This is a genomic window from Rhodococcus huquni (genome assembly GCF_055231055.1).
In genome coordinates this window covers 459796-515595 of the sequence record NZ_JBUYWE010000003.1, presented here as the reverse complement: position 1 = coordinate 515595, position 55800 = coordinate 459796, and the positions used below count along the sequence as shown (strand labels likewise).

Annotated in this window: 58 protein-coding genes, 1 pseudogene and 1 riboswitch (2 of these 60 cut by a window edge); of the genes and pseudogenes, 31 read left to right on the top strand and 28 right to left on the bottom strand. The window is 65.4% G+C overall.

Features of this window, described 5'->3' with window-relative positions; genetic code table 11:
- A protein-coding gene (locus tag ACZI8R_RS08975; protein WP_463379219.1) for an alkaline phosphatase D family protein crosses the window boundary here: on the top strand, positions 1 to 507 show its final stretch. The gene continues 981 nt to the left of window position 1, outside the view; the window shows 507 of its 1488 coding nt (coding positions 982–1488); its start codon lies off the left edge, out of view; the stop codon is at positions 505 to 507.
- Between the two features lie 320 nt (positions 508 to 827).
- Entirely contained in the window at positions 828 to 2309 is a 1482-nt protein-coding gene (gene yczR, locus ACZI8R_RS08970; protein ID WP_463379218.1) for a MocR-like transcription factor YczR, read from the top strand.
- Here the strand turns inward: yczR and ACZI8R_RS08965 are convergent, their stop codons facing one another.
- Positions 2310 to 3410 (bottom strand): CaiB/BaiF CoA transferase family protein, encoded by a 1101-nt coding sequence (locus ACZI8R_RS08965; protein WP_463379217.1) that lies wholly within the window; start codon positions 3408 to 3410, stop codon positions 2310 to 2312.
- 142 nt (positions 3411 to 3552) lie between these two features.
- Between ACZI8R_RS08965 and ACZI8R_RS08960 the strand changes: the two genes are divergently transcribed.
- From ACZI8R_RS08960 to ACZI8R_RS08950, 3 genes are read left to right on the top strand one after another with little or no spacing between them, the layout of a single operon-like run.
- Positions 3553 to 3930, top strand: coding sequence for a VOC family protein (locus tag ACZI8R_RS08960; protein WP_463379216.1), 378 nt, complete (start codon positions 3553 to 3555; stop codon positions 3928 to 3930).
- Between the two features lie 35 nt (positions 3931 to 3965).
- Positions 3966 to 5177, top strand: coding sequence for a formate-dependent phosphoribosylglycinamide formyltransferase (gene purT / locus ACZI8R_RS08955; RefSeq protein WP_463379215.1), 1212 nt, complete (start codon positions 3966 to 3968; stop codon positions 5175 to 5177).
- On the top strand, positions 5174 to 5656 hold the full coding sequence (locus ACZI8R_RS08950; protein WP_463379214.1) for a DUF456 domain-containing protein: 483 nt from the start codon (positions 5174 to 5176) through the stop codon (positions 5654 to 5656). The genes purT and ACZI8R_RS08950 overlap by 4 nt, the downstream gene beginning before the upstream one ends.
- 4 nt (positions 5657 to 5660) lie before the next feature.
- On the opposite strand, the gene ACZI8R_RS08945 is transcribed toward ACZI8R_RS08950, so the two are convergent.
- The 3 genes from ACZI8R_RS08945 to ACZI8R_RS08935 form a co-directional block, all read right to left on the bottom strand.
- Positions 5661 to 6092: a CBS domain-containing protein gene (locus ACZI8R_RS08945; protein WP_463379213.1), complete on the bottom strand. Its 432-nt coding sequence runs from the start codon at positions 6090 to 6092 to the stop codon at positions 5661 to 5663.
- Positions 6093 to 6181: 89 nt separating this feature from the next.
- Positions 6182 to 6934, bottom strand: a complete 753-nt coding sequence (locus tag ACZI8R_RS08940) for an amidohydrolase family protein (protein WP_463379300.1) — start codon at positions 6932 to 6934, stop codon at positions 6182 to 6184.
- Positions 6935 to 7039: 105 nt separating this feature from the next.
- Positions 7040 to 8446, bottom strand: coding sequence for an FAD-dependent oxidoreductase (locus ACZI8R_RS08935; protein WP_463379212.1), 1407 nt, complete (start codon positions 8444 to 8446; stop codon positions 7040 to 7042).
- Positions 8447 to 8636: 190 nt separating this feature from the next.
- Between ACZI8R_RS08935 and ACZI8R_RS08930 the strand changes: the two genes are divergently transcribed.
- Genes ACZI8R_RS08930 through ACZI8R_RS08920 form a run of 3 tightly spaced genes read left to right on the top strand, consistent with a single transcriptional unit; the run spans position 8637 to position 10764 of the window.
- Positions 8637 to 9074 (top strand): Rv0361 family membrane protein, encoded by a 438-nt coding sequence (locus ACZI8R_RS08930; RefSeq protein ID WP_463379211.1) that lies wholly within the window; start codon positions 8637 to 8639, stop codon positions 9072 to 9074.
- A 47-nt stretch (positions 9075 to 9121) separates the two neighbouring features.
- Positions 9122 to 9541 carry a rhodanese-like domain-containing protein gene (locus ACZI8R_RS08925; RefSeq protein WP_463379210.1) on the top strand — a complete coding sequence of 140 codons (420 nt, stop codon included), beginning with the start codon at positions 9122 to 9124 and terminating at the stop codon, positions 9539 to 9541.
- A complete protein-coding gene (locus ACZI8R_RS08920; RefSeq protein WP_463379209.1) occupies positions 9526 to 10764 on the top strand; it encodes an O-succinylhomoserine sulfhydrylase in 1239 nt (412 codons plus the stop codon). Before ACZI8R_RS08925 ends, ACZI8R_RS08920 begins: the two co-directional genes overlap by 16 nt.
- A 6-nt stretch (positions 10765 to 10770) precedes the next feature.
- Here the strand turns inward: ACZI8R_RS08920 and ACZI8R_RS08915 are convergent, their stop codons facing one another.
- The 8 genes from ACZI8R_RS08915 to ACZI8R_RS08880 all read right to left on the bottom strand — a co-directional run bounded on the left by ACZI8R_RS08915 (position 10771) and on the right by ACZI8R_RS08880 (position 17827).
- Complete coding sequence (locus ACZI8R_RS08915) at positions 10771 to 12729, bottom strand: S24/S26 family peptidase (protein ID WP_463379208.1); 1959 nt, start codon at positions 12727 to 12729, stop codon at positions 10771 to 10773.
- A 4-nt stretch (positions 12730 to 12733) separates the two neighbouring features.
- Positions 12734 to 13324: a SipW-dependent-type signal peptide-containing protein gene (locus tag ACZI8R_RS08910; RefSeq protein ID WP_463379207.1), complete on the bottom strand. Its 591-nt coding sequence runs from the start codon at positions 13322 to 13324 to the stop codon at positions 12734 to 12736.
- A complete protein-coding gene (locus tag ACZI8R_RS08905) occupies positions 13311 to 13883 on the bottom strand; it encodes a signal peptidase I (RefSeq protein WP_463379206.1) in 573 nt (190 codons plus the stop codon). Before ACZI8R_RS08905 ends, ACZI8R_RS08910 begins: the two co-directional genes overlap by 14 nt.
- Positions 13880 to 14404, bottom strand: a complete 525-nt coding sequence (locus ACZI8R_RS08900) for a hypothetical protein (RefSeq protein ID WP_463379205.1) — start codon at positions 14402 to 14404, stop codon at positions 13880 to 13882. The genes ACZI8R_RS08905 and ACZI8R_RS08900 overlap by 4 nt, the downstream gene beginning before the upstream one ends.
- A 9-nt stretch (positions 14405 to 14413) precedes the next feature.
- Positions 14414 to 15007: an alternate-type signal peptide domain-containing protein gene (locus ACZI8R_RS08895; RefSeq protein WP_463379204.1), complete on the bottom strand. Its 594-nt coding sequence runs from the start codon at positions 15005 to 15007 to the stop codon at positions 14414 to 14416.
- A gap of 203 nt (positions 15008 to 15210) precedes the next feature.
- Positions 15211 to 16011: an HAD-IIA family hydrolase gene (locus ACZI8R_RS08890; RefSeq protein WP_463379203.1), complete on the bottom strand. Its 801-nt coding sequence runs from the start codon at positions 16009 to 16011 to the stop codon at positions 15211 to 15213.
- A 49-nt stretch (positions 16012 to 16060) separates the two neighbouring features.
- The gene (locus tag ACZI8R_RS08885; RefSeq protein ID WP_463379202.1) at positions 16061 to 16828 is read right to left on the bottom strand and encodes a sulfite exporter TauE/SafE family protein; all 768 of its coding nucleotides are present in this window, start codon (positions 16826 to 16828) and stop codon (positions 16061 to 16063) included.
- 48 nt (positions 16829 to 16876) lie between these two features.
- Positions 16877 to 17827 (bottom strand): alpha/beta hydrolase, encoded by a 951-nt coding sequence (locus tag ACZI8R_RS08880; protein ID WP_463379201.1) that lies wholly within the window; start codon positions 17825 to 17827, stop codon positions 16877 to 16879.
- A gap of 85 nt (positions 17828 to 17912) precedes the next feature.
- Here ACZI8R_RS08880 and ACZI8R_RS08875 point away from each other — a divergent pair, with 85 nt between their 5' ends.
- From ACZI8R_RS08875 to ACZI8R_RS08860, 4 genes are all read left to right on the top strand, one after another.
- Positions 17913 to 18254 carry a YidH family protein gene (locus tag ACZI8R_RS08875; RefSeq protein ID WP_463379200.1) on the top strand — a complete coding sequence of 114 codons (342 nt, stop codon included), beginning with the start codon at positions 17913 to 17915 and terminating at the stop codon, positions 18252 to 18254.
- Positions 18255 to 18294: 40 nt separating this feature from the next.
- Complete coding sequence (gene fgd, locus ACZI8R_RS08870; RefSeq protein ID WP_463379199.1) at positions 18295 to 19305, top strand: glucose-6-phosphate dehydrogenase (coenzyme-F420); 1011 nt, start codon at positions 18295 to 18297, stop codon at positions 19303 to 19305.
- A gap of 64 nt (positions 19306 to 19369) precedes the next feature.
- Positions 19370 to 21460, top strand: coding sequence for a phosphate acetyltransferase (gene pta / locus ACZI8R_RS08865; RefSeq protein ID WP_463379198.1), 2091 nt, complete (start codon positions 19370 to 19372; stop codon positions 21458 to 21460).
- A complete protein-coding gene (locus tag ACZI8R_RS08860; RefSeq protein ID WP_463379197.1) occupies positions 21457 to 22656 on the top strand; it encodes an acetate kinase in 1200 nt (399 codons plus the stop codon). Before pta ends, ACZI8R_RS08860 begins: the two co-directional genes overlap by 4 nt.
- A 13-nt stretch (positions 22657 to 22669) precedes the next feature.
- On the opposite strand, the gene ACZI8R_RS08855 is transcribed toward ACZI8R_RS08860, so the two are convergent.
- The 3 genes from ACZI8R_RS08855 to ACZI8R_RS08845 are packed head-to-tail and all read right to left on the bottom strand — an operon-like array spanning position 22670 to position 27389.
- A complete protein-coding gene (locus ACZI8R_RS08855; RefSeq protein WP_463379196.1) occupies positions 22670 to 25021 on the bottom strand; it encodes a serine/threonine-protein kinase in 2352 nt (783 codons plus the stop codon).
- A 2-nt stretch (positions 25022 to 25023) separates the two neighbouring features.
- Complete coding sequence (locus ACZI8R_RS08850; RefSeq protein ID WP_463379299.1) at positions 25024 to 26028, bottom strand: glutamate ABC transporter substrate-binding protein; 1005 nt, start codon at positions 26026 to 26028, stop codon at positions 25024 to 25026.
- Between the two features lie 5 nt (positions 26029 to 26033).
- Entirely contained in the window at positions 26034 to 27389 is a 1356-nt protein-coding gene (locus ACZI8R_RS08845) for a hypothetical protein (RefSeq protein WP_463379195.1), read from the bottom strand.
- Positions 27390 to 27540: 151 nt separating this feature from the next.
- On the opposite strand from ACZI8R_RS08845, the pseudogene ACZI8R_RS08840 reads away from it, so the two are divergent.
- Positions 27541 to 28008: pseudogene (locus ACZI8R_RS08840) on the top strand (NUDIX hydrolase); the annotation flags it as partial.
- 95 nt (positions 28009 to 28103) lie between these two features.
- On the opposite strand, the gene thiE reads toward ACZI8R_RS08840, so the two are convergent.
- Entirely contained in the window at positions 28104 to 28811 is a 708-nt protein-coding gene (gene thiE, locus ACZI8R_RS08835; RefSeq protein ID WP_463379194.1) for a thiamine phosphate synthase, read from the bottom strand.
- 20 nt (positions 28812 to 28831) lie between these two features.
- Positions 28832 to 28940, top strand: a riboswitch (TPP riboswitch).
- Between thiE and thiO the strand changes: the two genes are divergently transcribed.
- The 7 genes from thiO (at position 28938) to ACZI8R_RS08800 (ending at position 35313) form a co-directional block, all read left to right on the top strand.
- Complete coding sequence (gene thiO, locus ACZI8R_RS08830; RefSeq protein ID WP_463379193.1) at positions 28938 to 30014, top strand: glycine oxidase ThiO; 1077 nt, start codon at positions 28938 to 28940, stop codon at positions 30012 to 30014. It overlaps the preceding riboswitch by 3 nt.
- Entirely contained in the window at positions 30011 to 30256 is a 246-nt protein-coding gene (gene thiS / locus ACZI8R_RS08825; RefSeq protein ID WP_463379192.1) for a sulfur carrier protein ThiS, read from the top strand. Before thiO ends, thiS begins: the two co-directional genes overlap by 4 nt.
- On the top strand, positions 30249 to 31001 hold the full coding sequence (gene thiG / locus ACZI8R_RS08820; RefSeq protein ID WP_463379191.1) for a thiazole synthase: 753 nt from the start codon (positions 30249 to 30251) through the stop codon (positions 30999 to 31001). The genes thiS and thiG overlap by 8 nt, the downstream gene beginning before the upstream one ends.
- Before the next feature lie 118 nt (positions 31002 to 31119).
- The gene (locus ACZI8R_RS08815; RefSeq protein ID WP_463379190.1) at positions 31120 to 32061 is read left to right on the top strand and encodes an ATP-binding cassette domain-containing protein; all 942 of its coding nucleotides are present in this window, start codon (positions 31120 to 31122) and stop codon (positions 32059 to 32061) included.
- Positions 32061 to 32855 (top strand): ABC transporter permease, encoded by a 795-nt coding sequence (locus tag ACZI8R_RS08810; RefSeq protein WP_463379189.1) that lies wholly within the window; start codon positions 32061 to 32063, stop codon positions 32853 to 32855. The genes ACZI8R_RS08815 and ACZI8R_RS08810 overlap by 1 nt, the downstream gene beginning before the upstream one ends.
- A gap of 142 nt (positions 32856 to 32997) precedes the next feature.
- Positions 32998 to 34449: a M20/M25/M40 family metallo-hydrolase gene (locus ACZI8R_RS08805; protein ID WP_463379188.1), complete on the top strand. Its 1452-nt coding sequence runs from the start codon at positions 32998 to 33000 to the stop codon at positions 34447 to 34449.
- A gap of 150 nt (positions 34450 to 34599) precedes the next feature.
- Positions 34600 to 35313, top strand: coding sequence for an adenylate/guanylate cyclase domain-containing protein (locus ACZI8R_RS08800; protein ID WP_463379298.1), 714 nt, complete (start codon positions 34600 to 34602; stop codon positions 35311 to 35313).
- A gap of 8 nt (positions 35314 to 35321) precedes the next feature.
- On the opposite strand, the gene thiD is transcribed toward ACZI8R_RS08800, so the two are convergent.
- Positions 35322 to 36164: a bifunctional hydroxymethylpyrimidine kinase/phosphomethylpyrimidine kinase gene (thiD, locus tag ACZI8R_RS08795; RefSeq protein WP_463379187.1), complete on the bottom strand. Its 843-nt coding sequence runs from the start codon at positions 36162 to 36164 to the stop codon at positions 35322 to 35324.
- Positions 36165 to 36322: 158 nt separating this feature from the next.
- On the opposite strand from thiD, the gene ACZI8R_RS08790 reads away from it, so the two are divergent.
- Together ACZI8R_RS08790 and ACZI8R_RS08785 are read left to right on the top strand one after the other, a co-directional pair.
- Positions 36323 to 36673, top strand: a complete 351-nt coding sequence (locus ACZI8R_RS08790; protein ID WP_463379297.1) for a GNAT family N-acetyltransferase — start codon at positions 36323 to 36325, stop codon at positions 36671 to 36673.
- 65 nt (positions 36674 to 36738) lie between these two features.
- The gene (locus tag ACZI8R_RS08785; protein ID WP_463379186.1) at positions 36739 to 37101 is read left to right on the top strand and encodes a GNAT family N-acetyltransferase; all 363 of its coding nucleotides are present in this window, start codon (positions 36739 to 36741) and stop codon (positions 37099 to 37101) included.
- Between the two features lie 12 nt (positions 37102 to 37113).
- Here ACZI8R_RS08785 and ACZI8R_RS08780 read toward each other — a convergent pair whose 3' ends face one another.
- From ACZI8R_RS08780 to ACZI8R_RS08770, 3 genes are read right to left on the bottom strand one after another with little or no spacing between them, the layout of a single operon-like run.
- Positions 37114 to 37917, bottom strand: a complete 804-nt coding sequence (locus ACZI8R_RS08780; protein WP_463379185.1) for an exodeoxyribonuclease III — start codon at positions 37915 to 37917, stop codon at positions 37114 to 37116.
- A 34-nt stretch (positions 37918 to 37951) separates the two neighbouring features.
- Positions 37952 to 38902, bottom strand: a complete 951-nt coding sequence (locus ACZI8R_RS08775; RefSeq protein ID WP_463379184.1) for an N-acetylglutamate synthase, CG3035 family — start codon at positions 38900 to 38902, stop codon at positions 37952 to 37954.
- Positions 38903 to 38907: 5 nt separating this feature from the next.
- The gene (locus ACZI8R_RS08770; RefSeq protein ID WP_463379183.1) at positions 38908 to 39513 is read right to left on the bottom strand and encodes a peptide deformylase; all 606 of its coding nucleotides are present in this window, start codon (positions 39511 to 39513) and stop codon (positions 38908 to 38910) included.
- Between the two features lie 251 nt (positions 39514 to 39764).
- On the opposite strand from ACZI8R_RS08770, the gene ACZI8R_RS08765 reads away from it, so the two are divergent.
- The 6 genes from ACZI8R_RS08765 (at position 39765) to ACZI8R_RS08740 (ending at position 45768) form a co-directional block, all read left to right on the top strand.
- Positions 39765 to 40115, top strand: coding sequence for a nucleoid-associated protein NapA (locus ACZI8R_RS08765; RefSeq protein ID WP_463379182.1), 351 nt, complete (start codon positions 39765 to 39767; stop codon positions 40113 to 40115).
- Positions 40116 to 40168: 53 nt separating this feature from the next.
- Entirely contained in the window at positions 40169 to 40753 is a 585-nt protein-coding gene (locus tag ACZI8R_RS08760) for a LytR C-terminal domain-containing protein (protein ID WP_463379181.1), read from the top strand.
- A 74-nt stretch (positions 40754 to 40827) separates the two neighbouring features.
- Positions 40828 to 41517, top strand: a complete 690-nt coding sequence (sodC, locus tag ACZI8R_RS08755) for a superoxide dismutase[Cu-Zn] (protein ID WP_463379180.1) — start codon at positions 40828 to 40830, stop codon at positions 41515 to 41517.
- A gap of 102 nt (positions 41518 to 41619) precedes the next feature.
- Positions 41620 to 42744: a glutamate--cysteine ligase gene (locus ACZI8R_RS08750; protein WP_463379179.1), complete on the top strand. Its 1125-nt coding sequence runs from the start codon at positions 41620 to 41622 to the stop codon at positions 42742 to 42744.
- 225 nt (positions 42745 to 42969) lie between these two features.
- Positions 42970 to 44355 (top strand): lipase family protein, encoded by a 1386-nt coding sequence (locus ACZI8R_RS08745; RefSeq protein WP_463379178.1) that lies wholly within the window; start codon positions 42970 to 42972, stop codon positions 44353 to 44355.
- Between the two features lie 120 nt (positions 44356 to 44475).
- Positions 44476 to 45768 carry a phosphatase PAP2 family protein gene (locus ACZI8R_RS08740; RefSeq protein WP_463379296.1) on the top strand — a complete coding sequence of 431 codons (1293 nt, stop codon included), beginning with the start codon at positions 44476 to 44478 and terminating at the stop codon, positions 45766 to 45768.
- Here the strand turns inward: ACZI8R_RS08740 and ACZI8R_RS08735 are convergent.
- The 6 genes from ACZI8R_RS08735 to ACZI8R_RS08710 are packed head-to-tail and all read right to left on the bottom strand — an operon-like array spanning position 45734 to position 51917.
- A complete protein-coding gene (locus tag ACZI8R_RS08735) occupies positions 45734 to 46075 on the bottom strand; it encodes a monovalent cation/H(+) antiporter subunit G (RefSeq protein WP_463379177.1) in 342 nt (113 codons plus the stop codon). The genes ACZI8R_RS08740 and ACZI8R_RS08735 overlap by 35 nt on opposite strands.
- A complete protein-coding gene (locus tag ACZI8R_RS08730; RefSeq protein WP_463379295.1) occupies positions 46072 to 46329 on the bottom strand; it encodes a monovalent cation/H+ antiporter complex subunit F in 258 nt (85 codons plus the stop codon). The genes ACZI8R_RS08735 and ACZI8R_RS08730 overlap by 4 nt, the downstream gene beginning before the upstream one ends.
- Complete coding sequence (locus ACZI8R_RS08725; RefSeq protein WP_463379176.1) at positions 46329 to 46901, bottom strand: Na+/H+ antiporter subunit E; 573 nt, start codon at positions 46899 to 46901, stop codon at positions 46329 to 46331. Before ACZI8R_RS08725 ends, ACZI8R_RS08730 begins: the two co-directional genes overlap by 1 nt.
- The gene (locus ACZI8R_RS08720; RefSeq protein ID WP_463379294.1) at positions 46898 to 48466 is read right to left on the bottom strand and encodes a Na+/H+ antiporter subunit D; all 1569 of its coding nucleotides are present in this window, start codon (positions 48464 to 48466) and stop codon (positions 46898 to 46900) included. The genes ACZI8R_RS08725 and ACZI8R_RS08720 overlap by 4 nt, the downstream gene beginning before the upstream one ends.
- 53 nt (positions 48467 to 48519) lie before the next feature.
- The gene (locus ACZI8R_RS08715; RefSeq protein WP_463379175.1) at positions 48520 to 49089 is read right to left on the bottom strand and encodes a Na(+)/H(+) antiporter subunit C; all 570 of its coding nucleotides are present in this window, start codon (positions 49087 to 49089) and stop codon (positions 48520 to 48522) included.
- Positions 49086 to 51917 (bottom strand): Na+/H+ antiporter subunit A, encoded by a 2832-nt coding sequence (locus tag ACZI8R_RS08710; RefSeq protein WP_463379174.1) that lies wholly within the window; start codon positions 51915 to 51917, stop codon positions 49086 to 49088. Before ACZI8R_RS08710 ends, ACZI8R_RS08715 begins: the two co-directional genes overlap by 4 nt.
- Positions 51918 to 52163: 246 nt before the next feature.
- On the opposite strand from ACZI8R_RS08710, the gene ACZI8R_RS08705 reads away from it, so the two are divergent.
- Positions 52164 to 52574 (top strand): NUDIX hydrolase, encoded by a 411-nt coding sequence (locus ACZI8R_RS08705; RefSeq protein ID WP_463379173.1) that lies wholly within the window; start codon positions 52164 to 52166, stop codon positions 52572 to 52574.
- A gap of 2 nt (positions 52575 to 52576) precedes the next feature.
- On the top strand, positions 52577 to 53140 hold the full coding sequence (locus ACZI8R_RS08700; RefSeq protein WP_463379172.1) for a winged helix-turn-helix domain-containing protein: 564 nt from the start codon (positions 52577 to 52579) through the stop codon (positions 53138 to 53140).
- Here the strand turns inward: ACZI8R_RS08700 and ACZI8R_RS08695 are convergent.
- On the bottom strand, positions 53073 to 54491 hold the full coding sequence (locus ACZI8R_RS08695; protein ID WP_463379171.1) for a hypothetical protein: 1419 nt from the start codon (positions 54489 to 54491) through the stop codon (positions 53073 to 53075). The genes ACZI8R_RS08700 and ACZI8R_RS08695 overlap by 68 nt on opposite strands.
- 140 nt (positions 54492 to 54631) lie before the next feature.
- Here ACZI8R_RS08695 and ACZI8R_RS08690 point away from each other — a divergent pair, with 140 nt between their 5' ends.
- A complete protein-coding gene (locus tag ACZI8R_RS08690) occupies positions 54632 to 55384 on the top strand; it encodes an isocitrate lyase/PEP mutase family protein (RefSeq protein WP_463379170.1) in 753 nt (250 codons plus the stop codon).
- Here ACZI8R_RS08690 and ACZI8R_RS08685 read toward each other — a convergent pair.
- On the bottom strand, positions 55381 to 55800 hold the 3' end of the coding sequence (locus ACZI8R_RS08685) for an AAA family ATPase (RefSeq protein ID WP_463379169.1). It continues 1776 nt past the right edge of the window; 420 of the gene's 2196 nt are visible here — the last part of the coding sequence; its start codon lies off the right edge, out of view; it ends in the stop codon at positions 55381 to 55383. The genes ACZI8R_RS08690 and ACZI8R_RS08685 overlap by 4 nt on opposite strands.

Genomic DNA, 55800 nt, shown 5'->3' with positions numbered 1-55800 from the left:
GGCAAGTCGAGGGCGACGTGGAAGATCATCGCGAACGACTTGCCGATCGGCGTGGTGGTACCTGACGGTGACACGGCGTTCGAGGGTGTGGCCAACGGCGATCCGGGGATGCCGTCCGGTCGTGAGTCGGAGATCGCTCGCGTCCTGTCCGCAGTGAAGGCACAGGCCGTGACGGGCACCGTGTGGCTGACGGCGGACGTCCACTACACCGCCGCGCACCGGTACACCCCGGACCGTGCTGCGTACAAGGATTTCGACGAGTTCTGGGAGTTCGTCTCCGGACCACTCAACGCAGGCGGGTTCGGGCCCAACGATCTCGACGGCACGTTCGGGCCCGAGGCCGTGTTCGTGCACGCGCCGCCGGAATCGAACTCGTCACCGCTCGACGCCTACCAGCATTTCGGTGAGGTCTTCATCGATGGCGAGACCTCCGAACTGCGCGTGGATCTGCTCGATGCGTCGGGTCAGGTGCTGTTCAGTCAGGTTCTTGCCCCGCCGGCGCGGTAGGCGAAGCAGTCCAGTTGCGCATTTCTGGACCCCCATCCCCGACCAATGTCACACCGGTTCAGCTGGGTTGAACGTGTGTGACATTGGTCAGGGGCGGGGGTGGGAGATCGGGGTGATCGTCTGGGAAAATACCAGCTAATGGGGCTGCGGGGCGGAACTGTTCCAGTCGGAAGACTCCGTGCCCGTCGTCCTTCGGCGCGAACCGCGCGAACAGGAATGCGAATCCGACGAGGACCAGTATTGCGACAAGGCTGCTCATATGACCAGCATCGCGACAATTGGACTTGGAACAAATAGCCAAGTGGTCGATACTGGACTGCATGTTGAATCGTGTCCTGGGTGCCAGAAGTCTCTCCCGCGATCTGGGTAACTGGCAGGACGAGCCCGGCCGGCGTTCCACCGCCCGCCCCGCGTACCGCGCGCTCGCCGACGGTATTCGCCTGCTCGTCCACGACGGACGCATTCCGCTGGGAGTGGCGCTGCCGAGCGAGCGTGAACTCGCGGCCGTGCTCGAGTTGAGCCGCACCACGATCACCTCGTCCTATGCGCTCCTGCGCGACGAGGGGTATCTGACGAGTCGGCAGGGCTCGCGTAGTACCGTCGTGTTGCCCGAGGATGCCAAGACGAACGGGATGATGTTCCGTCCCCACCAGCCCGGCACGGGGCACGGGATCGTCGACCTGAGCTATGCGGCGATGGCAGCCCCGTCCGAAGCAGTAACTAGGTCGTACGAATCTGCGCTGCAAGGACTTCCGAAGTTCCTCCCGACTCACGGGATGGAGCCGATGGGGGTGGAATCACTTCGCGCGGTGGTCGCGGAACGCTATACGGCGCGGGGTGTGGCGACATCACCAGACCAGATCATGATCACCTCGGGCGCACAGCACGCATTACGCCTTCTGCTCAATGTGATGACCGCACCGGGTGAGCGGGTGCTTGTCGATCACCCTACGTATCCCAATGCGCTGGAGGCGATTCGGCGGGTGGGCGCCAGGCCGGTTCCGATGCCGATCCGCCCCGAAGGCGGCGCTACGGCGTGGGACCTCGAGGGCATCCGCAACGCGGCACGACAGACGGCGGCGCGAATGGCCTATCTGATCCCGGACTTTCACAATCCGACCGGGCTGTGCTTGGGCGAATCGGGGCGCGCCGAGTTGACCCACATCGCCAGGGACACGCGAATGCCGTTGGTGGTGGACGAAACCATGGTCGATCTGTGGTTGGACGAGCCGTCGCCGAGTCCGGTGGCCGCCTACAGTCGTGGGGGTGCGAGGGCGGATGTGATCACCATCGGCTCGACCGCGAAATCGTTCTGGGGCGGTCTGAGAGTGGGTTGGATCCGGGCGGATTCGGCGCTGATCACCCGTCTCGTGGGTGCCCGGGCTGCTACCGACCTCGGCACCCCGGTGATGGATCAGTTGGCGGCGGCGCACCTGCTCGCCCACGACGTCGACGTGCTGGGCGAGCGCCGCGAACAGCTGCGACGACAGCGGGCTGCCTTGCTCGCTGCGCTCGCCGATCGCCTGCCCGACTGGGAGCCGACGATCGGCACCGGCGGCATGTCACTGTGGATGCGCATGCCCGCGCCGGTGTCGTCGGCCCTCGCAGCCTCGGCGCCGAACCACGGGGTGGTTCTCGCGGCGGGTCCGCGGTTCGGTGTCGAGGGTGCGTTCGAGCGCTTCCTCCGCATTCCGTACGCACGGTCGTCGGAGGAACTGGTTCGCGGCGTGGACGCCATCGCCGCCGCGTACGGCGTCCTTGCCTTCGATCGCACGCGAGCGGAGCCCAGCTTGGTGGTCTGATTAGGTCCAGACGGTGTCGATGTCCGTGGCCGCCCGCGCGGGAACGGACGGCAGACCGGGCTGGGTACGCGAGAATCGCGGCGCCGGAGCGTGCTGAGTGACCCCGTCGAGTTCGACGAGCGATCCGCGGGCGGCGATGTGTTCGTTCGTCGGAGCCTCCGCGAACGTCAGGACGGGCGATACGCACGCGTCGGTGCCGAGGAACACGGCCGCCCATTCGTCGCGGGTTCCGGAGAGGAACTTCTCGGTGAAGATCTCCTTCATCTTCGGCCACGACGACACGTCCATCTGCTGCGGCAGATCGGCGGGATCGAGATCGAGCCCCTTCAGCAGCAGCGCGTAGAACTGCGGTTCGATGGAGCCGACTGCCATGTACTTGCCGTCGGACGTCTCGTAGGTGTCGTAGAAGGGCGCGCCCGTGTCGAGCAGGTTGACGCCGCGCTCGTCGGACCAGACGCCGCGGCCGCGGAACGACCACATCATGTGTGACAGCGCGAGGGCGCCGTCGACCATCGCGGCGTCCACCACCTGACCCTTGCCGGACGTCTGACGTTCGACGAGCGCCGACAGGATGCCGAAGATGAGGAACATGGAGCCGCCACCGAAGTCGCCGACCATGTTGAGGGGCGGCACGGGACGCTCGCCCTTGCGGCCGACGGCGTGCAGCACCCCGGTGAGGGAGATGTAGTTGATGTCGTGGCCGGCCACGTTGGCGAGCGGCCCCTCTTGGCCCCAGCCGGTCATGCGTCCGTAGACGAGGCGCGGGTTGCGGTCGAGGCACACGTCGGGGCCGATTCCCATCCGCTCCGTCACCCCGGGCCGAAATCCCTCGATCAGCACGTCTGCGCGTTCGACGAGCGCGAGCACCTTCTCGATGTCCGCCGGGTCCTTCAGATTCGCCTCGACGACACGGCGGCCACGCTTGATCTGGTCGTGTGCGTTCTCGTCCTGGGGAATGAGCCCGGGACGTTGCACGCAGACGATGTCGGCGCCCATGTCGGCGAGGAGCGTAGCGGCGTGGGGTGCGGGGCCGAGGCCGGCGAATTCGACGATGCGAATGCCCGCGAGTGGGCCTGTCTTCTCTGTGGTTTCAGCGGACATGCGTTTCTCGACCTCTCGTGGTGACGACCTGTGGAATGGACGTTAACTTGTCCGGCGGCCCTCGTGTGCCTCGGGTCACTCTGTGTGAACGGGGCGCGGTGTGTCGCTTGCTACCGAATGTGACTTGGAGCACAGTTGATGAATGACCTTTCCTGGCCGGTTAGTGAGCTTCGTGGCAAGTACCGACCTGGACGTGTCCGCCATGTTCTACGTGGACACGCTCGGATTGACCTTGCTCGCGCGTGACGAATTCGCCCTGACCGTGGAGGCCGGAGGTGGTCCGTTGCGCGTCACCCTCGTTCAGTCGAAGGCAGACACCGGGTACACGGTGCTCGGGTGGGAGGTGCCCGACCTCGATGCCACCGTCGACGATCTGCGCGTGCAGGGAATCGACTTCACCGTCTATCGCGGGCTGGACCAGGACGAGCACGCGGCCTGGACCGCACCGGACGGGATGCGCGTCGCCTGGTTCCGTGACCCCCACGGCAATGTCCTGTCGCTGTTCGAGCACGACGGCTGAACAACTCGCAGGACCCGCCGAATACAATTTCCACCATGCAGCAACAGGTACCCACGCGTTTCGGCACACCTCTCGCACCCGGCGCGGTCCGCGTCATGCTTCTCGGGTCGGGGGAACTCGGCAAGGAAGTCGTCATCGCCATGCAGCGGCTGGGTGTGGAAGTGATCGCCGTGGACCGGTACGAGAACGCTCCCGGACACCAGGTTGCGCACCGCGCGCACACGATCGACATGTCGGACCGTGCGGCCGTTCTCCGTCTCATCGAGACTGAAAAGCCGGACTTCGTCGTTCCCGAGATCGAGGCCATCGCCACCGACGCGCTCGCAGAAGCCGAGGAGCGTGGCCTGGCAGTGGTCATCCCGACCGCTCGCGCCACACAGCTGACTCTCAATCGTGAGGGAATCCGCCGGCTCGCGGCCGAGGAACTCGGCCTGCCCACCTCGCCGTACGAGTTCGCCGACTCGCTCGAGGGTGTCCGCGCTGCGGTGGAGCGGATCGGCGCCCCGTGCATCGTCAAGCCCGTCATGTCCTCGTCGGGCAAGGGGCAGTCGACGATCCGAAGCCTCGAAGACGTCGAGAAGGCGTGGGAATACGCGCTCGCCGGTGGGCGAATCAATCACGGACGCGTGATCGTGGAAGGCTTCGTCGACTTCGACTACGAGATCACTCAACTCACGGTCCGGGCGATCGGCGCAGACGGCGAGACGGGCACCTTCTTCTGTGAGCCGATCGGCCACCTGCAGGACTCGGGGGACTACGTCGAGTCCTGGCAGCCGCAACCGATGAGCGACGCTGCGCTGCAACGAGCTCGGGAGGTGTCGGAGAAGGTGACGACAGCTCTCGGTGGTCGTGGCGTCTTCGGTGTCGAGCTGTTCGTCAAGGGTGACGACGTGTACTTCTCCGAGGTCAGCCCGCGTCCCCACGACACCGGCCTGGTGACGCTGCGCTCTCAGCGGCTGTCGGAGTTCGAGCTGCACGCACGTGCGATCCTCGGGCTCCCGGTCGACACCACGGCGATCGCTCCTGGCGCGTCCGCCGTGATCTACGGCGGGACGGACGCGACCGGAATCGGATTCGAGGGAGTCGCGGACGCACTGTCCGTCCCCGAAACGGACCTGCGCCTGTTCGGGAAGCCGGAGAGCTTCGTCCGGCGGCGCATGGGCGTCGCGGTGTCGACGGCCGCGGATGTCGAGACTGCGCGGGCGCGAGCCCGTGAGGCTGCGTCGAAGGTGCGGCCCGTTCGGTGAGCGCGGCGGGCGAGCTTCTCGTCGGTCTGGTCATTACGGTGGGCCTGGTCGGAATCGTCGTTCCGATCCTGCCCGGCACGATCCTGATCTTCGCTGCCGTACTCGTCTGGGCGATCATGACGGCGAGTTCGGCCGCATGGGTCGTATTCGGTGTCGTCACAGCACTTCTCGTGGTGTCAGGCGTCGTGAAGTACACGTGGCCGGGACGACGAATGCGTACGGCCGGAGTCCCGAACGGCTCGCTGATCGTGGGTGGGATCGCGGGAATCATCGGATTCTTCGTGATCCCGGTCGTCGGACTGTTTCTCGGATTCGTGGCCGGAACCTATGTGGCGGAGCTCTATCGGCTACGCGGACACACGAGAGCCTGGGCATCGACCTGGCATGCGTGCAAGGCGGTGGGCCTGTCGATACTGGTCGAACTGTTCGGCGCGCTCTTGGCCTCGGCAGTGTGGTTGGGCGCCGTGCTGTTCGCGTAGTGGCTCACCTGGCCTGATCGATGTACGACTCCAACTGATCTCGCTCGTGCCGGAGTTCGTCCATTCGACTCTTGACCACGTCGCCGATACTGACGATTCCGACGAGCGAGCGATCGACCATCACGGGCAGATGCCGAATGCGGTGCTCGGTCATCGTCTCGGCCAGGCTGTCCACGCTGTCGCTCGGCAGGCAGGTGAACACCTCGGTGGTCATGATGTCGCACACCCGCTCCTGCAGGACTGCGGCGCCACGCTTCTGGATTCTGCGCACCACGTCGCGTTCGGACACCATTCCGATCACCGCATCGTGCTCGACGACGATGAGCGCGCCGATATTGCGTCTTGTCAGTTCTTCGAGCAGATCCTCGACAGAGGTATCCGGGCTCACTGTCGTGACCGACGCACCCTTGTTCCGTAGTACCTCAGCGATGCGCATTCGGATACCTCGATCCACCTGCAGGCCCGTTTTCCCCGATCACATGATCATAGGTGGGCCGGTGGGCTCCTGCAGCTACTTCTCGGTAGCTACTTCTTCACGGCAGGCGCGCGGCGGTACCAACTGCGCGCATTGGTCGACAGAACGGCATCGAGGTCGTCCCCGACCGCCTCGGAAATGATGTCGAGGTCGGACGCTTCGAAGGGGCGGCGGGCGCGGGTGCCCGGTAGATCGCTCCCGAACATCAAGGCCTCGGGATTGACTGCATGGATCCGCCGGAGGGTATCGGGGATGTCGTCCATGTCCACTCGGCCGAACCCGGTGGCCTTCACGCGCGCGCCTCGGTCCACGAGATTCAGCAGGTACGGCAAGCCTTCCGCGGACATGCCGAGGTGGTCGATGCTGACGGCCGGCAGGCGTGCGAACACCGGCTCGAGCGACATGAGTAGCGACGCGTCGACGTAGAACTCGGCGTGCCATCCCACGAGTTGGTGCGCCCGTATCGCCTGTATCGCCAGCTGAGTCATGTCGATGGCGCTTCGGCGCAGATTGAAGCGAAGGGCACGTACGCCGGCGTCGTTCAGCGAGACGATGTCGTCGTCGGTGGCGTCGGGGGACAACTGGGTGACACCGACCCAGCCCTCGCCCAGCTCACCGAGGGCTGCCCGGAGATAACGCTGGTCGGTGCCCTGGAACGACGCAGACACGACGGCACCCCCGGTTATCCCGAGGCCCTTGGTCTGCTTCCGATAATCGGCGACGGTGAAGGGGCCGGGTAGGTAGCCGTGATTCTCGATCAGCCGGTATCGGGGATCGAGTACATGTACGTGTGCGTCGAACACCCGTTCATCCTGCATGATCCTGACCTCCCCTGTTAACAACCCTGACCAATGTCACACCGGTTCGCGTGAGCTGAACCGGTGTGACATTGGTCAGGAAGAGGGGGACTAGGCCTTGTCGGGCTCGGAAGCCTTCAGCATGTCGTGGCGCTCGACGACCTTGATGCGCTCGCGGCCCTCGGGCTCGCCGAGGCTGCGCTCGTGCGCATCGAGGCGGTACCAGCCCTGCCAGGTGGTGTACGGAACCTGCTTGTTCTCGAGGAACTCGATGATCGCGTCCTCGGCGGGGTTGGCCGGCTCGGCGAAGTTCGTGGAGTCCTCGATGAGGTTGGCGACCGTCTCGTTCGCGTCACCCTTGGTGTGGCCGATCAGGCCGACCGGGCCGCGCTTGATCCAGCCCGTGACGTAGGTGGCCTTCATGAATCGGTCTGCGCCCTCGGCAGTGTCGTCGGCGATGACGCGACCGGCCTCGTTGGGAACGGTGCCCGCCTGCTCGTCGAACGGCAGCTTCGCGATGTTCTGGGACAGGTAGCCGACGGCGCGGTAGACGGCCTGGACGTCCCAATCGTTGAACTTTCCGGTGCCCTTGACGTTGCCGGTGCCGTCGAGTTGCGTGCGCTCGGTGCGGAGGCCGACGACCTTGCCGTCTTCGCCGAGAACCTCGGTGGGCGACTCGAAGAAGTGCAGGAAGAGCTTGTGCGGGCGGCTTCCCACGTCGCGGATGGCCCAGTCCTGCAGGGTGTTGGCGACCATGTCGACCTGCTTGGAGTTGCGACGCGCGGCCTCGGAGCCCTCGTCGTAGTCGATGTCCTCGGGAGCGACGATGACCTCGATGGTGGGCGAGTGGTCGAGTTCGCGAAGCTCGAGAGGCGTGAACTTCGCCTGCGCCGGGCCACGACGACCGAACACGTGAACCTCGAGCGCTTTGTTGCCCTTGAGGCCCTCGTACACGTTCGCGGGGATCTCGGTGGGGAGCAGTTCGTCACCGGTCTTCGCGAGAACACGGGCGATGTCGAGTGCGACGTTGCCGACGCCCAGGACTGCGACCTTCTCGGCCTCGAGCGGCCAGGTGCGGGGGACGTCGGGGTGACCGTCGTACCAGGAGACGAAGTCGGCGGCGCCGAAGCTGCCGTCGAGTTCGATGCCCGGGATCTTGAGTGCGCGGTCGGCATTCGCGCCGGTGGAGAAGATCACCGCATCGTAGAAGCTGTGCAAATCTTCGAGCGTGATGTCGGATCCGTAGTCGATGTTGCCGAGGAGGCGAACGTTCGGCTTGTCGAGCACCTTGTGGAGGGCGGTCACGATGCCCTTGATTCGCGGGTGATCGGGTGCGACGCCGTAGCGGATCAAGCCGAATGGTGCGGGCATCCGTTCGAACAGATCGATACTGACGTCTGCGTCGGACTTCATGAGGGCGTCGGCGGCATAGATACCAGCGGGGCCGGCGCCGACAATTGCAACGCGCAATGCGCGGGCCTGCGCGGACGCAGCTTCCGAACGAGTCTGATCAGTCATCTGGAGCGAACTACCTTCTGATGGGCGACAAGTTTGTGCACAGTAAACAAAGCCCAGCCTAATAGGATTGAACGATTCTCCGGTAGGTGGGCGCCGATTGAGGGGTCACAAATTGCATTTGTGGGGCGCAGCGCAGGCGGGGTGCGCCCATCGATACAATCGGGCGGTCGCCGCGACCCGAAGGGAAGTCATGTCCGACTCGAATGGATCATCCGAACACGATCCGGGAGAAGATCCCAGGCGGGTCACCGCCACGCCGTTTCTCGCTGCCGTCGCGGTCGTGGTGTTGGTGATCGTCGGCATCTTCGTCGCCGGCTGGATTTCGCCGGCCGACGAGAACGTCACCGAGTCCGACCGCATCAACCGTGCTGTCGCCGATTACATCCAGGCGCACAACCACAACGATCCCGATCTCATGAAGACGCTCGTGTGCGACTCCTACTCGGAGGATCGTTCCGTGATCGCCGACCGTGAAGGCGAAATCGACCTGGTCGGCGTCGACGAGGCCGAGGTCAACGGCGATCGTGCCCGCGCGCAGGTGCGAATCAGTGCGTCCGGCGACCAGGGCGAGACCACCGATACGTGGGAACTGACGCGCAAGGACGACGCCTGGGTCGTCTGTAACTGACGACTCCCGCGGCGACGCGGGACCGGCGGCTGTGGAAAGCTGGCTGTGTGAGTTACGCAGGCGACATAACGCCGGAGCACGCCTGGGAGCTGCTTCGGGACAACCCCGACGCCGTTCTGGTCGACGTGCGTACGGACGCCGAATGGCGGTATGTGGGCGTCCCCGACCTCGAGTCGTTGGACCGCAGAACCGTCCTGATCGAGTGGGTCGGCTATCCGACCGGCGCCCGTAACGACAACTTCGTCGACCAGCTGAAGGAAGCCGGAATCGCGGGCGGCGACTCTGCCCCGGTGATCTTCCTGTGTCGTTCCGGTCAGCGGTCGATAGGTGCAGCAGTAGCAGCAACGGCGGCGGGAATCGGTCCGTCGTACAACGTGCTCGACGGATTCGAAGGCGCACTGGACGCCGACGGTCACCGTGGAGCTGTGGGCTGGCGGGCGTTGGGCCTGCCGTGGAGGCAGTCGTGAGCAAGAACATTCCGCAGGGTGGCGCATTCGAGAGCCGACTCCCCGACGATGTAGGACTGGGCACGATCAGCGTGCGCGGTGGAACACTCCGATCGGGTTTCGAGGAAACTTCGGAGGCCATATTCCTCAACTCCGGATTCGTCTTCGAGAGTGCCGGCGCGGCCGAGGCATCGTTCACCGGCGACATCGATCACTTCGTGTACTCCCGCTACGGGAATCCGACGGTCAAGATGTTCGAGGAGCGGTTGCGCCTCATCGAGGGCGCGGAGGCCGCATTCGGAACCTCGAGCGGAATGTCGGCGGTGTTCACCGCTCTCGGGGCCCTGCTCGGAGCGGGCGACCGTTTGGTCGCCGCCCGTAGCCTTTTCGGTTCGTGCTTCGTGGTGTGCAACGAGATTCTCCCTCGCTGGGGTATCGAGACCGTCTTCGTCGACGGCGAGGACCTCGAGCAGTGGGAGGAGGCCCTGTCGGTCCCGACCACAGCGGTGTTCTTCGAGACTCCGTCGAACCCGATGCAGTCGCTCGTCGACGTCCCGCGCGTGGTGGAGATGGCCCACGCTGCCGGCGCGAAGGTAGTGCTGGACAACGTGTTCGCCACACCACTGTTGCAGCGCAGCCTCGAACTGGGTGCGGATGTCGTCGTGTACTCGGGGACCAAGCACATCGACGGCCAGGGCCGTGTCCTCGGGGGCGCGATCCTCGGATCTCAGGAATACATCGACGGCCCGGTGCAGAATCTGATGCGCCACACCGGCCCTGCACTCAGTCCCTTCAACGCCTGGACGCTCCTCAAGGGGCTCGAGACGATGCCGATTCGAATCCGCCATTCGGTCGATTCGGCGCTACAGATCGCCCAGTTCCTCGAAGGTCACGACGCGATCGACTGGGTGCGGTATCCGTTCCTCGAGTCCCACCCGCAGTACGACCTCGCGAAGCGGCAGATGAGCGGCGGCGGCACGGTCGTCACATTCGCTTTGAAGGGCGAGGGCGACGCCGCGAAGAAGCGGGCGTTCGAGGTGCTCGACGGCCTCAGCCTCGTCAACATCTCCAACAACCTCGGCGACTCGAAGTCGCTCGTCACGCACCCGGCCACCACGACGCACCGCGCCATGGGCCCGGAAGGGCGTGCAGCCGTGGGGATCACGGACGGCGTCGTGCGCCTCTCGGTCGGACTCGAAGAGCCCGCGGATCTCCTGAACGACCTGGATCGCGCCCTCGGCTGAGCTGGGTCAGGGCTCGTTCACTCCGGTGGGCGAAGTCTCGGTAGGCGCGGTCGAGGTGGGGGTCGTCTCGGGTGCCGGAGCAGCTGCAGTCGGTGTCGGGACTACCTCGGGTTCGATGGGTTCCCGAGTCGCTGTCACCGGCGCGACGGGGCTCTTCGCCCACACCCCGGATTCGGACGAGACAGACCACGTACCCGTCGGGCCCGTGATGCGGAGTTCGTCCGTACCTGCGACCCACTCGATCGTGTCGTTCCTGGACGCACTCGTCCGGAACGCTTCACTGCCGGAGACCGTCACAACCACGGCGGCTCCCACATCGGACTGCACCAACTGCGCGTGGTAGCCGGAACTCGAGGAGATGTGTGAGGTCAGGGGAACATCCTTCGAGACCCCTGCTTCCTCGGCCGCGGCATCTCGAGACGGCTCGGGCTTCGCCGGTTCGGTGGGTGATCCGGTCGGGCTCGTGGTGGTCGGGACGGCGGTCGTGGTGGGTGCGACCGGCTCGGCCGCACCTCGTGCGAGGGCCGCATTCGGCGAATTGGTCGGGGCCGCCGAGCCGCAGGTGACACCGGTGAGACCGAGCAGCGCGATGTTCAGGGTGTAGGCGGCGAACGACGTGGAGACCGCTGCGCCTTTGACCGTGTACACCTCCGCTCTTGCCGTGCCCCCGAGCAACACCTCGAGTAGAGAGATGTCGACGGTTGCCGGAGACGAATTGGTGGTGACGACCTTCAGCACGTTGCCGGTGATGGGGTGTCGAACCACGACACGGTAGGTGTACGGAGAAACGTTGGTCCAGTTCAGCCGGGCCGTTCTGTTGAGGATCGAGCCCTGATCGGTACACGTCAGACCGACCGGCGCGGGAAGGCTGGGGTCCGGGTATCCCTCCTGCGCGCCGCGTCCGCTGCATCGCAGCCCGCGCGAACTCGCATCCTGAAAGAGACCGATTCCGCGCCAGGCTGCAGACACCATGCCGGACCCGGGGAGGACGGTGTGGACCTCGGCGTCGTACTGCCAGATGGCGCCGTGGGTGTCGAGCCCGGTGCCGTCGACAGTCACGGAGACGAGACTTCCTGCGGTCGTGGAGTTCGGTACGACGTTCCACGAGGTCCGCTCGACGCCGTCGAGATCCCGCAATATCACCCGATACTGGTACGGCCCGCCGATATGACGCCACGTGAGTGTCGAATGCGCCGGCAGCGGGACGATCGAATCGTCGCACGTGACGTAGTTGTTTCCGCTCACGGTCTGATCGATGCGGGGGACGAAATCCTTACGTGCGGAGAACGGACCGCTCGTTGCGCCGGCAGTATCGGTGAACGCTGCGAGAGTGCCCTGTACCTGCGCCAGCCCCACGAAGGTCAGCGCCAGCAGGCAGGCGATCAGCGGCGACGCCACCCGTCCGCTCGGCAGTCGGTGTGATCCGCCCGGCGCTTCGGGTGGCACAGCTCGGCATCTTCCGTTCGGCCACAGAGCAATCCACACCAGTGCCGCGGCAGCGATGGCTCCGAGAACGCGCGCGAGGGGGCTCCCCAACCAAGCGCCCACGTAGCCGAGCCCTTCTACGTGGAACAGCACGCGGTCGGCAGAATCGACGGTGTACGTGCGACCGTCCGGGTCTCTGTTCGCGTCACCCTGCAGTGACAGGGTGGCCGTCTGACCGACGGTCCCGGTCACGTTCACGATGCGATGAGTCAGGCGATTGCCCTGTTCGTCCTCGACGCTGACGACGTCGCCCACGGACAACTCGGCCGCCGGGGTCTCGCGAGCGATCGCGAGCGAGCCGGACGTGATGGTCGGCTCCATCGACCCGGAACGAAAGATCAGCGGGTGCAGCCCGAACAGCACGGCGGCGAGACCGGCCGCGATGCAGACGATTCCGAGGACGGCGCCGACCGACAACGCCACCTCGCGGAATACGCGAAAGCGGTCGGTGGGCTGGGGATTCGTACCGTGATTGCTCATCGAGTCACACCGTGGATCCGTCGAATGTGAACACCACGTCGGGAACGGACTGGTTCTGCACGCTCTGCGGAGCGGTCGTGGCGAATGCTGCGACGAAGCACAGATTCCGGCTCGGCGCGGCTCCACCCAGTGGTTGGGGCGTGGTGACGAGATCGACTGTCCCACTGCTCGAGAGAGTTGCCTGGCCCAACTGGGGCCCGGTGCATGTCCCGGTACGGATTCCCCCGGTGGAGGAGTTCGACGCGCCGGCACTGGCGAATACGGTCACCCGGATGTGAGCGGCGATGCTCGCGCCACCCGAAGGAGTGGCCCTGACGGTGTAGTTCAACGGGACGGAGCCCTTGTTCTGGACGGTCAGGGTGGCGGCTTTGCTTTCACCGGGCAGCATCTCGGTGAGCGAGAGGTCCGTGAACGAGTAGTTCTCGACATCGTTCACCTGCAGTGCGACCGTCCCCGTGCTGAATGCTCCGGACGTAGCCGTGGCCGAGTCGCTCCACGCCGCAAGGGTGCCGATGGTGCCGAGGCCCAGGACCATGCCCAACGACAGAACCGCGCGAACTCGCGTGAAACGGCTGCCGGCGTCAGACGCGCTCATTGTGGGCTGCCTTCTCGCGCCTGCTGTCGCGAACACCGCTCACGGCCATGTATGCGGCGTAGCCGAACAAGCCCGTTGCGACGATGCCGACGATCCAGGTGCGGGTGCTTCCCGTGAGCCAGTTGTTGACGTATCCGAGGTAAGGGATGCTGTACCAGACCTTGCCGCGAATCTGCTCGGGACGGACGGGATCGGTGTCCGGGGAATCGTTCGCATCACCCTGTGTGATGAATGTTCTTTCACCACCAGCATTCTGGGATGTGCTGACGATGCGGTGCGTCACCACTGCCGGCCTGCCGGATTCGATCTGATAGGTGACGGGCGTCCCGATTCCGAGAGCGCTCGGCTCCGTCGGCTTCACGACGATCAGTTCGCCGGGCGGGTAGGTGGGAGTCATCGAGCCGGTCAGGACGGTATAGCGCTGGGCTCCTGCCAGAAGCGGAACGAGGACCGTTGCGACCAGGATGGCGACGAGCGCGGACAGGATGGTCCAGCTCAGTATCGTGCGGATCCACCACAGTGGGCCGGTCCGCTCCTCGGTGGAGGCTGTTTCGTTCATCGCTGCTGATCCGCTCGGAAATCGACTGTGACGGTGGAGGTTCTGTTCGGTTGCGCGGTCGGGCCGACGGTGGCGCGCAGGCACCACACGTCGCTGTCACCGACGGAGAGGGAGCTGACCGGCGTCGGGAATGTGGTCCACGGGCCGCCGGCTGGGCCCGTGGGGGCGGCGGTCGTCGGGCATGCCGTTGCGGTCGCCACAATCCAGGCCGTGAACGTCAGCGGTACGCCGCCGTTGTCGACGGTGACAGCATGAAGTCGATAGTCGAGATCGATCGTGCCGTCGTTGGCTACCGTGAGTGGCTTCTGCACCACGGCGTTCGGCGCCAGATTCGCACCACCGAAGTCGGTCCATCGGTAGTTGTCCGAGTCGCCCGCGAGGATGGACAGTCTGCCGGAGGTGATCGTGGTACCCCCGATATCGGCGCTACCGTGCCAGCGAGCGGCGGTCTGCCCGACCGATGCGAGACCGATCAGGCAGACCCCTGCCCCTGCCAGTAGCCACACTCGAGTGGCTTTCATGGAGACCCGTCAGTTTCCGGCCCAGTCGACCTGCTGCAGGACGATCGCCAGATTGTCGAGAACCGCGGTGCTCGAGTCCTGCAGTTCAGCGCCGTTGCCCGCACCGTTGCCGACTGTGTCGGGGAAGGTGCTCTGGATCGAGACGGTGACGGGACGTGCTGTGCTGTCCCACGAGCTGATGACCGGGCTGGTGCCGGTGACTTCGGTGCCGTCCAGGTTCACCGCGACGGTGGTGTTCTCCTGCAGCTTCCGGCCGAGCGCGTCGTCGGTGAAGACGTTGCTCAGATCTGCGGTGACCTGCGCGCTCAGGTGATCGCCGCTGCCCTGGACCGTGGTGTTGCAGCTGTACCGAAGCACGTCTCCGGGCACGATCAGGAAGTTGCTCGGATCCACGGGCGTGGTGACGCCACCCACGCCGCCGACGTGATGCTCGACGCTCCAGGCCGCGTCCGTGCAGTCGCCGAGTGACAGGGTGCCCGAGGTGATGGTGGCACCGTCGCCGATGTTGGTCTCGTCGTGCCAGTAGGCGAGGCTGCCGGCGCCGCCGAGGAGGAGGAGTACGCCGGCGCCGGCGGCGAGCGCCGCCTTGGTCTGCTTCTTCATGCGTGAACCGTTTCTGGGATGAACAGCTATGAGGGAGTTCCTAGTTGAAACTCGAATCGAATATAGCCATTCGCAAACGTTTCGTTACACGTTCGGAAGAAGGCGCGACCGCACGCAATAAAATCAGGTGAAAGCGGTGTTTATTTTCGGCGAAGGATCCGGCCGACGGAATGATTCCGGATGCCCCAGACAGGGTCGGGCAATCAGTCGAACGGACGCGAAGTGCGGCCGACCAGTTCGGCGACGGACTTCAGCACCGCAGTCGGCCGATACGGGAAACGCTCGACGGACTCGCGGGTGGAGATGCCCGTGAGGACCAGGATGGTCTGCAGTCCGGCCTCCAATCCGCACACGATGTCGGTGTCCATGCGATCGCCGATCATCAGGGTGTTCTCCGAATGCGCGCCGATCGCGCGCAGGGCCGACCGCATCATGAGGGCATTCGGCTTGCCGACGTAGTAGGGGTCGCGCCCGGTCGCTCTGCTGATGAGCGCCGCGACGGAGCCGGTGGCGGGAAGTGAACCGTCACGAGAGGGCCCGGTCGGGTCCGGGTTGGTGGCGATGAAACGCGCCCCACGCTCGACCAGGCGGATGGCGGTGGTGATGGCCTCGAACGAATAGGTGCGGGTTTCGCCGAGCACCACATAGTCCGGATCGTTCTCGGTGAGGACGTACCCGATGTCGTGCAGGGCGGTGGTCAGCCCTGATTCGCCGACGACGTACGCGCTGCCGTTCGGGCGTTGGCTTGCCAGGAATGTGGCGGTGGCGAGCGCGGACGTCCAGATCGACTTCTCCGGTATGTCGAGGCCCGAGCGGAGCAGGCGGGCACGAAGATCGCGCGGTGTGCGGATCGAGTTGTTCGTGAGAACGATGAACGGCGTGCCCGTCTCCTGCAGTTCGGTGAGAAGCTCGTCGGCTCCCGGGATGAGGTGTTCCTCGTGAACGAGGACACCATCCATGTCCATGAGGTACGTCCAGCCGGGGTTCTCTTCGCTTCCGCTCATGTCAGCCATTATGCGGCAGTGACCGGGTTACCGAAGGCGCTCCGAGGAGTCAGGCGAGCAGCCGCCACAGGCCGATCAGTCCGACGACCACGATGGTTCCGCGCAAAACCGGCGGTGACATCCGACGTCCGTACTTTGCGCCGATCACGCCACCGACCAGTGAACTCACGGCGATCAGGCCGGCAGCTGCCCAGTTGATCCTGTCGAACGCGACGAAGGTGAACGCCAGGGCGGCAACGACGTTGACGACGAGGGCGAGAAGGTTCTTTGCCGCATTCATTCGTTGCAGGCTCTCGGGCAGAATCGCTCCCATGACGCCCATCAGGAGGATGCCCTGGGCGGCCGTGAAGTAGCCGCCGTAGACACCGACGAGAAAGGTGCCCATCGTCAGAAGTGCGAGTCGAAGCGGCCCGAGGCCGGCTTCGACTCCTGCACGCGCCTTCGCCCACTTCTGAATTCGTGGCTGAAGAATCACCAACACGAGCGCCAACACCAGAAGGACCGGCACGATCTTGGCGAAGACGGTCTCCGGAAGGTGGAGCAGCAGCCAGGACCCGAGTATGGCGCCGACCAGCGATGCGGGAATCTGCCACCGGAGCCGATCGAACTGCCCGGACAATTCGCGCCGATATCCCCAGGTCGCGGACACGCCACCGGCAACGAGGCCGACGGCGTTCGACATCGTCGCGGTGACCGGTGGAAACCCGAAGGCCACGAGCGTCGGGAACGTGATGAGGGTGCCACTGCCGACGACGGCGTTGATCGCACCCGCGCCCAGCCCGGCGACGAGGATCCCGACCACTTCGAGGAGAGTCACCTGCTGGACCCTAATCGGGTCGGCCGGTTGCTGAATGTGCGGTCCGGGTCAGGCGCCGATCGCACCCCCGACCACGGGCCACGACTCACGAAGTTCGGTCTCGAACAACCCCCAGGAATGTGAACCCTGGGGCAGGTAATGGAAGGTCGCGGGAATGCCGAGTGACGCGAGCCTGGCTTGGAACGCGCCGGTGCACACGCTGGAGACCATCTCGACGACGCTGCCCCCGATGGTCTGTGGAACGACGAGGGCGGGGTTGTGGTCGTCGATCGGGCCGGGAATGCCGTTGCCGCTCGAGACGAACAGCGCTGTTCCCCGGAGTCTTTCGGCGTTGAGCATCGGGTCGTGTGCACGCCACAGCGGGTCGATGAGAGAGCCCCACATGTTGGTGGCGTTGCCGCCGCCGCGTAGCTCGACCATGGACCGAACCATGGCCTGGCCGACGATTCCGCTGGTGTTCGCGCAGCCGCTGTACGAGCCGACCGCCCTGTAGACGCCCGGCGCCTGTCCCGCGAGGTCTAGCACGGCGCTGCCGGCCATCGACACACCGCCGATCGCGTTGGCGCCGGTGGTGCCCAGTTGGGAGTCGATGGCTGCGGGAAGCTCGCGCGTCAGGTAGGTCTGCCATTGGTTACGACCCAGAACGGGATCGTCTGCGAGCCAGTCGGTGTACATGCTGTACTGGCCGCCGACGGGCATCACGACGTTGACGTGCTTGTCCGCGAAGAAGTCGCGTACGTGTGTGTTGTTGAACCACGAGATGCCGTCCGAGCCGCCGCCGATACCGGTCAGTAGATAGAACGTGGGCGCCGGGCCGCCGCCTGCGGGCGTGATGACGTCGTTCGGGATCGTGCGACCCATCGACGGCGAGTACACGTCGATTCGCATCGTGCGGGATTCGGCCGTGGACGCCGGTGCGGCGATCAACGCCCACACCAGAGACAGCACGATCAATGCAGGAATTGTCAGAACCCGGAGATTCGACGGCCCATCACGCATGGTGCCCCCTGGTTGCTAAGCGTGATTTCCAGGGTAGTCCCGGCAGTCGTGCGCTCGGAGGACATTTCGGTGTCAGTATGGGAACGTGACCCCACCGGAGCGCCCCGACGAAAGGTTCACCCTCGCAAGCGAGCGCACCTTCCTCGCGTGGATGCGCAGTTCGCTGGCTCTGTTGGCCGGCGGCATCGCCATGATGCACCTGGTTCCGGAATTCAGCACCGCGTGGGTACGCACTCTTCTCGGACTCGTCCTGATCGCGTTGGCCGGAGCGGCGGCCCTGGTCGGAATGCGGCGTTGGCGGCAGGTGGAGAAGGCCCTGCGCGAGGGTTCGCCGATGCCCCGCCCTCATGAAATGTGGCTCTTCTCGGTGTGTCTGGTCGTGGTCGCCGCGGGTGCGGGTATCGCCAGCATCGTCGCAGCGTTCTAGTGTGCAGGCAGGAGATCGGACCGACGAAGAAGGAGCTGGCGTGGCGCAGGAACTGAAGCTCGGATACAAGGCATCGGCAGAGCAGTTCGGGCCGCGGGAGCTGGTGGAGCTGGGTGTGCTCGCGGAAGCGCACGGGATGGATTCGGCAACCGTGTCCGATCACTTCCAGCCCTGGCGTCACGAGGGCGGGCACGCGCCGTTCTCGATCGCCTGGATGACGGCGGTCGGCGAGCGCACGCAGCGTTTGCAGCTGGGAACTTCGGTGATGACACCGACCTTCCGCTACAACCCCGCCGTCGTCGCGCAGGCTTTCGCGACGATGGGGTGCCTGTACCCGGGCCGGGTGATGCTGGGTGTCGGCACAGGTGAGGCGCTGAACGAGATCGCCACCGGATTCGACGGCCCGTGGCCGGAGTTCAAGGAGCGCTTCGCGAGACTGCGCGAATCGGTTCGCCTCATGCGCGAGCTGTGGTTGGGCGACCGCGTCGACTTCGAAGGCGAGTACTACACCACCCGCGGCGCGTCGATCTACGACGTTCCCGAAGGTGGCATCCCCGTATACGTCGCCGCGGGTGGCCCGGTCGTCGCGCGCTACGCAGGCCGTGCGGGTGACGGATTCATCTGTACCTCGGGCAAGGGCATGGAGCTCTACAACGACAAGTTGCTGCCGGCCGTCGCCGAGGGCGCGGAGAAGGCCGAGCGCGACGTTGCCGAGGTCGACAAGATGATCGAGATCAAGATCTCCTACGACACCGATCCGGACAAGGCGTTGGAGAACACCAGGTTCTGGGCGCCGTTGTCGCTGACACCGGAGCAGAAGCACAGCATCGAGGACCCGATCGAGATGGAGAAGGCGGCCGACGCGCTGCCGATCGAGCAGGTCGCGAAGCGATGGATCGTGGCGTCGGATCCGGACGAGGCGGTCGAGGCGATCAAGCCGTACCTGGACGCCGGACTCAACCACCTCGTGTTCCACGCTCCCGGTCACGATCAGCGTCGGTTCCTGGATCTGTTCGAGCGTGACCTGGCCCCGAGGCTCCGCAGCCTGTGAGCGGTTGAGGAGTCTCCGGACTCGCAAACCACTCACGGGGGTGGGGGATATTAGGGTGGTGTGCATGCCTTCCGCATCCGTGAACGGAACCGTGTCGAGTGTGTACATCGCTTCACCAGAAGGCGATACCGGAAAGTCGACGATCGCGCTGGGTGTCCTCCAGATGCTGTGTGCGTCGGCCGCGCGGGTCGGAGTCTTTCGTCCCATCGCCCGGTCGACCGAGGAACCCGATTACATCCTCGAGCTTCTTCTCGAACAGACGACCGCAGATCTGAGCTACGAACAGAGTGTCGGCGTCAGCTACGAGCAGGTGCACTCGGACCCCGAGGGTGCGCTCAGCGACATCGTCGCCAAGTATCACGAGGTGGCGGACCAATGCGACGCCGTGGTGATCGTCGGTAGCGACTACACGGATGTCGGCAGCCCGAGCGAGCTCGGATTCAACGCGCGGATCGCAGTGAATCTGGGCTCGCCGGTGCTGCTGGCGCTGCGCGGGGCGAGACGTACCCCGGACGAGGTCGCTCAGCTCGCCCAGTTGTGTGCGGGTGAACTGGCCACGCACCACGCTCACCTGCTCGCGGTGGTCGCCAACCGGTGCAATCCGGACGAGCTGGATGCCGTGACCTCCGCGTTGAAGGTGGTCGACGTTCCGGCCTGGAGCTTGCCCGAGATCCCGCTTCTTGTCGCGCCCACGATGGCTGAGCTCCTCGACGTGATCGACGGAAGCCTCTACAGCGGTGACGCCGAACTCCTGCATCGCGAGGCGCTGCACGTGATGGTCGGCGGCATGACGGCCGAGCACATCCTCGAGCGCCTCACCGACGGCGTGGTGGTCATCGCGCCCGGCGATCGTTCGGACGTCCTGCTGGCGCTGGTCAACGCCCACGAGGCCGAGGGCTTTCCTTCGTTGGCGGGCATCATCATGAACGGTGGGCTCGAGCCGCACCCCTCGATCGCCGATCTGATGGCGGGCCTCAAACCGCGGTTGCCCATTCTCGCCACCGAACTGGGAACGTTCGACACTGCGAGCGCGGCGGCGCAGACCCGTGGGCGCGTCGCGGTCGGCTCCCAACGCAAGGTCGACACCGCGCTCAGCTTGATGGAACAGCGCGTCGATTCCGCCGTTCTGCTCGACAGGCTCAAGTTGTCGATCCCGTCCGTCGTGACGCCACAGATGTTCGAGTACCAGCTCATCGACAGGGCCCGCGACGAGCGCAAGCACATCGTCCTTCCCGAGGGCGGCGACGATCGAATTCTGCGGGCGGCGGGACGTCTGCTGCAGCGGCGCGTCGCCGATCTGACCCTGCTCGGGGACGAGGCGAGCGTGCGCCGGCGTGCGGCCGAACTCGGCGTCGACTTGTCGGACGCCCAAGTTCTCGATCCCCGCGAGTCCGAGTACGGGGATCAGTTCGCCGAGGAGTACGCCCGCCTGCGCAAGCACAAGGGGATGACGGTCGAGCGTGCCCGCGAGACGATGCTGGACATCTCGTACTTCGGAACCATGATGGTGCACTTGGGAATTGCAGACGGGATGGTGTCCGGCGCGGCGCACACCACCGCGCATACCATCAGGCCGTCCTTCGAGATCATCAAGACCAAGCCCGATGTGTCCACGGTGTCGAGCATCTTCCTGATGTGCCTTGCGGATCGCGTGCTTGCGTACGGGGACTGCGCGGTCGTTCCCGATCCGAGCGCCGAGCAACTGGCCGATATCGCGATCTCGTCGGCCGAGACGTCCTCCCAGTTCGGTGTCGAACCGCGTATCGCGATGCTGTCCTACTCGACGGGTGATTCCGGTACCGGTGCCGACGTCGACAAGGTGCGCAAGGCGACCGAGCTGGTACGTGAGCGTCGCTCGGATCTGTTGGTGGAGGGTCCGATTCAGTACGACGCCGCCGTGGAGCAGAGTGTGGCGGATCAGAAGATGCCCGGATCCGAAGTGGCCGGCAAGGCCACCGTGTTCGTGTTTCCCGATCTCAACACCGGAAACAACACGTACAAGGCAGTGCAGCGTAGTGCCGGGGCCGTCGCGGTCGGACCGGTTCTGCAGGGACTCGACAAGCCGGTAAACGACCTTTCACGAGGGGCGTTGGTCCAGGACATCGTGAACACCGTGGCCATCACCGCAATTCAGGCTCAGGGAGTGGAGAAGTGAGCGAAGCGACCGCAGGTTCCGTCCTCGTCATCAACTCGGGTTCGTCCTCGATCAAGTTCCAGTTGGTGCACCCCGAGGACGGACGCACACCGGCTTCCGGGTTGATCGAGAGAATCGGTGAGTCCGAGGGGCGGATCGTCTTCCATCACTCCGGTGGTGACATCGAACGCACATTGGAGATCCCCGACCATCGTGCGGGCTTGAAGATGCTGTCGGACATAGTCTCCGAGGTCGGTAGTTCGCTGCGCGACTCGGGCATCATCGCCGTCGGCCACCGCGTCGTGCACGGCGGCAAGGTGTTCTACGAGCCGACCCTGATCGACGACGACGTGGTACGGGAGATCGACAGGTTGTCGTCGTTGGCGCCGCTGCACAATCCGCCCAACGTGCTCGGGATCGAGGTGGCTCGAGAAGAGCTACCGGACGTTCCCCACGTGGGTGTGTTCGATACGGCGTTCTTCCACACTTTGCCTGCAGCCGCCGCCACGTACGCGATCGACCGCGAGGTTGCGAAAGAGCACGACATCCGGCGGTACGGGTTCCACGGCACGTCGCACGAGTACGTGTCGGGCAAGGCGGCGGCCTTTCTCGGCCGGGAGCCGTCCGAGCTGAAGCAGATCGTTCTCCACCTCGGCAACGGAGCCTCCGCCTCGGCCATCGACGGCGGCAATGCGATCGACACCTCGATGGGATTGACTCCCTTGGAGGGGCTGGTCATGGGCACGAGGTCGGGTGACATCGATCCCGGCATCGTGTTTCACCTACGGCGCAGCGCGGGTCTCCACGTCGACGAGATCGACGAGCTTCTCAACCGAAAGTCAGGTCTCCTCGGGCTTTCCGGAGTGAACGACTTTCGCGCCCTGCTGAAGCTCGTCGGCGAGGGTGACGAGGACGCGAAGGTGGCCTACGACGTGTACGTTCACCGGCTACGCCGCTACGTCGGTGCCTACCTGGTGGAGCTCGGTGGGGTGGATGTCATCACCTTCACCGGCGGAGTCGGTGAGAACAATGTGGACGTGCGCCGTGACAGTCTCGCGAATCTCGAGCGCCTGGGAATCGTCGTGGACGCCACGCGCAACGAATCAGGTGAGCGCGGTGAGCGTCGCATCTCTCCAGACGGCTCGGACGTCGAGGTTCTCGTGATTCCCACCAACGAAGAGCTGGCGATCGCCAGGGCAGCAGCGGAGTTCGTCTGAGGGCAGCTCTCGCTCAGAGCAAGCTCTTGGGCCGAATGGCGTTCGCGAGGTCGACGAGCGTGTAGCGGTGGGTACGTTCCGGCGCGCTACGAGCGAGCGCCCGCAGCCCGAACTCCGTTCCTTTGCGCAAGCCGCGCTCCGTGAACGGGACCCCCAGAATCGGTTCGCGCCATTGCGAAGAGGCATGACCGGAACGGACCCAGTCGAGTGCGGTGCCGAGAACCAGGGTGCGCATCTGCAGCGCTCGGCTCTCTTCGGCGGGAAGCGATTCGACCCGCTCGGCCGCCTCGCGCAGGGTCGGTTCGTCGATCTCGTCGATCGCACGGCCCGACAGGAGGGTGAGTACCCCGGTCATTCCCGCGACCGTGAAATGGCGCGAGGACGCGGGGACCTGATCCAGTGCGGCCAGGGCTTCCGTGCACTCGCCTCGTTCGGTGAGCATGCGCGCCAATCCGAATGCGGCACTGACGTTGTTGTGGTCGGTGTGCCACACGGTTCGGTAGTACCGTTCGGCGAAGTCTCGCCACTGCTGCGGATCAGGGCTTTCCCAGTGCTGCAGAATCAGTTCCGCGGTGGCCGCCATCGCGAGCTTGGGCGCGGTCTCGCCGGGCATGGCGGTGAGGACGGCTTCGAAATGGGTGAACGCGGCCTCGAACTCCTCCTCGAGGAGCATGGCCGATCCCGCGTACCAGTCGATTCGCCAATTGCCGCCGAGTTCGGACTCGAGATTCGTCAACAGTGCCGTCGCCTCGGCCGAGTCGCCCAGATCGAGATGCGCTTTCACCTCGGCCAGCCCCAACTCACGGGTGAACGACGTTCGCGCGTTGCCCACCACTCGCTCGATGCCGTTCTCTCGGGCGTGCCGAATCGCGTCGAGAGTCTGATGGGGTTGGCTGTGCACCGCTGCGGTGAGGAGTTGTGCGTTCGGATCCGACGTGTCGATGAGCGGAACGGGCAGCGCCTGCGCCACCGAACGAGCGGTCAGGTACTTGTCGCGGTCGACACCGTCGACGTACACGTCCGTCTGCTCGACCGCCTCATCGGTTCCGAACGACGTGCGTTGCCGGCTGAATACCGAGGACAGACCGGGGTGCTCGGTCCCGGTCTGCTCGGCGAGAATTTCCCGCAGTACACCGAGAAGTTGTCCGTCGAGTTCGTCGGCCGATTCGAACCGGCGCTTCGGGTCTTTGTCGGTGGCGCGCAACAGGAGACGATGGAAGAACTCGTGGCCGGCGAGGACAGGTTCGTCTTCCGCGTCGGGTAGACCGTCGCGAATGCGTCCCTTCTCGCTGGGCAGGTCCATCGTCAGCATTGCGAGCGTGCGTCCGACCGTGAAGATGTCCGAGGCCACCGTCGGTCCGGTCTCGACGATCTCGGGCGCCTGGTAGCCGGGGGTGCCGTAGAGGTAGCCGTAGTCGGCGATACCCGCCACCGCGCCGAGGTCGATCAGCTTCAGCGAGTCCTCGGTGAGCATGACGTTGTCCGGCTTCAGGTCGTTGTAGACCAGGCCGGTGGAGTGCAGATAGCTCAGTGCAGGAAGGATTTCCACGATGTAGGCGATGGCCTGCTCCACCGGAAGACGTTCCGGGCGCGGGTGCTGCGCCAGCACCTCCTTCAGGGACTTTCCGCCCACGTATTCCATGACGATGTAGCCGGTGGGCGTGCCGTCCGAGCGGGGATGCTCCACGAAGTTGTAGATCTTGACGATGCTCGGATGGGCAACCTCGGCGAGGAACTGGCGTTCGGCGACGGCGACGGCCTGCGCTTCGGCATCACCCGAATGCAGCAGTCCCTTCAGTACCACCCAGCGGTCGCTGACGTTGCGATCGATTGCCAGGTAGATCCACCCGAGACCGCCGTGTGCCAGGCAGCCCTGAACCTCGTACTGGCCGCCGACGAAGTCACCGGCGTCGAGAGCAGGGCGGAAATCGAAAGCCGCACCGCACTTCTCGCATACGCCGTTGTCGACAGCGGGTGCGGTTGCGCTGGTACGCCCGACCGGCCGGCTGCATTTCCAGCAGTACCGCTTGCCTTCGGCGACGGTGGGATCTTCCATGACTGCCGAAGCCGGGTCGGCAGTGGTGACCAGGGGGACCTCGACGAGTCCGCCACCGATACGGAGGCGACCGGACTTGGACATCGACGAGCGGACGGAGCGTCCCGTGCCGTTCGTCGACGTCGGTGCGGTCCGTTCGGACGGCGCGGTGGTGTCGGGGCGCTGCGTTGCCTGGGTGGCATCGCTCGGCTCCGGACGTTGCGTTGCCTGCGTGGACTCGGCCGGTGCAGGCCTCTGCGTTGCCTGGGTGGGCTCGACCGGATCGGGTCGCTGCGCGGCCTGGGTCGTCCGTTCGTCGTCTTCGGCCATGGTCAGTCCTCGTAGACAGCGGTTGGCGGGCTGGCGGGTCGGCCGAGGACCGAAAGCCAACGGTCGTACATCCGCGTCCACGTTCCGTCTCTACGGATGCGTTCGAGTGTCCCGTTGACGAAGCGCACCAGGTCGTCTCGGTCCTTGTTGATACCGACGCCGTACGGCTCCTGCCCGATGTTCTCGCCCACGATCTCGAGATACGGGTCCTGCGAGGCGAGGCCCGCGAGGATCGTGTCGTCCGTGCTCACGGCGTCCACCTGCCGTTGTTGCAGTACGACGAGACAGTCGGCCCACATGGGGACCGTGACGATGGTGGCCTCGGGTGCGAGATTCTGAAGCCGGGTCAGTGAGGTGGTGCCGCGGGCAACGCAGACTCGTTTGTCGGCGAGGTCGTCGATGCCTCTGATGCCCGAGCCCTTCACGACGAGAGTCCGTTGGTGGGCTTCGAGGTACTGCGTCGAGAACGCGACGCGTTCGCGTCGTTCACACGTGATGGTCATGGTCTTCACCACCACGTCCACCGTGGAATCCTGCAGTGCCTTCTCACGATTGGCCGAGGTGAGTATGCGGATGTCGAGGCGATCCGGATCGCCGAAGAGGTCACGCGAGATCTCGTGGGCGATGTCGACGTCGAATCCTGCGACCGTTCCGGTTGCCGGGTTACGGAAGCTCATCAGATTGCTGCCCGTGTCCAGCCCGACGACGAGTCGCCCACGCGCTCGGATCTCCTCGACGTTCGGCATGTCCGCGGCGTCTGCAGGAAGCGGCCGAAGACTTGCGGTCGGGTCTTCGCAGTCCTCTTCGGCCGGCATCGGTTCGTCCGGGCGAGGAGCGGTGCTGGCGCCGTTCGGGAGCGGCGGGTCGGTGTACGAGAGATCCGGCGTTTCGATGTGAACGGCATCGGGGTTTCCACACCCCACGGTCAGGAGGGCGATGGCCGTGATGGCGGTGAACGCGGCCCGCCACGACGGCCGTCTGGCCCCGCGTCTTTCCGTCCTGTTTATTCGGGTCACTGGTACTCCCGCAGACGTGGCCACAAGCCGATGATGATTCCACCGAAAGCGATGACCGCCAGAACCAACGCGCCGGGGGACAGGGCAGTGAGAACGTCCGATCCCGAAGCCAGTCTTGATCGGAGTTCGTGACGGGCTTCGACGATTCCGTCCGTGAGAGCCTCGTCCACCACGGCGAACTGGGCGGCCGACTTGTCCGGACCCGCGCCGACGGTGATGTCTGCAGCGGTCTCGAAGTCGCCCTCTGCGAAAGCTGCGTTCATGCGTTGGTGGGACTGTGCCCACGACGTGCGCGCAGACATCGCGCGCTCCGCATCGTCCGCGCTCACCCCCAGATCGGCGTCGACGTAATTCTCGAGGGTGGTCGTGAGCCGCTGCGCCTTCTCGCCGTACACGTCGTCGTAGTTGCCGTCGGAGTCGCGGCGCACGAGTTTCAAGGTCTCTTCTGCGCGCGCCTGCTGGGCGAGGATGCGGGCGGTCGTCAACTCGTGCAGGGGCTCGGCTCCGTCACTGAGGGCGCGCCGCACGTCCATCGAGGACAGCAGTCCGGCGGCGAGCAACCACACCAGTAGAAGGCCGACTGCGACCGAAGCGGAGATCAGTCCGAGATTGAAGGTTCGGCGCGTTCGCCGGGCGACGAGCACCTGCCCGATGACGAGACCGATCAGCGCCACGATCAGCAGCACGATCGCCGTCCACGGCGGCTGCGAGAAGTCCCGTTGAGTATCGGCGACGTTCGCCTCCTGCCGGGCGTGCAGGTCCTGTGCCATCGGCAGCAGTCCGGTCTGCATCAGCGTGGAGGCTTCCGTCAGGTAGGCGGCCCCCACGGGGTGCCCGGTGCGGTTGTTTGCTCGCGCCGTTTCGACGAGACCGGTGTACACGGTGAAGTCGCTCGAGATGGAGGCGAGCAGGCGTCGGCTGTCCGCGTCGTCGTCCGCGAGGCCGGCGGCCGCGTACACGAGCTGAGCGGAGGCGACACCCACCGATTGGGTGTACCGGTCGCGGACGTCTGCCGGCTCGATTCCACCGGAGATGAACGCCGTGGTCGCGGCGGCATCCGCGACCGAAAGCGCGCCATAGAGATCCTGCGCCGAATTCGCCAGCGGTTCCGTCTCGGCGAGCGAGGTCTCGAGGGTGGACTGCCTGTTCTCGACGGAGGTGGCGGTGACGACGCCGGCTGCGAGCGTGAGCAGAACGAGCACGGTGCCGAGCGCGGTGAGCCGTGCGGGTGTGGAGGACAGAAAGGCACGGAGTTCGCGTCGACGAAGCGAAGTGGGGTCGCCTGGCTCGTCGTCTGTGGACACGGCTTCGTTGCCGTGCGGCTCGATCGACGGTGCCTCACGCAGAACCATGGGCGCACCCCCTCTCGTTCGGCCGCCTCACTGGGAGCATATAAGCAGGAATCGTCGGAACTCGCGATCCTGTGTCCTCTGGCGAGATCGCCGAGGTCCGCTAGGGTGTGGGCACTGCTGAGAGATGCGCGAAGTCGGACAGGGGAAGTCGATGCGTGGTGACGGTGACGGTTGGGCGACGGGCCCGGACGGCAGTCGTCACTGGGGCAAGCACGGCGCCGCGGGACTGCTGCTGCGGGCCCCCGCCGAGGACGGTTCCCTGACGGTGCTTTTGCAACACCGCGCGGTGTGGAGCCATCAGGGCGGCACGTGGGCGCTGCCCGGCGGTGCTCGAGACAGCCACGAGACCACGACTCACGCCGCCGTACGCGAGGCAGAAGAAGAGACCGGAATCGTGGGCGACGGCATCACGGTGCGCGACGAGATCGTCACCATGCGAGTCGACGGCGGCTGGAGCTACACCACCGTGATCGCCGACGCCGTGCGTCAACTCGACACCGTTCCCAACCGGGAGAGCACGGAGCTCCGGTGGGTTCGCGAAGACGAGGTCACGTCGCTGCCGCTGCACCCCGGATTCGAGGCCGCGTGGCCGCAACTACGAGAGATGATGCTGCGCATTCCGCCTGTGTCGGGCGTCGATCACTGACCTACCCGGGACGAACGCGACGCCCGTCCAGTCAGATCGGACGAATGTTCCATTCGTTCGGCAGCGGCTCACAAACCGGCGTTGTTCCGCAGTTTTTCGCTGAGAGACCGCGCTGCCGCCTGCGGGTCGGCGGCTGCGGTGATGGCGCGGACCACCACGATTCGATCGGCACCGGCCTCGAGTACCTCCGGTAGGCGCTCCTCGTCGATGCCGCCGATCGCGAACCACGGGCGCGTGGGCTGTGCGTCCGCAGTGGAGCGAACCAGGTCGACACCGGCGGCACTGCGGCCCGGCTTGGTGGGCGTGGCCCACAGCGGGCCGGTGCAGAAGTAGTCGACGCCGTCCTCGATGGCGGCGAGGCTCGCCTGCGCGCGGTTGTGTGTGGAGCGCCCGATCAACACGTCCGGTCCGACGACGTCCCGCGCATACGGCACAGGCAGATCGCCCTGACCGAGATGCAGGATGTCGGCGTCGGCGGCCCGCGCCATGTCGGCTCGATCGTTCACCGCGACGAGCGCGCCGTGCCTGCGGGCCGCGGTGGCGAGTACGGACACCGCGATCAGTTCGTCCTTCGCGTCCATGGGCCCGAACTCGCGTTCGCCTGCAGAGCCCTTGTCGCGAAGTTGGATGATGTCGACGCCACCCGCGAGCGCGGCCTCCGCGAACTGGGCCAGGTCGCCCTTCTCGCGTCGCGCATCTGTGCACAGGTACAACCGGGAAGCGGCGAGCCGGGTGCGGCGGTTCATGTCGTTGCGGTGTGGGCGGGTCACAGCCATGACGGTAACCTTTGGGGAGTAACAGTTACCACGGGAGTCCCAGGATCGCGGGGCTGAGAGGGGCCACGCCGGCCCGACCGTCAGACCTGACCCGGATCATGCCGGCGCAGGAAGTGAGGTGGATCGATGGCCAGGTCGTTGGCCGTAGTGGGTGGCGGTGTCATAGGACTCGCCATCGCGTGGCGAGCTGCTCAGCGTGGCTGGTCCGTCCGTGTCCACGACAGTGCGAGCGGTTCGGGTGCCTCGTGGGTCGCGGGCGGGATGCTCGCCCCACTCTCCGAGGGGTGGCCCGGCGAGGAGAGGGTGCTCGCGCTCGGCGCGGCATCTCTCGATCGGTGGCCGGATTTCGGTAAAGAACTCGAGGTGGGCGCCGACGTCTCGCTGTTCACGTCGACCAGTTCGCTCACGGTGGCTCTCGATTCGGCCGATGCCGGCGATCTCCGCACCATCGCGGAATGGGTCGGTGGACAGGGCCACGACATGGAAATTGTCGACCGAACGAGAATCCGTGAGCTCGAACCGATGCTCGGCCCCAAGGTGCGACTCGGGCTGCTCGCGCATTCGGAACTCGCGGTCGACAACCGTTTGTTGCTCCGCGCGCTTCGGGAGAATGCCCGCAGCGCCGGCGTCGAATTCGTGCCGGAGAACGTACGTGATCTTCGGGATCTCGACGCGGATCAGGTGGTCCTCGCCTCCGGGCTGGCGTCACCGACGCTCTGGCCGTCGCTGCCGATACGCGCCGTGAAGGGCGAGATCCTTCGATTGGGGTCACGTCCCGGCGTGACACCCGCTCCGGGACGTACCATTCGTGGCACCGTCCACGGCCGTCCGGCGTACCTGGTCCCGCGGGCGGACGGCATCGTCCTGGGAGCGACCCAGTACGAATCCGGCGAGGACACACAGGTCACGGTGAGTGGAGTTCGTAACTTGATCGCGGATGCGGAGACGCTGATGCCTGCCATCGGCGAGTACGAGCTGAAGGAAGCGGCGGCCGGTCTACGACCGATGACGCCGGACAACTTGCCACTGATCGGTCGGTTGTCCGATCGTGTTGTGGTGGCAGCAGGGCACGGACGCAACGGCATCCTGCTGACACCGGTCACCGCAGATGCTGCGGTGGCACTGTTGGACGGGGAGGCGCTCGTGGAGGCGGCAGGCGCGAATCCCGAACGATTCGGCGAACGTAATGAGGTGTGGGGATGAGTGAACAGCAGAGTGTGGGACGCGTCGGAGGGATGACGATTCCCATCGGTATCAGCGTCAACGGCACGGACCACGACCTGGCCGAGCCGATCACACTCCTCCAACTGCTCGAACGACTGGACCTGCCCACCAAGGGCGTGGCCGTCGCCGTCAACGGTGAGGTCTTCTCGAGGGCTCGCTGGGCGGAGACCGTGGGGCGTGGCTGGGAGATCGAAGTGCTCACGGCGGTCCAGGGTGGCTGATCCAGGCAAGCTCACCATCGCGGATCGAGTATTCGATTCGCGTCTCGTCATGGGCACGGGCGGCGCGGCGAACCTCGCGGTACTCGAAGAGGCACTCGTCGCGTCCGGGACCGAGCTGACCACCGTCGCGATGCGCCGAGTCGATGCTGCGGGCCGCACCGGCGTGCTCGACCTGCTGCGACGCCTCGATATCGCCTTGCTGCCCAACACCGCAGGGTGCCGCGGCGCCGCCGAAGCCGTCCTCACGGCGCAGTTGGCCCGCGAGGCACTCGAGACGAACTGGGTGAAGCTCGAGGTGATCGCCGACGAACGCACCCTGTTGCCCGACGCCATCGAACTGGTGCGGGCAGCCGAACAGCTCGTCGACGACGGCTTCGTGGTGCTGCCGTACACCACCGACGATCCAGTTCTCGCGAAACGTCTCGAGGACGTCGGGTGTGCCGCCGTCATGCCACTCGGGTCGCCCATCGGCACCGGGCTCGGCATCGCGAACCCGCACAACATCGAGATGATCGTGGAGGCCGCCGAGGTTCCCGTCATCCTCGACGCCGGCATCGGCACGGCCAGCGATGCCACTCGGGCGATGGAGCTCGGCTGCGACGCCGTCCTCCTCGCCACCGCCGTCACCCGAGCGAACGATCCATCCCTGATGGCCTCCGCGATGCGCAATGCGGTCGTCGCAGGTCACCAGGCACGTCACGCGGGCCGGATTCCGAAGCGATTCTGGGCCCAGGCGTCGTCCTAGGGGGTACTCGGGGACGCCGACCGGGGTACCGGTCAGGGTGCGGGTGGTACCGCAGTACTACTGCGAAACATCCCGTCGGCCGATGTGCGGACATGCCGAGTCCGGCATTCTTGTCGTCATGATCGAAGTCAACGGATTGACCAAGACCTTCGGGCAGACGAAGGCCGTGGAAGACCTGACGTTCACCGTGAAGCCGGGCATCGTCACCGGCTTCCTCGGCCCGAACGGTGCAGGCAAGTCGACAACGATGCGCATGATCCTGGGGTTGGACAAGCCGACCGCCGGAACCGCGCTCATCGACGGCAAAACCTACGGCGAGCTGAAACAGCCCCTTCGTACCGTCGGTGCCCTCCTCGATGCGAAGTGGGTTCACCCGAACCGCTCCGCGCGCGCTCATCTGCAATGGATGGCCGCAGCCAACTCGATTCCCAAGAGCCGTGTCGACGAGGTCCTTCACCTCGTCGGGCTGACCGACGTCGCGGGCAAGAAGGCCGGCGGATTCTCGCTCGGCATGTCGCAGCGCCTCGGCCTGGCCGGTGCACTGCTCGGTGACCCCAAGGTCCTGCTGTTCGACGAGCCGGTCAACGGCCTCGACCCCGAGGGCATCGTCTGGATCCGTAAGTTCATGCAGCGTCTCGCTGCAGAGGGTCGCACGGTCCTCGTGTCCAGCCACCTGCTCTCCGAAATGGCACTGACCGCCGAGCATCTCGTCGTCATCGGACGTGGCCGGCTCAAGGCCGACACCTCGGTGCAGGAATTCGTGGACATGGCCTCGGAGTCGACTGTCCGCGTACGCAGCCCTCAGTTGGACGTGCTGCGTAGTGCGCTGACGTCGCAGGGTCTGACCGTCCGCGACGAAGGATCCGGAGAGGTACCCGCACTGCTGGTGCTCAACTCGAGCACCGAGGCGATCGGCACGATTGCCGGTTCGCAGGGCGTCGTCCTGCACGAGCTCGCGAATCAGCGCGGCTCGCTCGAGGACGCGTTCATGAAGCTGACAGGAGACGACGTGCAGTACCACGCTGAAGGCGTCGAAGACGTGATGAGGGGTGCACTCTGATGGCTGTTCTCGAAGCGGAAAGAATCAAACTCACGACGACCAAGTCGCCCTGGTGGTGCACGGCCATCATCGTGGTTCTAGGTCTCGGCCTCGCAGCCGTCATCGGTTTGAGTGCGAAGGCCAGCATCAACTCGTTCAACGACCAGATGGCGTCGGGAGAGAAGCCGGACTACGACCCGTTCCTCCCCACGCTCGCCGATGCGGTGGGCGGTGTGTCCGGCTTCGGTGTGCTGGTTCTGATGATCCTCGCGGCGCTCGCTGTCACCAGTGAATACCGGTTCGGCGTCATCCGCACCACGTTCCAGGCCATTCCCAACCGCGGCTCGGTCCTGGCGGCGAAGGCCGGCCTGATCGGTGTGTTCGGTGCGCTGCTGACGCTCGTGCTGACCTTCGGTGCTTACGCAATCGCCAAGGCGACCGCAGGCGATGAAGCTGGGGCCGCGCTCACGCTGTCCGGTGGCGATGCCTGGCGCGCGATCTACGGTGTGCCGATCTATGCGCTGCTCGCCGTGATCCTCGCAGTCGGCGTCGGCGCACTCGTTCGGCAGTCGGCTGGTGCGATCGCTCTGCTCCTGCTGTGGCCGCTGCTGATCGAGAGCCTGTTCGGGCTGTTCGGGAAGTTCGGTACCGAGATCCAGCCGTTCCTGCCCTTCGCCAACATGAATCACTTCCTCGGCGCTCCCCAGGGCATCGACTTCCACTGGGGACCGTGGGGCAGCCTCCTGTACTTCGCGGCGTTCGTCGCCGTGGTGTTCGGCGCAGCAGTGATCTCGGTGAACAAGCGCGACGCCTGAGTTACAGTTCTTCGTCATCCCTGCCTGTGCAGGTCGTTTCGTCGGGAGGTCTGCACAGGCAGTTCGGGAAGACGAGAGCCGGTGGGCCGGTGCGAAAACCATTCGCACCGGCCCACCGGTCTTTGTGCGTTAGCATCGGCCGATGCGACTACGGGGAGTCTTGACTGTTGGTGTGGCCGGAGCACTCGTGCTCGCCGGATGCTCGTCGGAAGACGGCGAATCATCGGAGCCGGTGAACGCCACGGCGCTGGCAGATTCGGTCACCGTCGATCCCGTGGTGAGTCATCTCGAGAAGCTCGAAGAGATCGCGGCCGACAACGACGGCAATCGCGCCGCGGGCACCTCCGGCTACGACGCCAGCGTGGACTACGTCGCTCAGACCTTGCGGGACAAGGGCTTCGACGTCGAGACGCCCGAGTTCGAGTTCCACCGATTCGACGTGAAGAAAGAGGCGCTGCGCGCCGGGGACCGCGACATCGAGGTGAAGGCGCTCGCGTACTCGCCCTCGACCGGGCCCGACGGGCTCACCGCGCGCGTCGTGCCCGCCCCCAAGGACGACACCCCAGGTTGCGAGGCAACGGACTACGACGGTGTGGATGTCACCGGCGCCGTGGTGTTGGTCGATCGTGGCGTCTGCCCGTTCGCGGCCAAGCAACAGGTGGCGTCTGAACGCGGTGCGGCAGCGGTCGTGGTCGTCAACAACGAGGACGGCCCGATGACGGGCGGCACCCTCGGCGACCCCGACGCCGGGAAGGTTCCCACCGGCGGTGTGAGCATGGCCGACGGTGCGGCGCTCGCCGAGGCCGGCGAGGTCACGCTCACTCTGGAAACCGAAACCGAATCCGCGAAGGCGCGCAACGTGATCGCGCAGACCAAGACCGGAGCCACCGACGACGTGGTCATGGTGGGAGCGCACCTCGACAGCGTTCCAGAGGGCCCCGGAATCAACGACAACGGAACAGGTGTCGCGGCGACCCTGGAGACGGCCTCGCAGCTCGGCGGCAGCCCCGACGCGAAGAACGCCGTGCGCTTCGCCTTCTGGGGCGCAGAAGAACTGGGGTTGCTCGGTTCCGAGGCCTACACCTCGAGCCTGAGCCCCGAGCAGAAGGCGGACATCGCCCTCTACCTCAACTTCGACATGCTGGGTTCGGAGAACGCCGGCTACCTCGCCTACGACGGTGACGACTCGGATGTGGTCGGCGAGGGCCCGGGGCCCGAGGGTTCGGCCGGAATCGAGCGCACCTTCGTCGACTACCTGAAGAGCAAGGGCATCGCCGTCGACGGAACCGACTTCGACGGTCGGTCCGACTACGGCCCCTTTATCGAGGCCAAGATCCCTGCGGGCGGCGTGTTCAGCGGAGCGGACGACAAGAAGACTGCGGAGCAGGCCGAGAAGTGGGGCGGAACTCCGGATACGGCCTACGACAAGACGTACCACAGCAAGGACGACACCCTCGCCAACGTCGATCGAGAAGCTCTGGCCCAGAACTCGGCTGCGGTCGCCTATGCGGTCGGCGCCTACGCCCAGGATCTGGGTGGGCCCAACGGTGTGCCGGTCGGCCCGGAGCGTGAGAAGGCGCGCGCAGGGGAGTGAATCGTGTGACTCTGCGTTACGCTCACGCTCGTGAGCGAGGATCCGACAGGCCCTGACGAAAGCGATCCTCCTACGCGCCCGAAGCGATCGGTCACCGCCTGGGCATCTGCTGTGAACGGACACGGACCCCTTGTCGACGGACTCCGACGGATGCGTAGGGCGTTGCCCGGCGACCCCGCTTTCGGAGATCCGTTGTCGACCGCCGGCCCCGGCAGCGCTCGGGCCGTGGCTCGTATCGCGGACCGGGTGCTCGACGATCAGCCGGGTGCGTCGAGGGAGGTCGGCCTCGGCGCTCTCCAGTTGTGGCAGGCGCTGTTGGAGCGGACCGGGCGCGGACACGGGACCGCGGAGGTCACCATCGTCTTCACCGACCTAGTCGGCTTCTCCAGTTGGTCGTTGCCTGCCGGGGATTCGGCAACACTCGACTTGCTGCGCGAGGTCGCCAGAGTGGTGGAGACACCGATGCTCGACCGCGGCGGCCAGATCGTGAAGAGGATGGGTGACGGCATCATGGCCGTCTTTCCCAGTGCGGACCGTGCCATGGAGTCGGTGTTCGTGGCGCGCGGCGCACTGGCAGGCGTGGAGATCGACGGCTACCGGCCCCGAATGCGGGTCGGAATTCACACGGGGTCCCCGCGCAAAGTGGGCGCCGATTGGCTCGGTGTCGACGTCAACGTCGCTGCCCGCATCATGGAACTCGGCGGCGACGGCAAGGTGATGGCGTCGTCCACCACTCTGAGTGCCCTGCAGCACGGGACACTCGAGCGGTTGGGTGTCACGACCAAACCTTGGCGACGGGCCTTCTTCGCGGCGCAGCCGAGCGGGGTTCCCGAGGACCTCGGGATCTGGCGTCTGCGCGACTGACGGTCGTTCTACTGGTGAAGCCTCCACAGGGGCGACACCGGCCCGTGACCGGCGCCGAGGTCGTACGAGGACGCCAAACACTTCGTCACCCACTCCTTGCCGAAAGCCACGGCATCCGGAACCGACTGTCCGTTGGCTAGCGCGCACGCGATCGCGGCAGCAAGAGTGTCGCCACCGCCGTGATCGTTTCCGGTGTCGATGCGTGGGCTGCTGAACTCGAGGAACTCGTTGCCGTCGAAGAGCAGGTCGGTGCTCGTCGAGGAAGTGCGCAGGTGTCCGCCCTTCACGATCGACCACTTCGCGCCCAGTGCGTGCAAGGCCTCGGCGGCTTTGCGGGCACTCGTGTCGTCGACGACCTCGATGCCGGTGATGAGACGTACCTCGTCGAGGTTCGGGGTGACGACGGTCGCGATGGGGATCAGGGTGTTGCGGACCGCGTCCAGCGCTTCCTGATGGAGTAGTGGGTCGCCGTGCATCGACGCGCACACCGGATCCACCACGAGGGGTACTGCGAGGTCCTTGCCGATGCCCACCTCGGTGCAGGCTGCGGCGACCGCCTCGATGATGGCAGTGGACGCCAGCATCCCGGTCTTGGCGGCGCCCACGCCGATGTCTTCGACGACGCTGTGAATCTGGGCGGCCACCACATCCGGCGGGACCTCGTGAAAGCCGCTCACTCCGACGGAGTTCTGCACGGTCACCGCGGCGACCGCCACGCAGGCGTGGACTCCGCACATCGCCATGGTGCGCGAGTCCGCCTGAATTCCGGCACCACCTCCGGAGTCCGTTCCGGCGATGGTGAGGGCCCGAACCGGTGTCCGGCCATCGGGCGTCAAGGGCAGCAAATTCACACACAGAACCCTACCCACCCTCTGCGAGCGGCTGACGAGTCCAGGGACTCGCAGACCACTCACAGGGGTTATTGCGGAACGCCTGACACCGCCCGGCCGACCTCTGTATAAAGAGTGGCGTGTATCACAATTCGGTCACGGCGGCGTCCCGGGGAGGTCTGATGCTCGACTCGGCGTACGTCGATGTCACGAACAATCGTGACCAGAATCGATTCGAACTCAGGCTCAGCGGCGACCTGGTCGGCATCCTCGGCTACTTCGACATGAGCGATCCGCCGTCTCAGGGGCGGCCGGTGGTCTCGTTCATGCACACGGTGATCGTCGAGGATTTCGGACACCGAGGTCTGGCGGGCGTTCTCGTCGGGCATTCGCTGGATCTCGCTCGCGAATACGGGTGGGGCGTCAAGCCCGTGTGCACGTACGTTCAGCGATTCCTGTCGGACCATCGCGAGTACCGCGATGTGGTCGTACCGCTGTCGAGTCCGGCCCGTTCGGCAAAGGGAAAGTGACGATTCGGAGTCGAGCCGAAAGATTGTGGTGGCGCAGCCGCCCGAGTGCTGGTTCCATGGGTGTCATGGATCACATTTCGGAGAGTATTGGCCTGTCGGGAGGTCGGACGGCTGCAGACCTGCTGGTCGTCGACAACCCCGCGCACGAGCGCTTCGACATGTGGCTCGGCGACGATCTGGTGGGCATCCTCGGGTACCGCGACGAGGACGACATTCCCGGCTTCACAGCGAAGCCGGGTGAAGTGGTCGCCTTCATGCACACCGTGGTCAAAGAAGAGTACGGCGGCCAGGGCATGGCAGCGGTTCTCGTCCGGAAGGCCTTCGTGGCCGCCCGCATCAGCGGATGGCGAGTGCGCCCCATCTGTACCTACGTACAGCGATACGTCGCCCAGCACCCGGAGGAAGCCGACATCCTCGTCACCGACTGACGAGCATCTAGGTCAGTCGCCGAGGTCGACGATCACGGGAGCGTGGTCGCTGGCACCCTTGCCTTTTCGCTCGTCCCGATCGATGGACGCCTTGTCGACGCGTGCCGCCAGTGCAGGCGAGGCCAACGCGTAGTCGATGCGCATACCCTGCTTCTTCGGGAAGCGGAGCTGGGTGTAATCCCAGTACGTGTACACCCCTGGACCGGGCGTGTGGGGCCTGACCACATCACTGAACCCGCCCTGCAGGAACGCGTCGAAGGCGTCGCGTTCGGGCTGCGAGGTGTGCGTCTTGCCGTCGAAGAACGCGGGGTCCCACACGTCCTCGTCAGTGGGCGCCACGTTCCAGTCGCCGACGAGGGCGATCTGGCTGTTCGGGTCGGCCTTCAGCCAGGCTTCTGCGTCGTCTCGCAGTGTGGCCAGCCAGTCGAGCTTGTACGTGTAATGCGGGTCGGTGAGATCGCGGCCGTTGGGGACGTACAGGCTCCAGATGCGCACGCCGTTGCAGGTAGCTCCGATCGCGCGAGCTTCACGGGCCTGCTCGGCCTCGGGGTCTTTGTGGAACCCCGGCTGATTCTCGAAGCCGATCTGCACGTCCTCGAGACCTACTCGGGATGCGATAGCGACGCCGTTCCACTGACTGAGGCCGACGTGTGCGACCTCGTATCCCAGTTCGGTGAACCGCTCGAACGGAAACTGCTCGTCCTTGCACTTGGTTTCCTGCATCGCGAGCACGTCGGTGTCCGTTCGCTGCAGCCAGTCGACGATGCGATCGGTACGGGCGCGGACGGAGTTGACGTTCCAGGTAGCTATACGCACGCGGCCAGACTAGTCGGACCGTCCGACACGCCCTTCAGTCACGTTCGGTGGCATACCGGTAGCGATGGTGATCGACGAATCCGATCGACCGGTACATCTCGCGGGCGCCCTCGTTGTCCGCGGAAACCTGCAGGCAGGCGTGCGTTGCGCCGCGGTCGTGTCCCCATTTCACGATGTCCCCGCAGATCAGCGTTCCGAGGCCGTTCCGGCGGTGAGCCTCGGCGACTTCGACGGCCGTGAGTCCGACCCAGATGCAACCGTCGTGCGCCGGCGTGACCGAACCGCGAGCGACTGCGAGCAGCGCGGAGTCCTCGGTCCCGATACGTGCGAACGCGAGCTTGCCGCCGCGTACGGAGGCGAGGACGTCCACCGCGAAATCGGGCAGCGGGCTGCCGCGATAGCGGTATAGCGCCAGCCAGTCCGAATCCGGACGCGGATCGATGGTGGCGACCCGCTCGCCCGGCGGGAGAATCAGATTATCGATGTCGGCGGCCATCACGACGACCTCGTCGCTGATGTTCCAGCCTTCCGGAACCGGGGCGAGCCGGTCCGGCAGCAACAGCCGCAGCGGACGGTCGCGGTCCGCGTACCAGGCTCGCAGCCTTGCCACGGTGGACTCGTCCAAGGGCGCGACCGTACCCGGCTCACCCAGCGGCGCGGCCGAGTTGGCCCTGCCGGTGAACCCGTGGCCGTATCGGCACAGCCAGCCGTCGATCCACTCGAACTCGATACCGGGCCAGCCGTCGGCCGCGGCCAGTTCCTGATTCCTGATCTCGCTGGTGCGGATCGGGCGCGGTGCGAGCGCCTTCAACGCGATCACCCGGTCCGGTTCGACCTCGGTGACGATGTCGTCGGCACCGAGCACGACGACGGACGGTTCGAGGCTGTCCAGAATTCCGATTACGTCGGTCATCGGGTGGCTGGAACCCGGCGGCAGCGAGTACCGGAGAACCACCCGGCTGCCGAGTGGGACGTCGGAGGACATGCGCTTCAGTCGTCCTCGTCTGTGTCGTCGTGACCGAACGGGTCGTCGACGGTGCCGGGAACCCAGCTGAGGCCGGGCACACCCCAGCCCGCGCGCTTGATCGTCTTCTTCGCGGCGCGGGCGTTTCGGCCGATCAGCATGTCGACGTAGAGGAAGCCGTCGAGGTGCCCCACCTCGTGCTGGAGCATCCGGGCGAAGAATCCGTGGCCCTCGATCGTGATGTCGTTGCCGTCGGCATCGGTACCGGTCACCTTCGCCCAGTCGGCCCGGCCCGTCGGGAACTGCTCGCCCGGAACGGACAGGCAGCCTTCTTCGTCGTCGTCGGGGTCCGGCATGGTCTCGGGGCGCGCCGAGGTTTCGAGAACAGGGTTGACGACGACTCCGCGTCGGCGGTGAGTCCTGCCGTTCTCGTCTGCATCGGGGCAGTCGTACACGAACAGGCGCTTCGGGACTCCCACCTGGTTGGCTGCGAGACCGACTCCGTTGGCGGTGTCCATCGTTTCGTACATGTCGCCGATCAGTTCGGCGAGTTCCGCGGGAGACTCGGTTACCGGTTGGGTCGGCTCGTGCAGGACCGGGTCGCCGACGATCCGGATGGGAAGAATGGCCATGGCTGTCGAGGATAATCGGGAGACCGATCGAGGGTGCAATCGTCCCGGCGCCGACGGGTGTGACGAATATCCATTTCTGCTGCTGATAGCGGCGCGCCCCGCCGAGTTGCCGCCACGTCCGGGGTTCATCGTGGTTGAATGGTCGCCGAAGCACATAGGTGTAATTCGGTCTCGGTCGGCCACGCGACCGGGAAGTCGGGGGAAACGTGGTATCGCTGAATGCGAGCGAGAGCTAGCAGTCGAGGAGTGACATGGACGGCGCAACAGCGCGTAGTCAGAACCAGTCAGACAACAACGACATTGCCGGCGGCAGCGTGAACGCTGCGGGGATGCACGACGTGGGCGCGGACGGCCTCAGCCGCCGTGAGCACGACATTCTCTCCTTCGAACGTCAGTGGTGGAAGTACGCAGGCGCCAAAGAAGAGGCCATCAAGGAACTCTTCGACATGTCGGCCACCCGCTACTACCAGGTCCTCAACGCACTGGTCGATCGTCCCGAGTCCTTGGCCGCTGATCCGATGCTGGTCAAGCGCTTGCGTCGGCTCCGCGCGAGTCGGCAGAAGGCACGTGCCGCCCGGCGTCTCGGATTCGAAGTCACGTAGGTGATTCGCCCGGATGACCGGTCCGCTCGCACCCGACGGTTAAGGTCGTCCAGGTGAGCACTCAGAAACCCGCCTCCTCCGGTCCGCCTCTGCGCGCACTCGCCATGGTGCTGATTGCTCTTGCGATTCTGTTCGCCGGTCTCGGCTTCGCGTCGCTCGGCAAGTCGGATTCGCAGGAGGCGGCGCCCTCTCTTCCCGCGACCACGACGACGTCTGCGCCGGCACGCGCCGCCACGACGACACCGAGAGCCCCGGGCTCGGGTAGCGCTGCTGCAGGTGGGGCCGGCGCGACCTCGACCACTTCGGGTGCTTCGACGACCACGTCCGGCGCGACGACATCGATTGCGCAGGCCGACAAGGATGCGATATCGGTTCGCGTGCTCAACAACAGCAACGTCCAGGGCCTTGCCGGCGACACTGCCAGTGAACTCACCGGCTCCGGCTGGAACGTCGGAGAGACCGGCAACTACAGCGAGGGCACGATCTCCAAGACCACGGTGTACTACGGCACCGGCGCGGCGGAGAAGAAGGCGGCAACAGCGATCGCGTCGGAGCTGGGCGTCACCGCCGAACCGCGATTCCCGGGGATCGCCGACTCGGCTGCCGGCGTCATAGTGATCGTCACCGAGGGCGGTTAGACCGGACCGGTCGGTTCCGACAGTTCACGGTTATGATCATGTGCACTTCCTCGCCACCTCAAAGGAGCGGTTCGATGTCGAGTTCCACCCGTCGCATGTCCTGGCGTGTCGTCGCCCCCATGGTCGCTGTGGCCGCACTGGGTATGACCGCGTGCAGCAACAACGAGGAGCCCAGCGATATCCCGGGCACCACCCCTCCGGTGTGGACCGGGGCCGCTGATCCCGAAGCGCACGGCGGCGAAGGGCATGGCGCCGAGAGCGAATCGGGCAGCGGCGACCTGACTGCGACCTTGAAGAACCCCAGCGGGGCCGAGGTCGGAACCGTCAGCTTCAGCGATGCCGACGGCGGAGTGAAGATCGATGTGACCGCCGAGGGCCTGACCCCCGGATTCCACGGCTTCCATATTCACTCGGTTGCCAAGTGCGAGCCCAATTCGGTCGCACCGTCGGGTGGCGAGCCGGGCAACTTCCTCTCCGCGGGCGGTCATTACCAGGCGGAAGGCCACGAGGGTCACCCCGCCAGCGGCGACCTCACCTCGATCGAGGCACTGAAGGACGGCAGCGCGCACCTGACCACCGTCACGGACACCCTCACGATCGACGATCTGCGCAACGGCGGCGAGGGCACCGCGGTGATGATCCACGCCAATGCGGACAACTTCGGCAACATCCCCACGCGTTACGCACCCGCGCCGGATCAGGACACCCTGAGCACCGGTGACGCAGGTGGCCGTGTCGCTTGTGGCGTCATCGCCGGAAGCTGATCGAGAAGCAATTTCGACCCGACCACACCCGGTCTGCCGACGTGATCGAACGCTCACGCGTTCTGCTCCGCGTCGACGGAACGGGTGTGGTTTGATCGGCAAGTGGTAGTTCACTTTCCCGGATCGCCGCGTCCGACGCTGGGTGTCGAGTGGGAGATCGCGCTGGTAGACAGGGTCACCCGCGATCTGTCGAATACTGCAGTCGAGGTCTTCGATTCGGTGGCCGAGCTCGCGGGTGACCACACCCCGCGAATCACCAAGGAACTATTGCGCAACACCGTCGAACTGGTCACCGGTATCCACTCCACCGTCGGCGAGGCGATGGGGGACCTGGACGAGTCTCTCGGTTTGCTGCGACGGGCCGCGAATCCGCTCGGTGTCGACCTGATCTCCGCAGGAACGCACCCGTTCGCGCAGTGGTCGAGTCAACTCGTCACCCGCACACCGGACTACGACGAACTGATCGAACGCACCCAGTGGTGGGGCCGCCAGATGCTCATCTGGGGCGTGCACGTTCATGTGGGGGTCTCCTCCCCTCAGAAGGTGTTTCCGATCCTCAACGCGCTGCTGCAGCGCTACCCGCACCTGCTCGCTCTGTCTGCGTCCTCGCCCATGTGGGCCGGGGTCGACACCGGATACGCGAGCAACAGGGCGCTGATGTTCCAGCAGCTCCCCACTGCCGGTCTGCCGTATCAGTTTCCCAATTGGACGGAATACGAGCGCTTCATCGCGGACCAGATGAAAACCGGCGTGATCACCAAGATCGGCGGTATGCACTGGGACATTCGTCCGGCGCCGCAGTGGGGAACCATCGAGGTCCGGGTTTTCGACGGGATTTCGTCGCGGAGCGAATTGAGCGCACTCGTCGCGCTCGTTCATTGCCTCGTTGTCGATCTCGATCGGCGATTCGAGGCAGGGGAGAACCTGCCGAACATGCAGCCCTGGCACGTCAAGGAGAACAAGTGGCGGGCCGCGAGGTACGGGCTCGACGCCGAGATCATTCTGGACGAGGCCGGCAACGAGCGTTTGGTGACCGACGACCTGCACGATCTTTTGGAACGGTTGCGTCCGGTCGCCGTCCGGTTGGGATGTGAAGACGAACTCGCGTCCGTTGCGGATATTCCACGGCGAGGTGCGTCGTATCAGCGCCAGCGGAAAGTCGCGCAAGAATACGACGGCGATCTGGTCGCGGTCGTGGATTCTCTGGTCGGAGAACTCGGTTCCTGAATTGTTTCGGTGACCTGATCGATACACGAATCGGTGTGTTCGCCGCACAAATGTGACCGCAGTTGGTCGAGTAAATGACCCGAAATCATACCGAGCGGTGCGATTATCGTTCTGGTGGCACCGATCGGCAATTGAAAGACAATGGCGTCTCAGTATCAAAAGAATCGACAATTCGCAGACACATGTACAAGCCGAGCACCGTGAATATCAGGACGGAGCCGAGCCATGAAGAGATTGTGTATTCCTGTCGCATTGTTCATCGCTTTCGGACTGTTTTCTCCCGCTGTGGCATCGGCTCAGCCGGTGTTTCCAGGCGCGCCGCCGCTTCCGGACTCCCCACAGTCCGTGATCGACGGATTGGTCCCGCCCCCCGATTCGTCACCGGCCGGGGCGGTCGGGCCTCCGGTGGCGCAACTGCCGCCAGGACGCGCCCGTGACGCAGGACTGGGCAACTTCTACGCCTCGGTGGTGCCTGCCGACGTGGGGGATCCGTTCTTCGATCAGTATCCCGAAGGTCTGGTAGACCAGGCGCCGGGGACCATCCTGGACCGGCGTGACATCACCGCCACGTCGGCCCCGTTCGTCGGCGCCCCGGTGGAGAGGGTGGATCAGGTCAAGTTTCGTACCGAGGACGCCGCCGGAAATCCGTCGTTCGGGACCGCGTCCCTGATCGTCCCCGCCGCCGAATGGACTGGTGAGGGTGATAGGCCCGTGGTGGTGAACAACGTTCCGATCGACTCGCTCGGGAGGGTCTGCACGCCCGGGTACACGATGGCGCACGGCGTCGCGATCACCACCAATCCGACGGATTACATTCCGCCCGTCACATTGCTCGCCGCTCAGAGGGGATATGCGGTCCTCGTACCCGATCACGAGGGCCCGCGAATGGCGTACGCCGAGCCCACCACGGCAGGGCACGTCGTGCTGGATTCGCTGCGGGCGATGCGTGCGATGGACGACCGATTCGCAGAAAGCCCCGTCGTGATGACCGGGTATTCGGGCGGAGCCATCGCCACGAACGGTGCGGCGAAACTCATCGATTCCTATGCTCCCGAATTGAAGGATTCGATCAAGGGAGCAGCACTCGGCGGCACCCCCATCGATTTCGAAGTTCTGGTCGGGAGTATGACGGGTGGACTGCTGAATCTCGGTAAGGGATTGTTTGTCGCCGCCGGATTGGGTGTGGCTCGTGAGAACCCGGACATGTTCACGAAGGTGAACAATCCGGCGCTTCACATAGCTCCTGTGTTCAGGGATCTCTGCACGATTCCGTTGGCGATGCTGGGCGGACTTCCGGTGCCGGTCGAATTGCTGTCCAACATGGGCGACCCGTTCCAATCGGATTTCGCACACGAACTTTATTCCAAGACGAAAATGAAGGGGATCGCCTACGGCACACCGATGTATGTGTACAACGGCGCACAAGAATTCTGGGTTCCCTCGGTGATGGCAACCGATCTCTATACGGAACAGTGTTCGCTCGGCACACCGTCGGTATTGCGGCTCCCGCCCGGAGAACACATGATCGGGGCATTGACCGGGTTGCCGGAAGCCTGGGACTGGATCGACCGACGGCTCCAGGGTGAACCCGCGCCGAGCGAGTGCGGGTGAGCCGCGACACCTGATCACCAGGGCTTGTCCATAGACCGTTCACCTGGCGTTTACTATTGATCGGTGCTGATGGACAGGGTGGCCGAGTCACGGTCGCGTGGGGGATACACCGGACGGGCGATTCTCGTTTCCGGGCTGGGCTTGGTCGGACTGGTGCTGATCGCTGTCCAGGTGCTGGCGGCGGCCCGAGGTTTTCAGGGTCCGCTCGAAAGCCTCGTTCGCGACTACATCGCCACTCCCAAGTCCGCGTCGGTGTCGTGGGCGGGCCTGGCGTTGGCGATGGTCGGTCTCACGGGGCGTCAGCGGGTGGTTGCGCTGTCGACGGCTGCTGGGATCGACATCGTCGTGGCGGCCGTGCGCTACTTCGCAGGCGGCCCGCTGACCATCGGAAACGGCGCGACCTGGGTACTCACCGGGGTCGGCGTGTTCGCCGCTTGGCAGCTGACGGGTGCCCGTCGTAGAGACGCCCTGAAGGGCGTCGGGCTGGGTGCACTGCTGATCATCGCCACCAAGTTCGGTGACGCGTGGCTCAACGTGACGATCATGGCCGGCCCGATGGTGCTGGACGAGTACGTACAACTGGCAGATCACGCGCTCGGCAGTCCGTCCTGGTACATGGGGCAGTTCGTGGATGCGCTCGGCCCGGTCGGGTACGGAGTTCTGCACTGGGTGTACATCGAACTTCCGGTCGCGGCCATCGCCGTGGCGTTCTACCAACTCCGCAACGGCTGGCCCTCGCACCATCTGGTGCGCACCTTCCTGCTGATCGGCCTCGTCGGCCCATTGTTCTACGTGCTGTTCCCGGTGGTCGGGCCGGTGTTCGCATTCGGCACCGACGGCCAGGGCTTCCAGGTCAGCGACTACTGGCCCACTCTCGTACCCCCACCAGATCTCTCACCGCATCCGATCCCGTTCGACGGGGTGACGCCGCGCAACTGCATGCCGAGTCTGCACACGGCCTGGGCACTCGCCCTGTTCATCCATTCGCGTCGCGGCCACTGGGCGGTGCGAGCGGGCGGGACGTTCTGGCTCGTGTGCACGCTCACCGCCACGCTGGGGTTCGGCTACCACTACGGTGTCGATCTGGTTGCGGGTGCAGTCTTGACCCTGACTCTCGAGTCGGCTCTGCGCGATCCCGAACGAGGATGGGGATGGTTCCGGATTCGTCTGGTGGCCGGTGGAGCCTTCACGTTGGCGGCGCTGCTGCTGAGCTACCGCTACCTTGCGGTGCCGATGGCGACATTGCCCGAGGTGGCCGGACCACTCGTTCTCGGCGCACTGCTGGCGATGTGCCTGGCGTTCTACGCGACGTTCTTCGCCAGGCCGGACACGCCGCTCGCGTCGTGGGGCGGCCGTGGCGATGCAGTCGCGGAGCCGATCATGGACGACGCTCTGGGTTCTCCCAGTCGTTGATCATGTCGAGACCGTCCTGGCTGCGTTGCTCGCGATAGACGACACGACCCACTCGGTGCGCGATGACCGAAGCGGTGAACAGGGTGAAGATGCACGCGAGAATCAACATCCAGATGTCGACGTTGCCCCGCAGGATCACCACCGCACCGATCAGTACGAGCAGTAGGCCGATCACCTGCGGCTTGGTGGCTGCGTGCATGCGCCGCAGAGTGTCCTGGAATCGGACGATGCCCACTGCGGCCGTGAAGGCGAGCAACGAGCCCGCCAGCATGAGAATTGCGCCGATGGTGTCCAGTACGGTGCTCATTTGTCACTCACCCGGAATCGTGCGACGGCTACCGAACCGATGAAGCTCACCAGTGACAGCGCCACGATGGACGGCACGATCGTGGTGTCGCCGCTGTAGGCGGCCCACACGGCGAGCCCGCACATCGCAACGGCGACGAGGGTGTCGAGAGCGACGAGTCGGTCCAACGACCCGGGCCCGTCGAGTAGCCGGAAAGTGGTCAGTACGGCGGCCAGAGCGAGAATGACTCCCGACACCGCCGCGACGATTGCGATCACTTCTCCTCCTTCAGTTCCGCGCCCTCGTCCGGTGGCTCCGCCTCGTGCCATGGGCTCGGCTTCCAGTCGGCGTCGCGTTCGAACGAGGCGACGAAGAGCCGCTCCAACTGCCCGATCGTGGTGTAGAAGTGGTTCACCGCCTTCTCGGAGCCGACGTCGAGAACGTGGATGTAGGCGATGCGGCGTGGCTGATCGATCTCCAGGACCATCGTTCCGGGAATGAGATTGATGACGTCCACGCACAGGGTGAGAACCAGGTCCGATTTGAAGTTCAGGTGGTAGCGCAGAACCCCGGTGACCGGCGGCGGACTCGGTCGTATAGCCAACCAGGCCACCTGCACGCTGGACTGTGCGCCGTACCAGATCGCCAGGCCGATCAGCTGGAGTAGCGACAGCAGATGGATGCGCCCCTCCACCGGGACCTTCGGGAGCGGTAGCAGCACCATGATCAATGCCGACACGGCAAGCCCGCCGACGATGTTGGCGATACTCACGTTGCCCCAGAGGAGCACCCACACCGTGGTGAGCCACAGTAGGAGACCGAGTTGGCGAAGGTGTCCGCGATTCATCGTGGTGCCTCCGCTTGTCCACCGGGCACGGCGTTCTCGCCGAGGACCGCTTCGATGTAGTTCGTTCGATCCCGTAGATCGTGCGCCGCGCGTTCGCTGATGTCGATGAACGGTCCGGCGAAGACGGTCATGGCCAGTCCCACGACGACCAGGGCAACGGTGGGTACCAGCATGAGGGTCGGCACCTTGCCGACGTCCTCGCGGTCGACGAATGCGATGTCCTCTTCCGACTCGTCGAGCAGAGCGGAGGGGCTGACGTCCGCGAGTTCACCTTCGGGCGCGTCCGCACGCGCTCGCCAGAACGCTTTGGTCCACACACGCGCGACGACGTACAGCGTCAGGAGGCTGGTGACGATGCCGCCGCCCACGAGAAGCCAGGCGAGGACGCTCGCGTCGGAGACGCCGGCCTGGACCAGCGCGACCTTCCCGATGAAACCGGAGAAGGGGGGAATGCCGCCGAGGTTGAGAGCCGGCACGAGGAACACGATGGCGAGCACCGGGCTCGCCGCTGCGAGACCGCCGAGGCGTCGCAGCGAGGCCGAGCCGGCCTGCCGTTCGATGAGACCCACCACCAGGAACAGAGTGGTCTGGACCAGAATGTGGTGCGCGACGTAGTAGATCGCTCCGGCCAGACCCGCCTGCGTGGAGAGCGCGACACCGAACACCATGTACCCGATGTGGCTGACCAGGGTGAACGACAGCAGACGTTTGATGTCGGACTGAGCGATCGCACCGAAGATGCCCACCAGCATCGTGAGCAGGCCGCACACCATGAGAACGGTGTCGAGTTCACCGCCCGGGAACAGGAGGGTGTGCGCTCGGATGATCGCGTAGATACCGACCTTGGTGAGCAGACCGGCGAACACAGCGGTCACGGGTGCGGGCGCGGTCGGATACGAGTCGGGCAGCCACGTCGACAGTGGGAAGACCGCAGCCTTGATTCCGAAGGCGACCAGCAGCACCCCGAAGATCGCGGTGCGCGTTCCCGAGGGGATCGAGTCGAGCCGCAACGCCATGTCGGCGAGGTTCAACGTTCCGGTTGCCGCGTAGGCGAAGGCGATGCCGGCCAGGAAGATCAGCGACGACACCATCGAGACCATCACGTAGGACACGCCTGCGCGTACTCGGTCGGCGCTCGCGCCGAGGGTGAGGAGCACGAAGCTCGCCGCGAGCAGGACCTCGAACCCGACGTACAGGTTGAAGAGGTCGCCCGCCAGGAAGGCGTTGGAGATACCGGCAGTGAGCGCCAGATAGGTGGGCAGGAAGATCGAGACCGGCTGAGCCTCGCTGCCGTCGTGAATACCTTGGCCGACGGAGTACGCCATGACCGCGAGCAAGACGATCGAGGAGATCACCAGCATGATCGCCGACAGCCTGTCGACGACGAGCGTGATGCCGATCGGCGAATCCCAACCACCGACCTGTACCGCGGTTGCTCCGTACTTGTCGGCGAGGACGAGCAGCATGCACGACACGGCTACGACGGTGATCAGCGCGATCAGAGTGATGATGCGCTGAATCCGAGGCTGACGGCCGAGGATCAGGGTTGCCGCGGCGGCGAGCATCGGCACCAGGACCGGCAGGGGAGCAAGGACCGTGATGAGTCCACTCGTCAGTGTCACTTGTCTCCCTTCCCGTCGGTGGTCTCGTCGTCGTCATCGTCGTCGAAGTCGCCTTCGTGAAGGTCCTCGTAGCTTTCGAGGTCTTCCAGGTTCTCGAGTTCTTCGATCGGGATGGGGTTTCCGTCCTTGTCGAAGGCGTCGCCACTGAAGCTCGGCTCGCCGGTGACGGGGTCGTCGGAGCGGTCGCGGTCGGGAGCCTCTGCCGCAGAACGCCGCCGCAGCACCTTGGCGTCCTCCGGGTCGTTCTGGACGACGTCGGCGGTGGTGATCTTGAACGAGCGGTAGGCGAGCGCGAGCACGAAGCTGGCGATACCCATCGTGATGACGATGGCCGTGAGGATCATCGCCTGGGCGAGCGGGTCGGCCATCGATTCGTGCACCGATTCTCGGCCCACGATCGGCGGGTTTCCGTCCTGCCCACCCGACGTCAGGATGAGGAGATTGACGCCGTTGCCGAAGAGCAGCAGGCCGAGCAGCATGCGGGTGATGCTGCGTTCGATCAGAAGGTAGACACCTGCCGAGATCAGGACGCCGACCACGATCAGAATTCCGATGTTCGCGCTCATCGCTGCCCCACCTCGATCTGTGCGTCGAGTCTGGCGCCCAGACTGCGGAGTACATCGAGCACCAGGCCCACGACGATCAGATAGACACCGAGATCGAAGAACAGCGACGTGACCATCTTGATGTGGCCGAGTAGCGGCAAGGTCACCTCGAACACCGCCGACGACAGCGCGGGGGCGCCGAGGAACAACGAGACCAGGGCAGTGCCCGCCGCCAACGTCAGACCGAGGCCGAGGATCTTGCCCGCATCGATCGGCACGGTCTCACCCAGCTCGTATCGTCCGCCCGCCAGGTAGCGCAGCACGAGCGCGAGGCCGGCCGTGAGTCCGCCCGCGAAGCCGCCGCCGGGTGCGTTGTGCCCGGAGAAGAAGAAGTACACGGACAGGACCATGATGACCGGGAACAGGAACCGGGTGGTCACCTCGAGGATCAGTGACCGGTGCTGAGGATCGATCAGATCGCCGCCGAGAAGCCATGTGGTGGTGTCGGAACCGGACCCTTCGGCGGGCGTCGACGGGGCGTCCGAGACTCGGGGCGCCGTGCCGAACCGTCGATTGCGGAACACCAGGCTGGCCACACCGGTCGCTGCGACGAGGAGCACCGAGATCTCGCCCAGTGTGTCCCAGGCGCGGATGTCCACCAGCAGTACGTTGACGACGTTCTTGCCGTTGCCGAGGTCGTACGCCGCATCGGGGAGGCGGAGATGGATCGGAATCGAGTTCCTGGCATTGATCGCGTAGGAAGCGATGGTGGTGATCGTGACGCCGACGGCGACGGCGAGGATGGCGCGCGGAACGTTGAAGCCGATGGCCTTCGACTCGTCGACTTCGGCGGGCAGCTTGCGCAGCACGAGAACGAACACCACGAGTGTCAGCGTCTCGACCAGGAATTGCGTCAGCGCGAGATCCGGTGCGCCGTGCAGCGCGAACAGAACGCCGCAGCCGTATCCGGTGAGTCCGACGAGAATGACGGCAGCCAGGCGATTTCGCATCACCACTGCGGCCACGGCGGTGCACACCATGATCACGCCGATGGTCATCTGCAGCGAGGAGTCCCAGATTCGTAGGTCGGGCTTCGTCTTGGTGCCCACGATCAGCAGCGCGAGCGGAACCACGACCAGAGTGGTGAGGATGGTGGTCAGGGTCAGCGGAAGCGAACCGCGTTGAGTTGCGCCGGTCAGACGAATGGAGATGGTGTCCATGGCCCGCAACGTGGCGTCGTACATCCGGTCCGCGTTGCCGAGGGGTGGATGCTCGAACTTCAGACGCGCGACGGTTCTCTGAGCCACGAAGAGCGCGGTGCCTGCGGCGAACACGACAAGAGTCAGCATCAGTGGGATGTTGACGCCGTGCCACAGTGCGAGGTGGTAGTCGGTGCCCTCGCCCGCAGGCAGGGTGGTCGAGTACGGAGTGAGCAGCTTCTCGAACTGGGGTGCTCCGAGGCCCGCGACCAGGCCGAGTACCGCCAGCAAGGTGGGTGCCGCAAGAAACAGTCCGCCGGGCGTCTTCATGTTCCGCACTGCAGGGCTCGGCCTCTGAAGTTGCTTCCGACCGAATGCTCCCCACATGAATCGGACGCTGTACGCGAGGGTCAAGATCGAGCCGATGACGATCACGGTCACGGTGGTGATGGACGCCCAGGTGTCGAGCGGCGGCGCGTGTAGCACCGAGTCGAGTGCAGCTTCCTTGCCGATGAAACCGAGGAACGGGGGAATGCCCGCCATGCTCGCCGCGGCCATCGCCGCGACGATCGCGAGAAGCGGCGTCTTGTGGCGCAGGTGGGCGAGCTTGCGGATGTCACGAGTACCGGTGGTCTTGTCGATGATGCCGACCACCATGAACAGCGTCGCCTTGAACATGGCGTGGGCGACGACCATCGTCATGCCGGCGAGCGCGGCGTCACGGGTACCGATGCCGACGAGCACCATGATGAAGCCGAGCTGGCTGACCGTGCCGAAAGCGAGAACGAGTTTGAGGTCGAACGCCCGCATCGCGCGCCAACCGGACAGCACCATGGTGACGAGCCCGAGGGTGATGATGGTGTAGCGCCACGTGGCCTGATCTGCATAACCCGGGGCGAGGCGCGCCACCAGATAGACACCGGCCTTCACCATTGCGGCGGCGTGCAGATACGCGCTCACCGGAGTGGGGGCGGCCATGGCGCCGGGCAGCCAGAAGTGCAGCGGCACGATCGCCGACTTCGACAGTGCGCCCACCAGAATCAGAACGATCGCGACGCCGACGAGCCAGCCGCTCGGCGGCGCTTCGATCAGCTCCGACAACTGGTAGCTGCCGCCCACCTGGCCCAGAATGATGATGCCCACGAGCATGGCGAGTCCGCCCGCCGTCGTGACGAGAAGGGCCTGGGTGGCGGCGCGTCGACTCGATGCACGCTCTGCGTAGTGTCCGACCAGCAGGAACGACAGGACCGTGGTCAGTTCCCAGAACGTGTAGAGGATCAGCAGGTTGTCGCTGACGACCAGACCGAACATGGCTCCGGCGAAGGCGACCATCTCGGCGGCGAATATTCCGAGTCGCGGCTCTTCGTCGGTGAAGTACCGGGCGCAGTAGATCAGGATGAGCGATCCGATACCGAGCACCAGGACCGACATGATGGCGGACAGCGAGTCGAACCACAGGTCGATGTCCATCGACATGCCGGGCGCCCACGTGATGTGAAGCCGAACCTCTTCACCCCAGTGAGCGATGACCCATCCGAGGCTCACCAGTGGAACGAGGGCCAACGGGTAGAAAGCGTTGCGACCGAAATTGCGCACGAACAGCGGAGCCGAAACTGCTGCAACGGCATGGGCAATCAAGATCGCGAGCAAAAGGCACTCCGTCGGTGGTGTCGGCGGGCGGCGGGGTGTCGGCACGGTACGAACCGAAACGCATGTAGACCGTTCGCGGTGCTAGCGACCAGGGCTACAAACCCATCGTACTGGGTAACTATTCGCTACCGTGAATCGCGGCAATTCGGGCGAACGAGACCGCGGTGTGATATGTCCCCGGATTTTTCCCGGCCGCGCCCGGCGATACCTCGTCGCCACCCCCTTCGACGCTTTATGTTGAAGTGCGTGAGCACCGAGATCCGTACGGCAGCGTTGGCGTACATACGCGACCGGCGTCTGCTTCAAGCGCGCTCGGCCGGCAAGTCCGCGTTCTACATGGCCGGCGGCAAGATCGATCCCGGTGAAACGCCGGAGGACGCACTGCACCGGGAAATTCGTGAAGAACTCGACGCGCAGATCGTTCCCGACAGTGTGGCCGAGCTCGGAATCTTCGAGGCTCCCGCGTTCGGGCACCCGGCGGGCACCGATTTACACATGACGTGCTTCACCGGGGACCTCGTCACGGAGCCACGGCCGACGAGTGAAATCGCGGAACTCCGGTACTTCACGGTCGACGAGTACTCACGGATGCCGGACGTCGCACCCGGGTCGATGTTGGTCTTCCGGCGGCTGCAGTCGCTCGGACTGGTGGACTGATCATGATCTTCACCGCCGGAACTCTCGACGGAATCAAGTCCGGCGCCGTCACTCTGGCCTTCAGGCGATGGAGTACTCCGCGAGCGAAAGCGGGATCGACCCAGCGGACGAAGATCGGAGTGATCGCATTCGATTCCGTCGACGAGGTCACCGCCATCTCCGATGCGGACGCCAGGGACGCAGGGTTCTCGTCGTCCGAGGAGCTGTACGGCGTCGTCGATCGCACGGCTCACGGTCCGACGCTGTACCGGATAGCCCTTCGATTCGACGGCGCCGATCCGCGGATCGCACTTCGCCAGATGGACGACCTGACGACCGACGACGTGGACGATCTGCGGCGCAGATTCGCCCGGATGGACGCGCGGGGAGCTTGGACCGAGGACACCCTGCGTCTGATCGGTCGGAACCCCGGTGTGGTCTCCACCGACCTCGCGCGAGCACTCGGCACCAACCGGGCACCGTTCAAACTGCGGGTCCGCAAGCTCAAGGAGCTGGGGCTCACGGAGTCTCTGGAGGTGGGGTATCGGTTGAGTCCTCGTGGAGTGGCTCTTCTGAAGCTGATCTGACCGCGGACCGGTGCCGTGCCAGGGCGGCCCCGCAGGCGAGCACGGTCACGAACATCGCGACGCCGGCGAGACGGTCGGGCAGGTTCGAGCCGGACGAGTCGAGATTCTCGATCGACACGGCTCTGCTGAGCGGAATGGTGGTGGCGGCGGCGAACACGAGCGATCCGAACGGGAGTGCCAGGCCCAGCGCTGCGGCGGGTGCCGACCCCGGAATGGACCCGCCCACCGCAAGGCCGACCCCCAACCCGAGGACTGCGAGCCGGACGATCAGAAGCGTGCCGTTGCTGCCGAACTCGGGGGCGACGACGGAGACGAGCGGAACGACCGCCACCACCGCGATACCCACGAGACTCTGTCGATCCTGGAAAGCTCGGCTTCTCGAAGCAGGTAACCGCACCGGCAGACGCATCCCGCACGCGACCGCCACAACCCCGACCGCAAGAGCAATCCAGGGGTGAACGGAGACCATCGGAGCACGCAGGTCGTTGATCACCGTGATGGCACCGGCCGCGACTGCTGTGGTCGAGAGGACGAACGAGCCGTCCATGCCGGGCAGCATGCGTGCGATGACGACGGTGAGGGCGAGCACGAGTGCCGCCGACACCGCGACCACCGACCAGACGCGAAACTGGCTGCCGAATTCCTGATTCTCGATCCAGGCGCCCAGAAGTCGATTGGTGAGTGCGAGGGCCAGCGAGCCGCCGAGCGCCACCAACAACGTGGATTGGTCGAGTCGCTGTACGCGATACTGCTTTCTCGCGAGAACCGCCGCCGCGGCGGTGAGAACGAATGCCGCGCCGAGGAGGATCCACGAAGGCTCGCCGATCGCGGATGTGCTGAGCGATGCGGGCTCGAGATACTCCGAGTCGCCACGGGCGGGCGGTTGGACACCGGCGAGTACATACGTGACGGAAACGCCCAGCACCAAGGAGATCTGGAGCGGTCGTGAACCCCATGCGGCCGCGACACTCGCGCCGAGCAGCACACCGGCCGCCGCCGTCTTACCGAAGTGCAGCGCGACGAGTGTGTCTATGCCGCCGACATCGGGGACCATCCACCGTGCCCCCGCGAGGACGATCACGCACAGGGTGGACAACGCCCATGCGGCACGTCGTGAACCCGAACGTTGGAGGCCCGCAACGGTGATCACGGCCAACACGACACCGACGACGACCCCGGTGGGTTGGCTCGACAACCACCGGTCCAGCTCGCGGTCGGATGCGTACACCGCCCATGACCTGCTACGTGGGTTGGTCAGCACGAAGGCCGCCAGGGCTCCCGCTGTGACGGCCGCCCCGGCTGCCACGGCTTGTCGCACACTCGGGAGGGCGCTTCGCACGTCGGAACGCATCAGGCGAGCGCCGTTGAGGCGGGGCGGTCTGTGCACCGGATCCGAATGGGCAGACAATGGTCGGTGCCGATGGATTGGCCGGTGCCGAATGCGTTCACACCCCGAGGCTAGTTGACCTCACCGACGTCAGGAGAATTCGAATGACGAAGATCGAAGATCAGGCTACTGCGTTGCTGGCGCTTCATCAGCCGGGAAATCCGGTGGTGCTGCCGACGGTGTGGGACGGCTGGTCCGCGACCCTCGCCGCCGGTATCGGGTTCGAAGGTCTCACCGTGGGTAGCCATCCCGTCTCCGATTCGATCGGCAAGCCGGACAACGAGGGCATCACGTTCGACGAGTTGCTGCACCGGGTTTCGCAGATCACCGCCGCCGTGGATCTGCCGGTGTCGGTGGACATCGAGGGCGGTTACGGACTCGAACCCGCCCGGCTCATCGAAGGTCTCGTGGGAGCTGGAGCCGTGGGCCTCAACATCGAGGACACCGTGCACAGCGAGAACGGGCGGCTTCGTGAGGCGCAGGAGCATGCGGATTTCGTGGCGGGCCTGCGCAGCGCCGCCGACGGCACCGGCGTTCACGTCGTCGTCAATGCCCGTACCGACCTGTTCGTCAAGCAGGTGGGCGAGGATTCGGACCGGGTGGACCGTGCGATCGCCCGGTTGAAGCTGGCCGCGGATGCTGGCGCCGATGTGCTGTACCCGGTCGGCCGCCACGACGACGAGACGTTGCGGCGTCTGACGTCCGAGCTTCCGCTCCCCGTCAACGCCATCGCGCTGCCGGACCAGGACGACCTCACGATCTTCGGTCCCCTCGGCGTCGGTCGAATCAGCTTCGGCCCCTTCTTCCAGGCAGTGCTGTCCGCGAAAGCTCAGGAACTGCTCGGTCGCTGGCGTTAACGCCCGTCCGCGTACGCCTGAAGGTGCGCCACCTGCTCGGGGTCGAGCGAGGGGCGCACCTTTTCGCGGGCGGCGGCGACATCCTCGGCGGTCACGTCGGCTGCGTCGATGCTGCGACGCATGGCGGCGAGAGCGGCCTCACGCAGCAACGCGGAGCAGTCGGCCGCGGAGTACCCGTCGAGCTCCGCTCCGAGATCGGCCAGGTCGACGTCCTCCGCCAGGGGGACCGACTTGCCGGAGGCGCGCAGCACCTCGGTGCGGGCCTCGGCGTCCGGCGGCGGCACGAACACGAGTCGCTCGAGCCGGCCGGGCCGCAGCAAGGCGGGATCGATCAGGTCCGGACGGTTGGTGGCACCGAGGACGACGACGTCGCGCAGTGGTTCGACACCGTCGAGTTCGGTCAGCAGCGCCGCCAC

Excerpts from the sequence above, each read along its gene's own strand:
- ACZI8R_RS08880 (WP_463379201.1), bottom strand. The coding sequence starts at position 17,827 with ATGCGTGATGGGCCGTCGAATCTCCGGGTTCTGACAATTCCTGCATTG.
- ACZI8R_RS08725 (WP_463379176.1), bottom strand. The coding sequence starts at position 46,901 with ATGAATCGCGGACACCTTCGCCAACTCGGTCTCCTACTGTGGCTCACC.
- ACZI8R_RS08810 (WP_463379189.1), top strand. The coding sequence starts at position 32,061 with ATGGCTGTTCTCGAAGCGGAAAGAATCAAACTCACGACGACCAAGTCG.
- thiS (WP_463379192.1), top strand. The coding sequence starts at position 30,011 with ATGAGTGAACAGCAGAGTGTGGGACGCGTCGGAGGGATGACGATTCCC.
- ACZI8R_RS08720 (WP_463379294.1), bottom strand. The coding sequence starts at position 48,466 with ATGCTCGCCGCCGCGGCAACCCTGATCCTCGGCCGTCAGCCTCGGATT.
- ACZI8R_RS08910 (WP_463379207.1), bottom strand. The coding sequence starts at position 13,324 with ATGAGCGCGTCTGACGCCGGCAGCCGTTTCACGCGAGTTCGCGCGGTT.
- ACZI8R_RS08800 (WP_463379298.1), top strand. The coding sequence starts at position 34,600 with ATGCGTAGGGCGTTGCCCGGCGACCCCGCTTTCGGAGATCCGTTGTCG.
- ACZI8R_RS08815 (WP_463379190.1), top strand. The coding sequence starts at position 31,120 with ATGATCGAAGTCAACGGATTGACCAAGACCTTCGGGCAGACGAAGGCC.
- ACZI8R_RS08745 (WP_463379178.1), top strand. The coding sequence starts at position 42,970 with ATGAAGAGATTGTGTATTCCTGTCGCATTGTTCATCGCTTTCGGACTG.
- purT (WP_463379215.1), top strand. The coding sequence starts at position 3,966 with ATGCAGCAACAGGTACCCACGCGTTTCGGCACACCTCTCGCACCCGGC.
- ACZI8R_RS08845 (WP_463379195.1), bottom strand. The coding sequence starts at position 27,389 with ATGGTTCTGCGTGAGGCACCGTCGATCGAGCCGCACGGCAACGAAGCC.
- ACZI8R_RS08895 (WP_463379204.1), bottom strand. The coding sequence starts at position 15,007 with ATGAAGAAGCAGACCAAGGCGGCGCTCGCCGCCGGCGCCGGCGTACTC.
- yczR (WP_463379218.1), top strand. The coding sequence starts at position 828 with ATGTTGAATCGTGTCCTGGGTGCCAGAAGTCTCTCCCGCGATCTGGGT.
- ACZI8R_RS08785 (WP_463379186.1), top strand. The coding sequence starts at position 36,739 with ATGGATCACATTTCGGAGAGTATTGGCCTGTCGGGAGGTCGGACGGCT.
- pta (WP_463379198.1), top strand. The coding sequence starts at position 19,370 with ATGCCTTCCGCATCCGTGAACGGAACCGTGTCGAGTGTGTACATCGCT.
- ACZI8R_RS08960 (WP_463379216.1), top strand. The coding sequence starts at position 3,553 with ATGACCTTTCCTGGCCGGTTAGTGAGCTTCGTGGCAAGTACCGACCTG.
- ACZI8R_RS08905 (WP_463379206.1), bottom strand. The coding sequence starts at position 13,883 with ATGAACGAAACAGCCTCCACCGAGGAGCGGACCGGCCCACTGTGGTGG.
- ACZI8R_RS08935 (WP_463379212.1), bottom strand. The coding sequence starts at position 8,446 with ATGACTGATCAGACTCGTTCGGAAGCTGCGTCCGCGCAGGCCCGCGCA.
- ACZI8R_RS08890 (WP_463379203.1), bottom strand. The coding sequence starts at position 16,011 with ATGAGCGGAAGCGAAGAGAACCCCGGCTGGACGTACCTCATGGACATG.
- ACZI8R_RS08930 (WP_463379211.1), top strand. The coding sequence starts at position 8,637 with ATGTCCGACTCGAATGGATCATCCGAACACGATCCGGGAGAAGATCCC.
- ACZI8R_RS08945 (WP_463379213.1), bottom strand. The coding sequence starts at position 6,092 with ATGCGCATCGCTGAGGTACTACGGAACAAGGGTGCGTCGGTCACGACA.
- ACZI8R_RS08915 (WP_463379208.1), bottom strand. The coding sequence starts at position 12,729 with ATGAGCAATCACGGTACGAATCCCCAGCCCACCGACCGCTTTCGCGTA.
- ACZI8R_RS08965 (WP_463379217.1), bottom strand. The coding sequence starts at position 3,410 with ATGTCCGCTGAAACCACAGAGAAGACAGGCCCACTCGCGGGCATTCGC.
- thiE (WP_463379194.1), bottom strand. The coding sequence starts at position 28,811 with ATGGCTGTGACCCGCCCACACCGCAACGACATGAACCGCCGCACCCGG.
- ACZI8R_RS08805 (WP_463379188.1), top strand. The coding sequence starts at position 32,998 with ATGCGACTACGGGGAGTCTTGACTGTTGGTGTGGCCGGAGCACTCGTG.
- thiO (WP_463379193.1), top strand. The coding sequence starts at position 28,938 with ATGGCCAGGTCGTTGGCCGTAGTGGGTGGCGGTGTCATAGGACTCGCC.
- ACZI8R_RS08715 (WP_463379175.1), bottom strand. The coding sequence starts at position 49,089 with ATGAGCGCGAACATCGGAATTCTGATCGTGGTCGGCGTCCTGATCTCG.
- ACZI8R_RS08900 (WP_463379205.1), bottom strand. The coding sequence starts at position 14,404 with ATGAAAGCCACTCGAGTGTGGCTACTGGCAGGGGCAGGGGTCTGCCTG.
- ACZI8R_RS08775 (WP_463379184.1), bottom strand. The coding sequence starts at position 38,902 with ATGTCCTCCGACGTCCCACTCGGCAGCCGGGTGGTTCTCCGGTACTCG.
- sodC (WP_463379180.1), top strand. The coding sequence starts at position 40,828 with ATGTCGAGTTCCACCCGTCGCATGTCCTGGCGTGTCGTCGCCCCCATG.
- ACZI8R_RS08735 (WP_463379177.1), bottom strand. The coding sequence starts at position 46,075 with ATGAGCACCGTACTGGACACCATCGGCGCAATTCTCATGCTGGCGGGC.
- ACZI8R_RS08770 (WP_463379183.1), bottom strand. The coding sequence starts at position 39,513 with ATGGCCATTCTTCCCATCCGGATCGTCGGCGACCCGGTCCTGCACGAG.
- ACZI8R_RS08695 (WP_463379171.1), bottom strand. The coding sequence starts at position 54,491 with ATGCGTTCCGACGTGCGAAGCGCCCTCCCGAGTGTGCGACAAGCCGTG.
- ACZI8R_RS08855 (WP_463379196.1), bottom strand. The coding sequence starts at position 25,021 with ATGGCCGAAGACGACGAACGGACGACCCAGGCCGCGCAGCGACCCGAT.
- ACZI8R_RS08690 (WP_463379170.1), top strand. The coding sequence starts at position 54,632 with ATGACGAAGATCGAAGATCAGGCTACTGCGTTGCTGGCGCTTCATCAG.
- ACZI8R_RS08765 (WP_463379182.1), top strand. The coding sequence starts at position 39,765 with ATGGACGGCGCAACAGCGCGTAGTCAGAACCAGTCAGACAACAACGAC.
- ACZI8R_RS08700 (WP_463379172.1), top strand. The coding sequence starts at position 52,577 with ATGATCTTCACCGCCGGAACTCTCGACGGAATCAAGTCCGGCGCCGTC.